At 38.9% G+C, this 57,671-nt stretch carries 56 protein-coding genes, 1 tRNA gene, 1 rRNA gene, 1 pseudogene and 1 riboswitch (1 of these 60 running past the window's edge); of the genes and pseudogenes, 15 read left to right on the top strand and 44 right to left on the bottom strand.

From position 1 onward, the window contains the following. From ORD22_RS10610 to ORD22_RS10595, 4 genes are all read right to left on the bottom strand, one after another. On the bottom strand, positions 1-1,039 hold the 5' portion of the coding sequence (locus tag ORD22_RS10610; RefSeq protein WP_317645944.1) for a DUF1838 family protein. 29 nt of this gene lie to the left of the window's left edge; the window shows 1,039 of its 1,068 coding nt (coding positions 1-1,039); its start codon is at positions 1,037-1,039; the stop codon falls past the left edge of the window. Between the two features lie 80 nt (positions 1,040-1,119). Continuing rightward, a complete protein-coding gene (locus ORD22_RS10605) occupies positions 1,120-1,854 on the bottom strand; it encodes a DUF4437 domain-containing protein (RefSeq protein WP_317645943.1) in 735 nt (244 codons plus the stop codon). Positions 1,855-1,882: 28 nt separating this feature from the next. Continuing rightward, on the bottom strand, positions 1,883-3,265 hold the full coding sequence (locus ORD22_RS10600) for a dihydroorotase (protein WP_317645942.1): 1,383 nt from the start codon (positions 3,263-3,265) through the stop codon (positions 1,883-1,885). A 21-nt stretch (positions 3,266-3,286) separates the two neighbouring features. Continuing rightward, positions 3,287-3,997 (bottom strand): isochorismatase family protein, encoded by a 711-nt coding sequence (locus tag ORD22_RS10595; RefSeq protein ID WP_317645941.1) that lies wholly within the window; start codon positions 3,995-3,997, stop codon positions 3,287-3,289. 468 nt (positions 3,998-4,465) lie between these two features. Between ORD22_RS10595 and ORD22_RS10590 the strand changes: the two genes are divergently transcribed. Together ORD22_RS10590 and ORD22_RS10585 are read left to right on the top strand one after the other, a co-directional pair. Next, positions 4,466-5,719, top strand: coding sequence for a 3-isopropylmalate dehydratase large subunit (locus tag ORD22_RS10590; RefSeq protein WP_317645939.1), 1,254 nt, complete (start codon positions 4,466-4,468; stop codon positions 5,717-5,719). Beyond that, complete coding sequence (locus ORD22_RS10585; protein ID WP_317645938.1) at positions 5,716-6,207, top strand: 3-isopropylmalate dehydratase small subunit; 492 nt, start codon at positions 5,716-5,718, stop codon at positions 6,205-6,207. The genes ORD22_RS10590 and ORD22_RS10585 overlap by 4 nt, the downstream gene beginning before the upstream one ends. Positions 6,208-6,665: 458 nt before the next feature. Here ORD22_RS10585 and ORD22_RS10580 read toward each other — a convergent pair whose 3' ends face one another. Beyond that, positions 6,666-7,217, bottom strand: coding sequence for a biotin transporter BioY (locus ORD22_RS10580; RefSeq protein WP_317645937.1), 552 nt, complete (start codon positions 7,215-7,217; stop codon positions 6,666-6,668). A 155-nt stretch (positions 7,218-7,372) separates the two neighbouring features. On the opposite strand from ORD22_RS10580, the gene ORD22_RS10575 reads away from it, so the two are divergent. Then, a complete protein-coding gene (locus ORD22_RS10575; protein ID WP_317645936.1) occupies positions 7,373-7,564 on the top strand; it encodes a DUF6440 family protein in 192 nt (63 codons plus the stop codon). Positions 7,565-7,781: 217 nt separating this feature from the next. Here the strand turns inward: ORD22_RS10575 and ORD22_RS10570 are convergent, their stop codons facing one another. Then, positions 7,782-8,417 (bottom strand): GGDEF domain-containing protein, encoded by a 636-nt coding sequence (locus tag ORD22_RS10570; RefSeq protein ID WP_317645935.1) that lies wholly within the window; start codon positions 8,415-8,417, stop codon positions 7,782-7,784. A gap of 147 nt (positions 8,418-8,564) precedes the next feature. Then, entirely contained in the window at positions 8,565-9,131 is a 567-nt protein-coding gene (locus ORD22_RS10565; protein WP_317645933.1) for a DUF4256 domain-containing protein, read from the bottom strand. Positions 9,132-9,459: 328 nt separating this feature from the next. On the opposite strand from ORD22_RS10565, the gene ORD22_RS10560 reads away from it, so the two are divergent. Next, positions 9,460-9,825: a hypothetical protein gene (locus ORD22_RS10560; RefSeq protein WP_317645932.1), complete on the top strand. Its 366-nt coding sequence runs from the start codon at positions 9,460-9,462 to the stop codon at positions 9,823-9,825. A 132-nt stretch (positions 9,826-9,957) separates the two neighbouring features. On the opposite strand, the gene ORD22_RS10555 is transcribed toward ORD22_RS10560, so the two are convergent. From ORD22_RS10555 to ORD22_RS10530, 6 genes are all read right to left on the bottom strand, one after another. Continuing rightward, entirely contained in the window at positions 9,958-11,586 is a 1,629-nt protein-coding gene (locus ORD22_RS10555) for a M20/M25/M40 family metallo-hydrolase (RefSeq protein ID WP_317645931.1), read from the bottom strand. Between the two features lie 18 nt (positions 11,587-11,604). Then, positions 11,605-12,270: a GntR family transcriptional regulator gene (locus ORD22_RS10550; protein WP_317645930.1), complete on the bottom strand. Its 666-nt coding sequence runs from the start codon at positions 12,268-12,270 to the stop codon at positions 11,605-11,607. Between the two features lie 65 nt (positions 12,271-12,335). Next, positions 12,336-12,674: a cupin domain-containing protein gene (locus ORD22_RS10545; RefSeq protein ID WP_317645929.1), complete on the bottom strand. Its 339-nt coding sequence runs from the start codon at positions 12,672-12,674 to the stop codon at positions 12,336-12,338. Between the two features lie 5 nt (positions 12,675-12,679). After that, on the bottom strand, positions 12,680-13,966 hold the full coding sequence (locus tag ORD22_RS10540; protein ID WP_317645928.1) for a TRAP transporter large permease: 1,287 nt from the start codon (positions 13,964-13,966) through the stop codon (positions 12,680-12,682). Further along, positions 13,963-14,445 (bottom strand): TRAP transporter small permease, encoded by a 483-nt coding sequence (locus tag ORD22_RS10535; protein WP_317645927.1) that lies wholly within the window; start codon positions 14,443-14,445, stop codon positions 13,963-13,965. Before ORD22_RS10535 ends, ORD22_RS10540 begins: the two co-directional genes overlap by 4 nt. A 111-nt stretch (positions 14,446-14,556) precedes the next feature. After that, the gene (locus ORD22_RS10530) at positions 14,557-15,570 is read right to left on the bottom strand and encodes a TRAP transporter substrate-binding protein (protein WP_317645926.1); all 1,014 of its coding nucleotides are present in this window, start codon (positions 15,568-15,570) and stop codon (positions 14,557-14,559) included. A gap of 414 nt (positions 15,571-15,984) precedes the next feature. Here ORD22_RS10530 and ORD22_RS10525 point away from each other — a divergent pair, with 414 nt between their 5' ends. Then, positions 15,985-17,133, top strand: a complete 1,149-nt coding sequence (locus tag ORD22_RS10525) for an aminotransferase class I/II-fold pyridoxal phosphate-dependent enzyme (protein ID WP_317645925.1) — start codon at positions 15,985-15,987, stop codon at positions 17,131-17,133. A 359-nt stretch (positions 17,134-17,492) separates the two neighbouring features. On the opposite strand, the gene ORD22_RS10520 is transcribed toward ORD22_RS10525, so the two are convergent. After that, positions 17,493-17,978 carry an STAS domain-containing protein gene (locus ORD22_RS10520; protein ID WP_317645924.1) on the bottom strand — a complete coding sequence of 162 codons (486 nt, stop codon included), beginning with the start codon at positions 17,976-17,978 and terminating at the stop codon, positions 17,493-17,495. A gap of 241 nt (positions 17,979-18,219) precedes the next feature. Between ORD22_RS10520 and ORD22_RS10515 the strand changes: the two genes are divergently transcribed. Then, complete coding sequence (locus tag ORD22_RS10515; RefSeq protein ID WP_317645923.1) at positions 18,220-19,386, top strand: pyridoxal phosphate-dependent aminotransferase; 1,167 nt, start codon at positions 18,220-18,222, stop codon at positions 19,384-19,386. A gap of 86 nt (positions 19,387-19,472) precedes the next feature. On the opposite strand, the gene ORD22_RS10510 is transcribed toward ORD22_RS10515, so the two are convergent. Continuing rightward, entirely contained in the window at positions 19,473-20,447 is a 975-nt protein-coding gene (locus ORD22_RS10510) for a tRNA dihydrouridine synthase (protein ID WP_317645921.1), read from the bottom strand. Between the two features lie 199 nt (positions 20,448-20,646). Here ORD22_RS10510 and ORD22_RS10505 point away from each other — a divergent pair, with 199 nt between their 5' ends. Next, positions 20,647-21,495, top strand: a complete 849-nt coding sequence (locus ORD22_RS10505; RefSeq protein WP_317645920.1) for a pyridoxamine kinase — start codon at positions 20,647-20,649, stop codon at positions 21,493-21,495. A gap of 791 nt (positions 21,496-22,286) precedes the next feature. Here ORD22_RS10505 and ORD22_RS10500 read toward each other — a convergent pair. Further along, positions 22,287-23,948 carry a hypothetical protein gene (locus tag ORD22_RS10500; protein ID WP_317645919.1) on the bottom strand — a complete coding sequence of 554 codons (1,662 nt, stop codon included), beginning with the start codon at positions 23,946-23,948 and terminating at the stop codon, positions 22,287-22,289. A 223-nt stretch (positions 23,949-24,171) separates the two neighbouring features. Then, positions 24,172-24,255, bottom strand: a riboswitch (cyclic di-GMP riboswitch). Between the two features lie 331 nt (positions 24,256-24,586). Beyond that, positions 24,587-26,068, bottom strand: a complete 1,482-nt coding sequence (locus tag ORD22_RS10495) for a glycine betaine uptake BCCT transporter (protein WP_317645918.1) — start codon at positions 26,066-26,068, stop codon at positions 24,587-24,589. Positions 26,069-26,404: 336 nt separating this feature from the next. On the opposite strand from ORD22_RS10495, the gene ORD22_RS10490 reads away from it, so the two are divergent. Then, positions 26,405-27,058 (top strand): reverse transcriptase-like protein, encoded by a 654-nt coding sequence (locus ORD22_RS10490; protein WP_317645917.1) that lies wholly within the window; start codon positions 26,405-26,407, stop codon positions 27,056-27,058. On the opposite strand, the gene ORD22_RS10485 is transcribed toward ORD22_RS10490, so the two are convergent. Both ORD22_RS10485 and ORD22_RS10480 read right to left on the bottom strand, forming a co-directional pair. Continuing rightward, positions 26,959-27,285 carry a hypothetical protein gene (locus tag ORD22_RS10485; RefSeq protein ID WP_317645916.1) on the bottom strand — a complete coding sequence of 109 codons (327 nt, stop codon included), beginning with the start codon at positions 27,283-27,285 and terminating at the stop codon, positions 26,959-26,961. The two genes, ORD22_RS10490 and ORD22_RS10485, sit on opposite strands and share 100 nt — an antisense overlap. A gap of 77 nt (positions 27,286-27,362) precedes the next feature. Further along, positions 27,363-27,776, bottom strand: coding sequence for a carboxymuconolactone decarboxylase family protein (locus ORD22_RS10480; protein WP_317645915.1), 414 nt, complete (start codon positions 27,774-27,776; stop codon positions 27,363-27,365). A 227-nt stretch (positions 27,777-28,003) separates the two neighbouring features. Between ORD22_RS10480 and ORD22_RS10475 the strand changes: the two genes are divergently transcribed. Continuing rightward, positions 28,004-28,300 (top strand): hypothetical protein, encoded by a 297-nt coding sequence (locus ORD22_RS10475; protein ID WP_317645914.1) that lies wholly within the window; start codon positions 28,004-28,006, stop codon positions 28,298-28,300. Positions 28,301-28,383: 83 nt separating this feature from the next. Here ORD22_RS10475 and bluB read toward each other — a convergent pair whose 3' ends face one another. Continuing rightward, positions 28,384-29,031 (bottom strand): 5,6-dimethylbenzimidazole synthase, encoded by a 648-nt coding sequence (gene bluB, locus ORD22_RS10470; RefSeq protein WP_317645913.1) that lies wholly within the window; start codon positions 29,029-29,031, stop codon positions 28,384-28,386. A gap of 271 nt (positions 29,032-29,302) precedes the next feature. On the opposite strand from bluB, the gene ORD22_RS10465 reads away from it, so the two are divergent. Continuing rightward, on the top strand, positions 29,303-29,464 hold the full coding sequence (locus ORD22_RS10465; RefSeq protein WP_317645912.1) for a hypothetical protein: 162 nt from the start codon (positions 29,303-29,305) through the stop codon (positions 29,462-29,464). 510 nt (positions 29,465-29,974) lie between these two features. On the opposite strand, the gene ORD22_RS10460 is transcribed toward ORD22_RS10465, so the two are convergent. The 4 genes from ORD22_RS10460 to ORD22_RS10445 form a co-directional block, all read right to left on the bottom strand. Then, the gene (locus tag ORD22_RS10460) at positions 29,975-30,433 is read right to left on the bottom strand and encodes an OsmC family protein (protein WP_317645911.1); all 459 of its coding nucleotides are present in this window, start codon (positions 30,431-30,433) and stop codon (positions 29,975-29,977) included. A gap of 796 nt (positions 30,434-31,229) precedes the next feature. After that, positions 31,230-32,021: a class II aldolase/adducin family protein gene (locus ORD22_RS10455; protein WP_317645909.1), complete on the bottom strand. Its 792-nt coding sequence runs from the start codon at positions 32,019-32,021 to the stop codon at positions 31,230-31,232. Between the two features lie 1,497 nt (positions 32,022-33,518). Then, a complete protein-coding gene (locus tag ORD22_RS10450; RefSeq protein WP_317645907.1) occupies positions 33,519-35,012 on the bottom strand; it encodes a carotenoid oxygenase family protein in 1,494 nt (497 codons plus the stop codon). A gap of 54 nt (positions 35,013-35,066) precedes the next feature. After that, positions 35,067-36,077 carry a tripartite tricarboxylate transporter substrate binding protein gene (locus tag ORD22_RS10445; RefSeq protein ID WP_317645906.1) on the bottom strand — a complete coding sequence of 337 codons (1,011 nt, stop codon included), beginning with the start codon at positions 36,075-36,077 and terminating at the stop codon, positions 35,067-35,069. Between the two features lie 724 nt (positions 36,078-36,801). Between ORD22_RS10445 and istA the strand changes: the two are divergent. Then, positions 36,802-37,722 (top strand): annotated as a pseudogene (gene istA, locus ORD22_RS10440) (IS21 family transposase); the annotation flags it as partial. Here istA and ORD22_RS10435 read toward each other — a convergent pair. Together ORD22_RS10435 and ORD22_RS10430 are read right to left on the bottom strand one after the other, a co-directional pair. After that, the gene (locus tag ORD22_RS10435; protein WP_317645905.1) at positions 37,648-38,535 is read right to left on the bottom strand and encodes a hypothetical protein; all 888 of its coding nucleotides are present in this window, start codon (positions 38,533-38,535) and stop codon (positions 37,648-37,650) included. The pseudogene istA and the gene ORD22_RS10435 overlap by 75 nt on opposite strands. Before the next feature lie 157 nt (positions 38,536-38,692). Continuing rightward, positions 38,693-39,499, bottom strand: coding sequence for a hypothetical protein (locus ORD22_RS10430; protein WP_317645904.1), 807 nt, complete (start codon positions 39,497-39,499; stop codon positions 38,693-38,695). 156 nt (positions 39,500-39,655) lie between these two features. Here ORD22_RS10430 and ORD22_RS10425 point away from each other — a divergent pair, with 156 nt between their 5' ends. Next, the gene (locus ORD22_RS10425; RefSeq protein WP_317645960.1) at positions 39,656-40,234 is read left to right on the top strand and encodes a recombinase family protein; all 579 of its coding nucleotides are present in this window, start codon (positions 39,656-39,658) and stop codon (positions 40,232-40,234) included. A gap of 620 nt (positions 40,235-40,854) precedes the next feature. Here ORD22_RS10425 and ORD22_RS10420 read toward each other — a convergent pair. From ORD22_RS10420 to groES, 8 genes are all read right to left on the bottom strand, one after another. Continuing rightward, positions 40,855-41,202, bottom strand: a complete 348-nt coding sequence (locus ORD22_RS10420; RefSeq protein WP_317645903.1) for a hypothetical protein — start codon at positions 41,200-41,202, stop codon at positions 40,855-40,857. Between the two features lie 52 nt (positions 41,203-41,254). After that, positions 41,255-42,466, bottom strand: a complete 1,212-nt coding sequence (locus tag ORD22_RS10415) for a S1 family peptidase (RefSeq protein ID WP_317645902.1) — start codon at positions 42,464-42,466, stop codon at positions 41,255-41,257. A 446-nt stretch (positions 42,467-42,912) separates the two neighbouring features. Then, complete coding sequence (locus ORD22_RS10410; protein WP_317645901.1) at positions 42,913-43,560, bottom strand: hypothetical protein; 648 nt, start codon at positions 43,558-43,560, stop codon at positions 42,913-42,915. Between the two features lie 14 nt (positions 43,561-43,574). Next, entirely contained in the window at positions 43,575-44,372 is a 798-nt protein-coding gene (locus tag ORD22_RS10405) for an ImmA/IrrE family metallo-endopeptidase (RefSeq protein WP_317645900.1), read from the bottom strand. A gap of 24 nt (positions 44,373-44,396) precedes the next feature. Next, on the bottom strand, positions 44,397-44,723 hold the full coding sequence (locus ORD22_RS10400; protein WP_317645899.1) for a helix-turn-helix transcriptional regulator: 327 nt from the start codon (positions 44,721-44,723) through the stop codon (positions 44,397-44,399). A 161-nt stretch (positions 44,724-44,884) separates the two neighbouring features. Further along, a complete protein-coding gene (locus ORD22_RS10395) occupies positions 44,885-45,097 on the bottom strand; it encodes a hypothetical protein (RefSeq protein WP_317645897.1) in 213 nt (70 codons plus the stop codon). A 391-nt stretch (positions 45,098-45,488) separates the two neighbouring features. Next, positions 45,489-47,120, bottom strand: coding sequence for a chaperonin GroEL (groL, locus tag ORD22_RS10390; RefSeq protein WP_317645896.1), 1,632 nt, complete (start codon positions 47,118-47,120; stop codon positions 45,489-45,491). Between the two features lie 59 nt (positions 47,121-47,179). Further along, positions 47,180-47,464 carry a co-chaperone GroES gene (groES, locus tag ORD22_RS10385; RefSeq protein ID WP_317645895.1) on the bottom strand — a complete coding sequence of 95 codons (285 nt, stop codon included), beginning with the start codon at positions 47,462-47,464 and terminating at the stop codon, positions 47,180-47,182. 192 nt (positions 47,465-47,656) lie between these two features. Here groES and ORD22_RS10380 point away from each other — a divergent pair, with 192 nt between their 5' ends. After that, complete coding sequence (locus tag ORD22_RS10380; protein WP_317645894.1) at positions 47,657-48,388, top strand: CPBP family intramembrane glutamic endopeptidase; 732 nt, start codon at positions 47,657-47,659, stop codon at positions 48,386-48,388. A gap of 58 nt (positions 48,389-48,446) precedes the next feature. Beyond that, positions 48,447-48,710 (top strand): hypothetical protein, encoded by a 264-nt coding sequence (locus ORD22_RS10375; RefSeq protein WP_317645893.1) that lies wholly within the window; start codon positions 48,447-48,449, stop codon positions 48,708-48,710. Here the strand turns inward: ORD22_RS10375 and dacB are convergent. The 4 genes from dacB to ORD22_RS10355 form a co-directional block, all read right to left on the bottom strand. Continuing rightward, entirely contained in the window at positions 48,704-50,194 is a 1,491-nt protein-coding gene (gene dacB, locus ORD22_RS10370; RefSeq protein ID WP_317645891.1) for a D-alanyl-D-alanine carboxypeptidase/D-alanyl-D-alanine endopeptidase, read from the bottom strand. The genes ORD22_RS10375 and dacB overlap by 7 nt on opposite strands. Positions 50,195-50,303: 109 nt before the next feature. Then, a complete protein-coding gene (gene tatC / locus ORD22_RS10365) occupies positions 50,304-51,107 on the bottom strand; it encodes a twin-arginine translocase subunit TatC (RefSeq protein WP_317645889.1) in 804 nt (267 codons plus the stop codon). 17 nt (positions 51,108-51,124) lie between these two features. After that, positions 51,125-51,313 carry a twin-arginine translocase TatA/TatE family subunit gene (locus tag ORD22_RS10360; RefSeq protein ID WP_099689568.1) on the bottom strand — a complete coding sequence of 63 codons (189 nt, stop codon included), beginning with the start codon at positions 51,311-51,313 and terminating at the stop codon, positions 51,125-51,127. A gap of 63 nt (positions 51,314-51,376) precedes the next feature. Next, complete coding sequence (locus tag ORD22_RS10355; protein ID WP_317645888.1) at positions 51,377-52,024, bottom strand: redox-sensing transcriptional repressor Rex; 648 nt, start codon at positions 52,022-52,024, stop codon at positions 51,377-51,379. A 153-nt stretch (positions 52,025-52,177) separates the two neighbouring features. On the opposite strand from ORD22_RS10355, the gene ORD22_RS10350 reads away from it, so the two are divergent. Beyond that, positions 52,178-54,103: an ABC-F family ATP-binding cassette domain-containing protein gene (locus tag ORD22_RS10350; RefSeq protein WP_317645887.1), complete on the top strand. Its 1,926-nt coding sequence runs from the start codon at positions 52,178-52,180 to the stop codon at positions 54,101-54,103. 568 nt (positions 54,104-54,671) lie between these two features. Here ORD22_RS10350 and tsaD read toward each other — a convergent pair. The 6 genes from tsaD to rrf form a co-directional block, all read right to left on the bottom strand. Continuing rightward, positions 54,672-55,694: a tRNA (adenosine(37)-N6)-threonylcarbamoyltransferase complex transferase subunit TsaD gene (gene tsaD, locus ORD22_RS10345; protein ID WP_317645886.1), complete on the bottom strand. Its 1,023-nt coding sequence runs from the start codon at positions 55,692-55,694 to the stop codon at positions 54,672-54,674. Then, a complete protein-coding gene (gene rimI, locus ORD22_RS10340; protein ID WP_317645885.1) occupies positions 55,694-56,143 on the bottom strand; it encodes a ribosomal protein S18-alanine N-acetyltransferase in 450 nt (149 codons plus the stop codon). Before rimI ends, tsaD begins: the two co-directional genes overlap by 1 nt. Beyond that, the gene (gene tsaB / locus ORD22_RS10335; RefSeq protein WP_317645884.1) at positions 56,136-56,837 is read right to left on the bottom strand and encodes a tRNA (adenosine(37)-N6)-threonylcarbamoyltransferase complex dimerization subunit type 1 TsaB; all 702 of its coding nucleotides are present in this window, start codon (positions 56,835-56,837) and stop codon (positions 56,136-56,138) included. The genes rimI and tsaB overlap by 8 nt, the downstream gene beginning before the upstream one ends. Further along, positions 56,834-57,250 carry a tRNA (adenosine(37)-N6)-threonylcarbamoyltransferase complex ATPase subunit type 1 TsaE gene (gene tsaE / locus ORD22_RS10330; protein WP_411567645.1) on the bottom strand — a complete coding sequence of 139 codons (417 nt, stop codon included), beginning with the start codon at positions 57,248-57,250 and terminating at the stop codon, positions 56,834-56,836. Before tsaE ends, tsaB begins: the two co-directional genes overlap by 4 nt. Positions 57,251-57,423: 173 nt before the next feature. Further along, positions 57,424-57,499 (bottom strand) — tRNA-Asp (locus ORD22_RS10325). A gap of 24 nt (positions 57,500-57,523) precedes the next feature. After that, positions 57,524-57,639, bottom strand: a 5S ribosomal RNA gene (rrf, locus tag ORD22_RS10320). Between the last annotated feature and the right edge of the window lie 32 nt (positions 57,640-57,671).

The raw sequence follows: 57,671 nt of genomic DNA, 5'->3' as shown, positions 1-57,671 counted from the left end.
TCTTAGCTGCTGGCTTTAGAACATTTTCATAAAATGATGTCCAACTCGTTGTGTTTGGTGTTGGATCAATTTGTTTTCCTGTAGATTCATAAAGTGGATAATAATCTTCTACTTCTTCTTGAATCCATTCAGGAAGATCATCAAAACTTTCCATTACTTCACTTCGTGCGTGGAATACAAGGTTTCCTGGATATTCAGTTTCATCAAGTCCCATCCATGGTGTCCAAGGGCTGACTCTCGTCCAAGAATTCGTAATAGGTAATATTCCTTTTGGAGTTTTATTACCTTTCATTTTATTCTCATATTTTGCCGGAACTTGGAAATCGAAAAATTCTGATGATGTATACATTCCATTTTTTAAATTCATTGGATCTTTAATATTGTAGCGTTCTGCCAAATCATAAAGTGGGAATGCATCCGCATGGAATACTAGAAGTTCTCCAAGTCGTTCAGGTGTTTCAATTGGGAATGCACCAATTTCTCTGTCCCCTACTTTGATAACATTTCTGATGCTACCATCCACTACTCTGTAATCGAAATCGACGTGCTCGTTTTCAATATGTGAAACTGGATACGTGATCCCCGTGATTGGGTTTTTCCAATTTTTTATGATCTTTCCTGTTTTCAAATCTGTGTAAAACACAATTTCTCTTGTCATGATTTTGAAGTCGTTTGTACCTTTGATTCGAACTGCTCTTCGAATATTGTAACCTTCTATACCAAATAGCGCTTGGCCGTGTTTTAAATTCTTATTAAAGATGTCTCCTGGTACATAAGCATACGCTTTACCCTTAATGTGATAAACCATATCTTTTCCATCCGGTCGTGCTAATGCATGGAAGAACAATCTTTCTTTAGGATCTTTCAGTTTCTTGTATAGCTCAGCAGGCTTTTCTAATTTCTGTGGTGCAGGTTCATTTGACTGTGCTGCAGCGTTACCGATAAAAACGAAACTCGAGATTAGCAATACCGTCAACGCGATACCCAAGACCAATAGAAGACTCTTCTTACCATTTTCCTTAGCAACATAACTGTTCAAATAAATAGCCCCCCTTATAATTTAGAATACATTTTTCAATCTATTTGTTTACTCTACTGAACAAAAGTGCAGTAGACTTCTTACACAAGATCTTCTTTCGTTACATACGTTGTTTTTAACGGTCCATCCGTGCGGAAGAATGTGAGGCATCCCCACTCCGTACTAAAGTCACCGTGAGGGATTTCAGCAGGACGCCAGAAATAACTACCTTGTTTAAAATCGCCTCTGCTCGTACCCATTTCTCCATGGATTTGGAATGCTTCTTCCATGACTGGGTGTATCTCATAACGATCATCATGGAATTGTGGCAGTACGCCGAGTAACCATGAACTCGCACCGGTTTCAGGATTTTGATACAAACTTTTTCTCATGGCACCTGTAGGGAATCCTGGTGTGATCGTACCTTGCCATGGTATTTCAGCTGTCTTAGTAAACACAATCTCTTTATCACTGATTGTTGCATCATCATTCACTAAATGTAGCGCTCCTTCTGTCATCCATAAGAACGTGCAACCGCTTACAAACTGGATAAAATTTAACCCTACATGCTTTTCAATATATACATGAGTCAGATCTGAAATTTCTGTAGTGTTAATTTCTACTGTCCCTTCTAATAGAAGAGCTTCAATAGATACGCTGTATGCGCCACCTTCATGAGTTGCACCTGAAGGTATATATAGAAGGCTTGTGGATGCGCCTGATTCTTCATCCATACTAAGCAACTTTTGCATTAACTCTCCTGAAAATCCAGGTATGCTGACTGGTTGCCAGTCCATTTCGTGGATGTTGACAAATTCAATGTGTTCTCTAGCCATATCTTCAATCCCTCCAGGAAATCTTTAGTTATATCGATCGTCTAATATAATTACCGCGTCCGTATTCTTTAGTCGGCTGTCCATTTTCTACAATTATCTCGCCTCTGCTAATTGTATACACAGGCCAACCTGATACTTCTTTTCCTTCAAATACACTGTAATCTGCTACCGAATGCATTCTATCTGGTGTGATCACTTCTTTTTTGTTGATATCGACAATTGCGAAGTCTGCATCGGCACCAATTTCAATTCTACCTTTAGATGGTAAGTTAAATGATTCTGCAGGATGATATGAAGTAATCTCTGCTATTCTTTCTAGAGACAATCCTCTATTGTGATGACCTTCTGTGATCATGACAGGTAATAATGAACCGACACTAGGGAATCCGTATAGAGTATCGAAAACTCCTGTACCGTTTCCGTACTTTTTCTCGTGTGAGTTTGGCACATGATCTGTTCCTATTGAATTGATTGTGCCATTTTTAATACCTTCCCACAGTCTGTCTGAATCACGCTGACCATGTACTGGCGGTCCAACTTTCGCATCTAGACCCACTTCAGAGTCTTCCGTTAAGCATAAGTAATGTGCACATGTTTCCACTTTCACACCACTTTCGGTTAACCATGGTGCTGCTTCGAGAACATCGACACTATCAGCTGACGTCAGATGGACAATGTAGACATTACCTCCAACCACTTTGTTCAAGTACAATGTACTAAGTAAGGATTCTGCTTCCGCATAACCGGGACTAGTTAAAGACCACGTCCTTAAACCATCTTCAGCACCTTCCGCTTTGTATTTTGCAATTAAGCTTCTATTGATGTCCATGTTTTCGCAATGCACTGCAAGTAGAAGTTTAGGAGAAACAGCCTTAAACCTCTCAAGAATCCTCATTAAGTCATAAGAAGATAAATCCAATCCATTGGTGACATTAAATTTTTCATTTAACTGTTTCTCATAGTTTCTGAAGAATTTAAATGAAGTCAGGCCGAATCTTTCTACAACTTCTTCCAATTCATCAAGATGTTGTTCTGTTAACATACCTAGGCTATAGGTGAAATCAATATAACTATTTTTCTCCCCTATAGCTTGTACTCTTGGGAAGAAGTCTAGGTAACTCTCAACCTGTCTGTCGTAGTTGACGACTGTAGTGACACCACCGACTGCATGTTGTTTTGTATCGCGGAAGTCATCTACTACAGAATTATAGATACCAAGATGTTCGTGGGCATCTACGAGTCCTGGGAATACATGCAACCCTGACGCATCGAGTACTTCATGCGACTCTACTTCATCAGTATTTTCATAAATACCGACAATTTTCCCATCTTTTACGCCTACTTGAACTTGTCGTACGCCTTCTTTCGGAAATACAACAGATCCATTTTTAATAAGTAAATCAATTTTCATGCCTGGACCTCCCTATAGCTGTTAGTTAATTTCTGAAGTTTCATGTTTGTTTACTTTAGCGAAGTAGTTGTGGATGTCTTCTGATATTTCCACATCACAGTATTTCATCCATAGATCTAATAGCGCTGCTTTATGTGAGAGTTCAATTCTGTCATACACACAATCTTCTACAACTGCTACATTAAAGTTGTGAGTTACTGCATCTACAGCCGTTGCACGTACACACCCACTAGAAGAGCCGCCTACAAGGATTAATGAATCGATTCCCATCTTGATCAAATAGCTGATAAGCGGCGTTCCGAAGAAAGCACTTGCATAACTTTTATCAACAACTAAATCATTTTCATCCGGTTGCAGTTCTTTAACAATATCGGAAGCTGGATGTCCATCTATATATTTTGTATTATCTCTTTTAGCTTTCGCAGCAAATGAATCAAAGTTACTTGTTTTCTTTTGTACATTTCTTGTGTACAGAACAGGAATGCCATTTTCTTTTGCTGATTGCTTGAGTTTCTGTATTTTACGAATTGCCTTCCAGCCTTCTTCACCTCCACCACTTGGCCATTCTGCTAGCTGTTCAGTAATTGGCAGATCTGCACCTACATAATTTAGCTGAGCATCAATGATGACTAATAAAGGATTTTTCCCCAATCCTCTTTTAACTCCGTATCCACCTTTTTCTATTACTAGGCGATCGTCTTCTGTGAGAGCATCTTCCCAAATTCGTTTCATTTATTAAACATTCCTCTCTATAGTTATTTAATTAGGTAAAATATGGAAAGTACCCAATAATTAGCTAAACTTTATCTAGTACTAATTCATATGTCAATACTATTTACATATTTTGTCGCTATATATTTCTTTTGGTATAGACTACTGACTCTTTTACGTAGAAGGTTATTTCTCTGCATGAAAGTTGACTGATCTATCTAGTTCCTAATAGCAGAAGATTTAATTCTCACCTCGCTGTTCCGCATTATGGAACTCGTTCCTTTTTTGTATATCCTAATATTAACTTCACATAAATCAAATGTCAACACAATTCTATATAATCTGAATTAATTATTTTTATCATTTTGTAGAGTTGACATTCTATAGATACACCTATATTATTAATTCAAACATAAAGTTAGAACGCGTTCCGCATTACAGAACAGAAGATTTAATAAATACTACTATTTAAGAAAAAGGTGATTATGTATGGGACAAACTATTATAGAGAAGATCATTTCAAACCACTCTTCACAACGTGTAACGGCTGGAGATATCGCCATTGTAGATGTGGACTTGGTGATGGCTACAGATACGACTGGACCACTTACAATTAAGGCATTTGAAAATATGGGAGGTACGAAGATATGGGATCCGACTAAAATGGTGTTAGTAATCGACCACGCATCCCCTGCTCCCAATGAAGGTATTGCAGTACTTCATGATCTAATGAGAAAGTTCGCTACTGAACAAAATATTAAGCTATACGATGTTGGCGATGGAATTTGTCATCAGTTAATTATTGAAAATCAACACGTAAAGCCTGGACAACTGGTTTTAGGAGCAGATTCTCATACATGTACGTACGGAGCTATCGGCACATTTTCAACAGGAGTAGGTTCTACTGACTTGGCAGGTGCTATGCTAACAGGAAAAACGTGGCTAAAGGTCCCTGAAACAATAAAGATTAATATAACAGGTACATTGCAAGAAGGTGTAGTTGCCAAGGATTTAATTCTGTATTTGGTTGGGATACTAGGAATTCAAGGTGCCACCTATCAGGCGATTGAATTTACTGGAGAAGTCATTGAAAGAATGACTTTGGAAAGTCGTATGGTACTTGCCAATATGGTGATAGAAATGGGGGCTAAAGCAGGACTTGTTGATTTGAAGGGACTTGATTTGCCTTATGACTACGAAATATTGAAACCAGACGAGGATGCTAACTACACAAGAATCATAGATATAGATGTAAGTGATTTGGAAATGCAAGTTGCCGCACCCCACTCTCCGGATAACATAAAAGGAATTTCAGAAATCGGAGAAGTTCAAATCCAACAAGCATTCATCGGTAGTTGTACAAATGGAAGATTAGAAGACTTGCACGTAGCTGCTGATATTCTTAAAGGGAAAAAAGTACACCCAAAAGTACGTTTCATTATCGCACCTGCATCAAGACAAGTTTTCCAAGAGGCCTTAGCTGACGGAACGATTGAAATTCTTTCTGCTGCCGGAGCATCCTTCCTGCCTTCAGGATGTGGTCCTTGTGTAGGAACACATCAAGGAATCCCTGGTAATGGCGAAAACGTCGCATCTTCTACCAATCGAAACTTCCAAGGAAGAATGGGTAATCACAATTCAAATGTCTACTTAGGTTCACCCGCTTTCGTCGCAACAGCTGCATTGCACGGAAAAATCGTTAATCATAATTTGACTACCAAGGAGGCTATTGATTCATTATGATATTAAAAGGACACGCACACGTTTACGGTGATAACATCGATACAGATCGAATTATTCCTGGTAAATATACAAAAACACTCGATATGCAACGACTTGCAGACCATGTACTTGAAGATCTAGATCCTGAATTCCACAAGATCGTACAACCTGGTGATATGATTGTAGCCGGTGAAAACTTTGGTTGTGGCTCCTCACGCGAACAAGCGCCGTTAGCAATTAAAACTGCTGGTGTTTCAGTAGTAATCGCTCATTCATTTGCCCGTATTTTCTTCCGCAATGCAATTAATATTGGACTACCATTGATTGAATTGAGTTCATATAATATCGAAACTGGAGACTACCTTGAAGTAGACATCTCGAAGGGTATCGTCAGTAATATGAATAATGAGGAAAGCTATCAAGGTGCTAAAATGCCCGACGTTATGGTAAAGATCCTCAGTGAAAATGGATTAGTTGAATACTTAAAAAAGAATAAATCTTATTCATAACTGAATGTAACAACTTTACAAAGGGATAGACTTTTACGTCTATCCCTTTTATGTCGCTAATCTTCTATATAACTCTATAGTAATTGTTGGGGAGCTAAAAAAATTCAATAAAACGCTCGTGATCACCAATTTCTTTTATACTTGAATTGTCTAGAAACAAGTCAAAGACAAAGGTGAAAGGTGATACGTGCATATGAATTTCATTATGAATATTCTATGGTTAATAGATATACTCATTGATAGGTAGAAGAACATGAGATGAGAGCAGTTTTATTTGTATCCCTTCCTCAGAAACTTCCTTGCTACCATAATTGTAAAGCATAGACCAACAAAGTACATGACTATCATTTGCAGAAAACCAAACACCTAAAGTGGTTTGGTCGATTGATGAAGTACTGCGTAAAAAAACGTTAATTCATCGTGTATGAATTAACGTTTTTACATGATCTGAAATTAAATTATGCGAGCAATAAGCGGTTAGCAAGCAATCTGCTCCGAACCATAATACCAGCCCATGCTGCAAGAAAAGCTTTGATGAAGCCTCCGATTAAAAATGGAACAAAACCTGCCATGATAGCGGCTGTCCAAGAAAGTTCCGCGATAAATTTTAGCCAAACTGTACCAAACGCTAACGCAACAAACATTCCAATTATATTGGCGATAATCGCATTTGGTAGTTTGAAACTTGTGCGTTCCATATAATAACCCGTGATAAACGCTGTCGGAATGAAACCTATTAAAAATCCGCCAGTAGGTCCAAAAATAACTCCTAATCCTGAAGACATACCTGAAAATACAGGCATCCCTACCGCACCCATTGCTAAATATACGAGGACCGAAATCGTTCCGTAGCGTGAGCCTAGAATTGTGGCGGCTAAACCGACCGCTAATGTTTGTCCTGTAATAGGAACGAGTGGTAATGGAATTGTTAACTGTGCCATTACACCAATAATCCCTGCGAATAACGCTGAAACGATCATCATACGAAGTTTAGATCTAGATTGTATCATTCTATGTAAGCCCCTTTTAAGTAAACTATATTATATACGTTGTTGACATTAATTTTATCTCATGAGAATTTTAGTGTCAATACGTTTATCAGTTTTTTACATCTTCTCGTCCACTTTTATTTATAATAAAGGAAAGAGAAAGGGAGAGTGATCGTATGGATGACAAACGTTTTGAGGTTATTGAAAAACAAGGGAAGTTGACACAATTCCAAGTGATTCGTGATAATCAGACCGGTGTATTGTATATGTCCTATAGCGCTGGCTATGGTTTAGCCATGACGGTTATGATGGATCGGGACGGCAAACCTTTAGTTGACGAGGGGTATACGAAACCTAGATCTTATTAAAAGTATGTACTGAACGATAAAAAAGACGATTCTCATTGCACAACGCAGTAGAGAGTCATCTTTTTGTGAACATTCTTATAGTAAAAAGAATAGAAATGATTTCAAACATATTTCTTACTTCGGCAAAGTTCGAATATCCACTGCTTTATCTTTGAAATGAGTGTGCAGTGATTTTATAGTATATACGTTTGTGTCTGATTAATGGATTACAATTGTCCTATTTGTTTTTCATCTCATACATCGATGCATCGGCTTGTTGAATTAACATTTCAAAGCTATCCCCATCGTCTGGATAAATCGCTATGCCAATCGATGCGTCAATCGAAGTAATGGTTTCCATATTCAAATTCGTCAATTGCTTTTTTAAGTTATTAACGTACTCTGTTTGAAAACCTTCTTCAACATTCGGAATGACATGCACAAATTCGTCGCCTCCCCAACGTACAATGAGGTCATCGCTTTTCGCATTCATTTTTATAAGGTCAGCAACGTATCGTAGCAACGCATCACCTATTTGATGTCCATACGTATCATTTACACCCTTAAAGTCATCCAGGTCAATCAATACAACGCCAATTTTTTTCCCTGTACACTTACTTATGGAAACCTGCTTTTTAAACACTTTATCAATGGTTCGTCTATTATACGCATTTGTAAGAGGATCTTTCTCGGCATAAAATTTAGCCAAGTCATACTGCCAACCGCCAATCCAAGCAACCGTCAAGAATATCAAAGTTAAAACAAAAAAACTTGCTTCAAAAGGATTGTCTAAATATTGGTGGTAATACATATAACGAATGACATTAAACATGATAACAATACAAGCAGCGATAAGCCGTCCTTTATATCCCATACACTTTCCTCGATTTCAATTAACTTTCTCTTGATTTTAGCATAAATATATTGAAATAGAAAATGGAACTACTAGGTAACGATAGGAAAAATAGAATACCTCTAATTTTTATAATTCAACTAAGGAGAATCTTAAGAGGATACAAACTTATACACGTAACGAACCACGGAATCCCCTAGCCGCATAATAGGATTCCGCACCATTATGATATACAAAAATCGTATCGTAGCGACGATCACAAAATAGCGCCCCTCCAAGTTTTCTAATAGCCGCCGGCGTTTGCACCCAACTCGACGTTTTCTTATCAAACTCTCCAAGCTTCTGAAGTTTTCGGTATTGCTCTTCCGTCAACAGCTCAATCCCCATCTTCGCAGCAAATTCCATTGCATTATGCTCGGGTTTATTTTTCTTCCTAGACTCTAGCGCTTCCAAATCATAGCAAGCACTTCTACGCCCACTAGGACTCTCTGCTGAACAATCGTAAAAGATGAATTCACCCATTGTTTCATCGTAACCTACAACATCGGGCTCCCCGCCTGTCTCTTCCATTCTATGGAGTGACCACAATTTTTCGGTATTCGCTTCGAGTTTCTTTTGAATGGTAAGCCATTCAAAATCCACATGGCGGTTCATGTTTTTCTCAAAACGTTCTTGTAACGTTGCAAGTAGTTGCTCTTGTTGTTCTATTGATAACTTTTCAGCGCTATTTGTCATTTGAAATTCCTCCTAACATTTTCACCACTGGCGATTAAATCATTAGCATGCGCTATTGAGATTATCATGAAACAATGAAAAAGATACCAAGTCCACAATCAAATCGAAACCTTTCCACTAACACTTCGTTATAAGTAAAACGAGTAACTAGAGGAGTTCGATAAGGTTGTCGATTTTACTAATGAGTAGTTCCCTTTTTCTACTAGCACTAGTATTTATGAAATCATTACTTGTAAGAATAGTTTCACCTACTAGTATCATTGCGAGAAAGCTGTCCGTGGTACCTTGGTTTCAACATACCGGATGGAGTAGTTTATTTTTATTTCTTTTGAACGCTTTACTTTTTGGAACTACGGCAGCTTTATTGTTTTTATTGTCGTCTGCTTTCATTCCGTTTCTATATCTAATAGTTATGATAGTTGCTGTCCTAGCTAGCTTATTTGTATGGATTTCCATTTTCCATGCAGATCAGAAGAATAGCAAACAGCGATTGATCATGGGACTAATAGGCAGTAGCTTTTATCTATTTTTATTCGCTTTTATAGCTTATCACATGTTCACACCTACACTAGAAGTAGAAACGACTGAGCACGATCAATTTATGGAGTTTATCGCATTGTTTTTCATCAGTATAATTACACTGACTGCATGGATTGTTTGTTTAATTATCACTGGCCTTTATCAAAAACGCTAAAGAATATTGCTATTCAGTACACTAGTGATTTATAAGAAAAAATAGAAATAACTAAACAAACTACTCTTTATCCTAAAACCTGGAATAGAGTAGTTTGTTTAGTTTGTTAGATATAGTTAAAATGAGAAATCCTTACGCCAGTTCGTATTGTTTCACAAACATACTTTCAATCAGCTTATCTAATACAAAAGGTGTATAGGTGAACGCGCTTTTTTTGTGTAAACGCTCTGTTAATTTATGTGCATCCTTTCCGAAAGGACCAACATTCAATACAGGCGCCTGAAGCTCTTGCATCTTATTAAATGGAATGCTGTACGTATCTCCCCATACAGGTGTATTATCCTTGAAAGCATGCCAACCTGTATCCCGAGCATCATAATTAACATAACTTAAGTCAGAAATTCCATTAAAATAATGTATCTGATGTGCTTTAATATTAAATTCATCTTGTAATAGTTGTTGAGTTAATGCAATTTTCTCTTGAACGAGTTCATTATCAGAAGAATTGATTGCTGGATAATAAGGCGGTGCATAAAATAATATCGTCAACGGTGCGAGTTCCTGGCAATGAGCCATTAAATTATCACAAATCCGCATCGACATCTTACGCTCATCTAGTGTGCTATCCGCCAGCACATTTTCCATTATTTCATCTACAGCTGGCTTTCCAATTTTATTTACTGCATACTCCAACAACTTCTGGTACTCTAGCACTTGGATGTCGCCGATTGGATTAACGCCTTCTCTTTCACATATAATCTTATAATCTCTCGAACAGTCAGCCATCGCTTTCTTGGCCGTTTTCTTGAATATATCCATAATATCTTCTGCGTTTTGTCGCATAACAAATACATTATAGAGTGCAGCACTGTGACAAGATGTTTGTGCGGAATAGTCATCCTTCAAATCTATTTCCTGCAGACAAATCGGCAATGGCGTTTTTTCACCATATACTTCTTCTACAAAGTCTGGATTAAACTCCATCGCTTTAGTTAAATATGAAGCCATATAATGACCTGTCAAACCATTTAATGGCTCTCCTGCATGCGTTTCTCTACCATAAAATAATGCTGATGGCATAATCTTACCAATCGTCCCTGAGTAAATATAATATGTAGAGTCTTGTGGTTTTTGAGAAAAGGAAGGTTCGCTATTTAAAAATAGATGATAGTTTAGCTCGTGCTTTTCCCTTAATTCTATTAATCCACTAACAGCCGCGCGCATACCTGCAGAGTTTACTTCTTCATCTGGCACAGTGACTAAAATTAAGTTGATTGGCCACTTTTCGACACTCGCTTTCTCTAGTAAATGAAGATGCAGTACTAGACCCATTTTCATATCCATCGTGCCTCTGCCAAAAAGATATTCTTCTGAAAGTAAATCTTCTTGTGCATCTAAAGGTAAATCATTCAATCTAGCCTTAAATGCTTCAGTTAACTCTCTTGGACGAAATGCAAGATCTTCCAATCCACCGCCAAACTCTTCTGTATGTACCGTGTCAAAATGACTGATCAAAACAATCGTTTTCTTCGTTACACCACTATTATAAAAAGCAGTTACCGTATTTCTACCTTTACCCGCATCAAAACAATGGATTTGAGAACTGTTTTCTTTGAAATACTTTATTTCTAAAAGCTTCTTCACTATTTTTGATGAAAACTCGATTTCTCCTGCTGTACCTGTTCTGCTTTCCCAGCTGACAACCTCGCACAATAGATCTTCAAGACTTTCGGGTGTATTCCACTTTATATGTTGTTTCATGATGTCCCTCCTGGTGTTTTAAATGGGAGCGTTTGAGTAATAACGCATGAATCGTTTTTCAACATTGTCTAAATGTACAACCATCTTATTTTTGGATAAACGAACATCCTTTTTCTTTAACGCTTCTACTATTTCAATATGTTCTTGATAGGCGTCTTTAGCACTTTGTGGCACTGTACTAGACAGTATTAAGAATGCACGGTTAACCCCTGTATTGATCCGCTCAATCATACTTTTTAATTCATTATTATTATTTAAAGAGGCAAGTAGGATATGAAATTCACGATCCAGCTCGATAAAGTCCTGATAGTTATCGCGATTAATGGCATCGGATTGTTTAGATAGGTTTTCTAACAATGCCCCGATAAAATCTGAATTGACGTGCGCAACTACCTTTTCTATACTGTGTACCTCAAGAATACTTCTGATTTCCATAAATTCGAGAGAGTTTTCTTTCGTGAAACTAGCTACAATCGCAGGGCGACCTTTCATCTGAATGACTAACCCTTCTGCAGCTAATCGATTCAACGCATCTCTAAGTGGCGTTCGGCTAATCCCTAAGTTTTTAGACAAACTTTCTTCTGGTAGCGGTTCCTCGTCCTTCAGCTTTCCAGTTATAATTGCTTTTTTGAGTAAGTTATATGCTTGATCTGCTAACGTTTCGCTTGGTTTTATGATTTTCATGTCTGCACCCACATTCTATTAATATAAGAGGCTTATTTGCCTTCATTATTAATAAAGTACTCCAATTAATACACTACCGCAATCAATTCTATTGCCCGATCGTTGGGATTTTCCAAACCGTGACTCTGTCCTTTTGCAATTAGACATAAATCGCCGGCTTTCACCGGAATGCGTTGTTGTAAATGGTTTAGAAAGATACCTTCTCCACGCAAAATATAGTAAGCTTCCGCATCCTTAGTGTGAAGATGATAGCCTATTGATGATTGTGGTTCTACAATGACTGTCGCAAACAATGAAAGACCTTCAATTTGATCATCTTCAGTGACAATCTTCTGTATTTGAACACGACCGATCCCTTGATGTAAATTCTCAAGCACTGTCGTTTCTTTTACACGTTTAACCATTAATATCATCCCTTACTAAACAGATTTGGAAGTGCCGTTGAAATACTTGGAACAAAGATAATAATTAATACGACAAATGCCACAATCCCAATCACGTGGAGTACATAAGGGAATGTATTTTCAATACCCATCTTTCTATCTGTAATACTACATCCTGCAATTAGCGAAAGACCTACCGGCGGTGTAATATTTGCTAAAGCAAAGTTCATAATAAGAACCATTCCAAAATGAATCGGATCAATACCATAGCTTAAAGCAATCGGCATGAATATTGGGCTCAGTAATATAATGAGTGATGTTACTTCTGTTAATGTACCCAAAACTAATAAAATTACCGAAACAATTAATAAGAATTGCAATGGCGTATGTGCCATCTTTAGGAAGAACTCTGAGATCATAGCTGGAATTCGATTCGCTGTTAATACATAGGTAAATGCATTCGCAAATGAAATAATGATCAGAATAATAGCTGATGTCACTGCTGAGTTTGCCATAATGTCTTTAAACACACGCATATTTAATTCTTTATAGAATAGAGATAAAATAAATCCGTAAACAACAGCAATTACTGCAGCTTCCGTAGCTGTTACTAAGCCACTGAAAATTCCTCCTAAAATAAAGATCGGAGACATTAACGGGAAAAAGGCTTCCTTACAAACTTTCCAGAATTCTTTACCGCTAAGCTTTCTAGTTTCAACTACTCCATACCCTTGTTTCTTAGACATATACGAAACATAAATACAAAATGCAATAGTTAGTAATAAACCTGGTAAAAATCCTGCGATAAAGAGCTTTCCGATAGATATATTTGCTGTAATACCTAAGATAACCATAGTAATACTCGGAGGAATAATGAGACCTAACACTCCCGCCGGCCCAATAATACTCGCAATAAAGGAATTACTATATCGCTGTTCTTTCATTCTAGGCACAATAACTGAACCAACTGCATATGTTGTAGCAACTGTAGATCCTGAGACCGCTCCAAAGAATGCGCTCGTTACAACTGCTGTCATGCCCAAACCGCCGGCAAATCTACCAACGATCGCATCTGCCAATGCCATTAATCTTTTTGTTAATCCACCTTTACCCATAATATTTCCTGCTAAAATAAATAAAGGGAGGGCTAAGTAGGAGAAGTTATTAACGCCGGCAAACATTCGTTGAATTAAGATTTCTAAGGATACACCACTAAATAAGAGGGCACCCATTGAGACCAAGCCTATTGTGAAAGCAATTGGCATCCCAAGAAATAAGAGTGTGAAAAATGTCACTAATATAGCTATAATCATAAGCTAGCCTCCCCTTGATGTGATGGGTCGGGGTCTATGATATTCAAGATAATAAAGTAAATTGAAAATATCGCGCTAATCGGAATAACGATATAAAACAATCCCATCGGTAATTGCAATGTAGAAGATGTTGTATTCATCGTTGCCATTGTCAATTTGAAACCATACACCGCAATCACAGCAAACATTCCAATCGTTACTGCGTAAATCACACGATCAATAATCTTTTGAAACTTCACATTAGCCAACCCTACAAAGTATCTAACGCCTAAATGCATTTTCTCGTGGATTGCAAGACTTGTACCTAAGAACGTTAACCAAATGACTAGCAATCTTGCCAATTCTTCTGTTCCCGGCAATGAATACTTTATAAATCTAGAGAAAACTTGTACAAATACGATTAAAGTTAATCCAGTAATGACAAGAATGCACAAAGCAGTGATGACTTTAACAATCCATGATGTGATGTTAGATAACATGCTCTTCCTCCCCGTGTACTGTGTACCGTATACTCTACATTCTTAAAACTTTTGAAGTTAAAGTTTTCCAAAAAAGTACCTCTCCTTGGTACTCAAGGAGAGATTTAGTTGTTACCAGCCAGAAGCTTCTCTATAAATATCCATTAGTTCTTTGCCGAAATGTGCTTCTTCCCACTTATCGTATACAGGCAGCATGGCTTCACGGAAAGCTTTTGTATCTACATCATCATTAATTTGCATTCCTCTTTCTTCAAGTGTTTTAATATAGCCATCTTCCATTTCATCATTCTTGACTAACACTTCTTTCGAAATACGATCAGACTCTTCTAAAATAATTTTCTGATCTTCTTCTGAAATTGTATCCCATACATCATTATCGACAACCATCATAATCGTGTTATAAAAATGACCAGTTAAAGATAAATACTTTTGAACTTCATCAAACTTCGGTGCCACGATATTTGCTAGTGGATTTTCCTGTGCATCTAACGCACCTTGCTGAAGCGCACCGTATACTTCACTGAAAGCCATTACTGTAGGCAATGCACCTAGTTGTTCAAATGCATCAATTCTCAAATTTGATTCTGCAACACGAATACTTAAACCCTTCATATCTTCGGGCTCTACAATTGGACGTTTATTATTTGTAACGTGACGGAATCCCCACTCAAGATAACCGATTTTCTTCATTCCTTGCTCATTCATTACATTTGCTAAATAATCACCAAATTCTCCATTATATGCTGCACGTGCATGATCGATATCTTTCCACATATAAGGTAAGTCCTCAATAGCCATTTTCTTGTCTAGCGACTGCATAGTGCCAACCATAATAGCACCCGCTTCCATCGTTCCTAATTTCAGCTGTTCAAGCATTTCTGTTTCAGATCCTAACTGACTGTTTGGAAACACATCAATATCGACACGGCCTTCCGTTTTTTCTTCAACGTTTTTAGCCATTTCATTGAGTAAGTCTGAAGCTGGCGTTCCTTCGGATAATGCATGGCCAAGCTGGATTTTTACTTGTTCACTATCTTTTCCACTTTCGCCTTCATTTCCGCAGCCCGCTAAAACTACTACGCTTACTACTGATGCAATTAACCCTAACTTAAACTTTTTTAACATACGTTATATTCCCCCTCGACTTTTTATAGTTTGTCATACATTCTTTCACTTTCTAAGGAAGCGCTTACAATGGGTCGAAAATATAATTCCTATTTTATGTATCCGTCATAGATTCCTTTCTATAAGACTTTATCACGTATAACAGTATGCGTATACTGTATACAAGATTTATTTTAGATTACAGCACCTAAAATTAAAAGTCAATTGTTTTTTTAGATAAAGCTAGTATATTTTGTCTAACTTCATTCCTTTTCAAGACCATTTCACACGTGATAGTAAGTTAGATAATCTAAATTTTGAAAATAACATTTTACAAAACAAGTTTTATTGATTACGATAGTTTGCGTATACAGTATACAAATGAATCGTGTAAACTATAAAGAAAGTCAAAGGAGTGCTTATATGCTACACAAAATGAATAAGAAAATTAAGGATATTGAGGTTCCAGGAATTCGTGTATTCTCTAATAAAGTAGCACTTTATCCTGACGGTATTAATTTAACAATTGGTGAACCTGACTTTCCAACACCTCATAAAATTAAGCAAGCAGGGATAGCCGCTATAACTAATGATTTAACAAGCTACTCCCATAATGCAGGTTTAATAGAGTTGAGAAAAGAGGTGTCCTCTTTTTTTGAAGATACGTATCATTTTCATTACGATCCTGAAAAAGAGATCGTTATTACAAATGGGGCTAGTAGCGGTATCGATGCTATATTCCGTTCAATCTTAACCGAAGGCGACGAAGTCATCCTTCCTGTTCCCATTTATTCGGGATATGAACCGGTTATTCGTTTATCCGGTGCAAAAGCTGTTTATTTGGATACAACTAAGACAGACTTCTTACCTGACCCCGCCCAGCTTGAAAGTTTGTTATCAAATAAAACAAAAGCAATTGTTTTAAACTATCCTTCAAATCCAACAGGCGCAGTTATCAACAAAGAACTAATGGACAGACTGGTAAACGTCTTAAAAAAGCATGAAATCTTTATCATTTCCGATGAAATTTATAGTGAAAACACGTACGAAGGGATTCATGTCTCATTTGGTTCTTATGCTGAAATTCGTAATCAGCTATTTGTCGTGCACGGACTATCTAAATCCCACTCGATGACTGGATGGAGATTAGGTTTCGTAATGGGACCAGAGAACGTAATGAACCAAATATTAAAAGCCCATTTATCCAACTCAATCTGCGCTTCTTTACCAAGTCAATACGCAGCAATCGAAGCGTTATCGAATTGCCGGGATGCCCCAAACGAAATGAATAAGGCCTATGTAAAACGGAGAAATTATGTATATGAAAGATTGATGGATATGGGGCTTTCTTTAGCGGAGCCTAAAGGAGCTTTCTATGCATTTCCATCGATTGAGAGCACTGGTCTGACTTCATATGAATTTGCTATAAAATTACTTGAGAACAAGCATGTAGCCGTTGTTCCCGGCAGTGCATTCACACATTACGGAGAAGGATTTATTCGGATTTCTTACGCAAATTCGCTGGATAATCTAGTGAAGGCAATGGATCGTATCGAGGATTTCCTCAAGAATCTACCGTCTTAATTAAACAAAGACTAATTACCGTATTCGAATTGAAGCTAGCAATTATCCTGAATTACAGAAGAAGATTCGGCAGATGAATGAGTATACAAATATTCTAGTTACGGTTGATAGTTCGAAAGTATGTAGAGCATAAAGGTTAAAAATGCTGAGCATTACTTCCTTGGTTCTGTATCTGAAGCCATTGTTGTAACAGCAACTTGTAATGTATAGGTTAGCCGATTACCTAAATAAACGTAAAGAGCCTGTGCGACAGTGTATGGATCATACGCTGCTGCACAGGCTCTTTTTAAACTTAACTGAAAAAAGTCTGGTTTATAGAAGTAGTAGATTCACAGGCCCAACGTCAAAAGAATGGCCCTTTACTTTTTTTCTACAATCTCCATACCCTTTTGTTCCAATAAATATTGAAGCCCTGCACGGAAATTTGTAAAGGATCGTACCTGATTAAAATTAGAAACATTCGATAAGATCAAATGTTGCGCAAATGCAGGTGAAAATCCTACAAAGATTGTTTCAGTGCCCATCAATTTTAATACACTCACTAACTCATTAATCTTTTCACTAATATTATCATACCCCATCTTCCCTTCTACTCCGAGCGTGTTAATATCGGTAAAATCAATGACAACCGTATGAATATCATTGGAAGGTATTCTTTGAACGATTTTTTCCTGAATCAGCATAAAACGTTCAACCGAAAGAGCTCCAGTAAGTGGGACTAAAATTGTGTCCGGCACGATGGACGGAATGATTGGCGCAGACAATTCCTCAATTAACTTTTCATACACAAGGATTTTTTCTTTAAGTGCTTTAATTTCTTCTGTTGCATCTGTTGCTTCGTTCATCAAAGTGACCCACCTTTTCCATTAAAACTGTATATTGATATCCGTAGTTTTTTCCATTAAGTATAACACAGTTCACTTTTCTGAACGTACAAGCTCCAAAAAGATAGTTTGAATTCACTCAACTGTCAAGACCCATTACAAATCTTCCTAAAAAATATATAAAAGTCTTTCTATTGAAAAATCTATGATAATCTATATATACGTAACGCACACACCACTTTAAAGAGAGAAGGAAAACACTATGGCACTATCCAACCGGCTACAAAAGCTACCTCCACATTTCTTTACTTTATTATTAAATAAAATAGAAAAAGCAATGGCGGAAGGTAGGGATGTTATTAATCTAGGACGAGGAAATCCTGATCAGCCGACCCCTCCACATATTATTAAAGCATTGCAGGAAGCAGTAGAAGACCCAGCTACTCACGGCTACTCTCCTTTCAGAGGCACGCTTGAATTAAGACAAGCAGTTGCGGAATTTTACCAGCGCGAGTATGGTGTCACTGTTGACCCCGAAACAGAAGTTGCCGTACTTGGCGGTACAAAGATCGGTGTCGTTGAGCTACCGCTAGCAATTATGAATGAAGGTGAATTACTACTATTGCCTGACCCAGGTTATCCGGATTACTTATCAGGAATCAGCCTAGCAGATATACGTTTTGAGACTATGCCATTGCTAAAGGAAAACGGATTTTTCCCTGATTATGATGCATTGCCAGAAGATCAGAAAAAAGATGCAAAACTGATGTATTTAAATTATCCAAGCAATCCAACAGGCGTCACAGCAACACCAGAGTTTTATGAAAAGACCGTTTCTTTTGCTAAAGAGCATAATATTTCTGTCTTACAGGACTTTGCATATGGCGGAATTGGATTTGAAGGTAAGAAGCCGATTAGCTTTTTACAAACAGAAGGCGCCAAAGATGTCGGTATTGAAATGTTGTCACTTTCTAAAATGTATAATATGGCAGGCTGGCGTGTCGGCTTTGCTGTTGGTAACTCAGAAATGATAGAAGCGTTAAATATTTTACAAGATCACTTATTCACAAGTATCTTCCCAGCAGTCCAGCGCGCAGCAATTGAAGCGTTGACCGGTCCGCAACAATGCGTCGAAGAATTAATCGCGCTCTATGAAAAACGCCTTACTGTATTGCTGACAGAATGTGAACGCATCGGTTGGAACGTAACAGCGCCTACTGGTTCATTTTTCGCTTGGCTTTCTGTTCCTGAAGGATTTACAAGCGAAACTTTCGCAGATTTATTATTAGATAAAGCAGATGTCGCTGTATCAGCAGGAAATGGCTTTGGTACGTACGGTGAGGGGTATATCCGCGTTGGTTTACTCGAAAGTGAAGAACGCCTACAAGAAGCAGTTCGTCGCATCGAAAAACTCGGTTTGTTTAAATAAAACGTTATATGTACTAAGCCTCCCTTTCATTCCATTGTCTTTGGAATTGAAAGGGAGGCTTAGTTGGTATGATTTTTTGAATACTTCTATATCAGTTCTTGAGTAGACTTCAACTCGTCGAGCAACGCACGTACTTCATCTGTCGAATTGGTACTCATCAATTCATTTCGCAATTCAGCTGCACCACGGAATCCTTTTACATAGATTTTGAAAAAGCGGCGAAGCGGTTTGAAAAGACGCGGTTCGAGCTCTGTTGAATACTTATCAAAAAGATCTAGATGCAGACGCAATAAATCAAGCAACTCTTCACTGCTATGCTCTCTTTTCTCCGTTTCAAATGCGTATGGATTCGCGAAAATCCCCCGTCCGATCATGACACCATCTACACCATATTTCTCCACAAGCTCCAAGCCCATTTGACGATCCTCAATATCACCGTTAATCGTCAACAGTGTATCAGGTGCTATTTCATCACGTAATTTCTTAATCTCTGGAATGAGCTCCCAATGCGCCTCCCCATTGCTCATTTCCTTCCGGGTACGTAAATGGATCGACAAATTGGCGATGTCCTGCTCCAAAACATGTCTCAGCCAGCCCCGCCACTCATCTACATCCGTGTAGCCGAGACGCGTCTTCACACTAACTGGCAATCCTCCTGCTTTTGCTGCTTGTATGATAGCAGCCGCTGTTTTAGGGTGATTAATCAAACCACTGCCCTTCCCTTTTGCAGCTACATTTGGCACGGGGCATCCCATATTAATATCCAAACCCTTAAATCCAAGCTCTGCCATCCCAATGCTCATATCCCGAAAATGTTCAGGCTTGTCTCCCCAAATATGCGCAACTATCGGCTGTTCATCTTCCGTAAATGCTAAACGCCCGCGCACACTAAAAATCCCGTCCGGATGACAAAAGCTTTCTGTATTCGTAAACTCTGTAAAAAATACATCTGGACGCGCAGCTTCACTCACCACATGGCGAAACACAACATCTGTTACGTCCTCCATTGGTGCTAATATGAAAAATGGCCGTGGTAAATCAAGCCAAAAGTTATTACTCATTGTTGTTTTCAAATCCTCTCATCATAACTTGCATCGTGCGTATGTGATACAGATGCCAGTCATACCATTATACAAAAAACATCAGCATATTCCACTATCTTTAGCATGAAGTGTTGAAACAATGTTGATTTGTTACAGCTCTTAGTATTCCAGCTTCTATGGTATGATAGAGTCAAATTTTTCTACGATGGAGGATATTATGAAAAAAGTTGCTGTTATACAGGATTTGTCATCATTCGGTAAGTGCTCATTGACAGCTGCCATTCCCGTACTTTCCGTTATGGGGGTGCAAGCATGTCCCTTACCAACAGCTATTCTTTCTGCACAAACGGAATACCCTAGTTTTTTCTGCGAAGACCTAACAGCTAATATGCCTCTGTTTATAAAAGAATGGCATAACTTACATGAACATTTCGAGGGGATCCATACAGGCTTTATAACTGGGAAAGAGCAGATTACCCACATCCTTAGCTTTCTAGACATGTTCCATAAAGAAGGAACTACATTGCTAGTAGATCCAGTAATGGGCGACGTCGGAAGTGCTTATACAAATTTTGATGAAGAGCTACTCGAGCAGATGAAGGTATTGGTCAAGCGGGCAAATATCGTCACGCCAAACCTAACTGAGTGTTGCCTTCTGACCGGATTATCCTACAGTTCACTCGATCGATTTGGAAATGAAAAAGACTTCTTAAAGAAAGTAGAAGAAGCAGGACTGCAATTAGCACAAGAAACCGGTGCACAAGTCATCATTACAGGAATCAACCCGCCAGCTGGACCGACGAATACGCAATCGATTGGTAATATGTACATAGACAGTAAACATTCCATCTATAGCTCCATTCCGTATAACGGTAGAAGTTACTCCGGCACAGGTGATTTATTTGCATCGGTCATAATGGGAAGTCTCATGCGCGGTGAAACTCTTATTCAGGCAATCCATTTGGCCGAAACTTTTTTAACTGCCGCTATTCAAGACACATGCCTAGAAAAAACCCCTACCATGGCAGGAGTTAACTTTGAGAAGTTTTTACGTTTGTTGTTGTAAAGTAAGTAAAAGGATGTCTATTTAAGTCAAGTAGACTCCTTTTCACCTTTATCAAATTCTTTACGTTTAATCAAACCCCAAGAATGTCGCCCTCTCCTCATTTTCAATATACCTTCCACACGATATAGTACAGTCAATTGGCGATAAACCTAAGTTTTCCATGAAGGCGAACAATACCAACCGGAGCGTGCTTCGCAAGGTTGTATAATGCCAGAACGAAATTTGTTCCAATAAAATACTACCAATTCAACGTCCGTAGCATCATTAAGTTGACTACGTGAATTGTCGTGAATCGCATGTACTGTGTCTTCTGTGTCTTCTATGGCTCGCTCAAAACTTGCTTGAACGGCATTAGTAAGATAACGTCCTAATTCAGCAAGTCCTTCTATCAAAACACTTTGTAATAAATATAACTTACCAACCGGATTTTGATAATTATACGTGTCCAATGCTTGATAAAAAGCAGGGGCATCACAACATACACCCTGATCGTATTTGCATTCATCTCAGAAATATAAGTAAACCATCTATAATATTCCTCATACGTAATTCCTACTTCTCCCGGAAATTCACCAGGTTTACCTGCATCTATATTCACGCCTTGGATAAACATCTTTAAATACATGTTTTATTCGAGTTAAAATACCTATGCATTTGCAATGTTTTCCATAGTATTACATGAACGCATAACTAAAAGCAGTATGTTTTTTAAACTAAAACAGTATACTTAATGAAAACATCAAAAAGTCACCCTCAGCTTTTTTCGCCGAGGGTGACTTTTGATGTTTAGTTTATTTCATATCCATCCAACTATCATAATAGTGAATGGCCATGCCGTTAAAAGCCGGATGATCTTTGTAGTGATTATATACTATATCCATTTCACTATACAGATAATCTTTTCCTTCTTCATAAAAAGTTAGAAACTTTGATTCATCATTTAGTTTTCCTGTTTCAACAGCAATTGTAGTTTTTACATTGTATTGTTCAAATAACCTCATTTGTGCAGCAGAGATATCTATGATCCCGTCATTCCCACCAGAGCCATTCGCAGAATCCCGATACGCCATGATTGAGATATTTTCCACGTGTTGGCCTAGAAACTCAGCGATATTTCCTTTTCCATAGATATTATTGTATTCCACGCCATAATACCAAAATGGAATGTCTACACCAAAGTCTAGCCCCATTGAATCAGCTTGTCCTCTAAATGTTACAATCATTGTTTGATAGTTTTTAAAGAAGTTCTTTGCCCTCTGCTCATATTTCGGATGTTGATACGGTTCTACATCTAAGTGGATTCCTACAAACCGCTCACTAGCTGATGCTATGTTCTGATAGTTTACTAACCACTCGGTAAATGCTTGTTGTTGACTTAATCCTTTTTGACCTGCAACCCAACTTGGTGCACCATCTAAAGCGTGGACTCTAATTCCGTTGGCAGTCGCTTTACTTATAAAGTATTGGTAATATGATATTTCAATTTTTTCATTTACTTGCAGATACACATCACTTACTTCATGAGTGACCAAGTTACTAACTATAGTATCCGGTTCAGACACAATTCTTGCAGTATCCCATAACCATGTAGCTAAAGGAACTTGCGGTGATTTCATATCCATCCAACTACCATAATGGTGAATCGCAATGCCGTTAAAAGCTGGATGATCTTTGTAGTGATCATATACCAAGTCTAGTTGGCTATAAAAGTAATCTTTGTCTTCTTCATAGAATGTGACGAACTGTGTATCGTCAGTTAGTCGCCCTGTTTCTACAGCAATCGTTCCTTTAACATTGTACTTCTCAAATAAATCCATTTGTGCAGCGGCTATGCTAATGATTCCATCGTGACCATTCGAGTCATTCGCAGAATCTCGATACGCCATAATGGAGATATTTTTAACATGTTGACTTAGAAATTCAGCGATATTTCCTTTTCCGTAGATATTATTGTATTTCACACCGTAAAACCAGAATGGAATGTCTATACCGAACTCCAGTCCCATTGCATTAGCTTTTTCTTTGAAGTCAATAATCATGGTTTGGTAGTTTTTAAAGAAAGCATTCGCTCTCGCTTCGTAATTCGGGTGTCCATAAGGCTCTACATCAAGATGAATCCCTACAAACTGCTCATTTCCTGAAGCGATAGCTTGGTAGTTCACCAACCAATCTGTAAACACCTGCTGCTCTTTTAATCCTTTTTGACCTGCGATCCAACTAGGTGCACCATCTAACGCGTGGACTCTAATTCCCTTGATTGTTGCTTTACTAATAAATTCTTGATAATACGAATGTTCTATATCCGAGTTTACTTGAAGATATACATCACTCACTTTGTTATCGACTAAATTGTTAATCACTGTGTCGGGCTCCGATACGATTCTTGCTGTATCCCATACCCATGTAGACAATTCATTTACGTTCTGAAATCCTTGCTTTATCTCACTTGCCATAGTACTCTTCGGTAAAATACTCACAATCAAAAGCATTGCACAAAATACTTGAAGAATATTCCTCATTACAATCACTACCTTTCTAACTCTTACATGATTGGGTATTAATAAATATGAACGTAATTGCCCAAAATTTAAAACACAGTTCGGTGTGCACACCGAACTGTGTTTTAAATGGCGCAATAAAATTAGTCGTCTTAACTTGTTTTTATTACACTTTTCGTTCGGCAACTGGCTACCATAGTCATAAACGTTAGGCCCTATAGTTTTGCGTCACTGTCTTTAGACAGGTTTGCTATTATCGCGAATTATTTTATTGTATCGTTATGTTAGATTTACCTATTTATCACAAACTTAAATTTCTATATCTTAATTATAAGTCGAAATTAACTATAAGTCTACAGTTACTCGATAGATTCACTTCTAATCATTAACAAATTGTGTCTATAAAAAACAACTTCACATTTATAGATCTTATGTATTGACAAACAAAGGACGATTATGAAATTAGTTAAATATTAGATAGTATCTCATAAATTAATTCCATTTTAATACATAGAATAATAAAACACCAGACCTCTTGACCAATGCGAATTGGTTTGAGACCTGGCACGTTACATTTTAGTCGATAGTATAGGCTATCTGCCCCTACGTTGTTCACTCTTCAAAGCTTTCATCAGAGAAATCACCATCAGTAGCATGACGAACGAAAACGGTAAAGCGGCAATGATAATTGTATTTTGTAAAGCACTCATACCGCCAACAGACAGTAAGACTAGTGCCACTGACGATTGAATTACACCCCAAATTACTTTTACGCTAGTTGGTGGCGTTAGCGAACCATATGTTGACTGCATACCAAGTACAAATGTGGCTGAGTCGGCACTCGTCACGAAGAACGAAGCAATCAACAGAATTGCGATGATAGAAATGATGAATGACCAAGGTAACTCATGGAACATTTCGAAGATGACAAGTTCTGTAGGGGCATTCGCAATATCCGCAATGCCACCACGTTGCATGTCGATTGCTGTCGTACCGAACGCGGAAAACCAGAAGGCACATAGCAATGTAGGTGCGAGAAGTACACCAACCATGAATTCGCGGATCGTCCGGCCTTTTGAGACACGAGCGATGAACATACTGACAAACGGTGCCCAAGAGATCCACCAAGCCCAGTAGAAGATTGTCCAGTCGAACAACCACTGCTGATTATTCTCGTTGAGAGGTGCCGTACCAAAGCTCATTTGAACTAGATTGCCCAAGTAACCACCGATAGAATCAGTAAATACGTTCATAATTAGCAACGTCGGTCCTAAAATCACTATAAATACTAACAACAGAACAGCTAGAACCAGGTTGGTATTGGATAGATACTTAATTCCTTTACTAAGCCCCGTCCATGCTGACATAATGAAAAGAACCGTAACAATCGCAATAATAACAAATTGCGAGAACGTTCCGATTTTGATTCCGAACAAATAATTTAAGCCTGCGTTAATTTGAACAGCACCGAAACCGAGAGTGGTCGCAACACCAAATGCAGTTGCAAACACAGCTAGAACATCAATGAATATTCCCCAAGGACCATCCATCTTCTTGCCGAAAATCGGTTTCAATGTTGCTGAAATTAAACCCGGTTCGTCTTTACGGAATTGGAAATATGCTAGTGACAATGCGACAATACCATACATCGCCCACACATGAAGACCCCAATGGAAAAACGATTCACGCATCGCTTCCTTAAAAGCGGCATCCGTGTTCGGCTCCTTCGTTGCTGGATTAATGTAATGCGAAAGCGGTTCAGCTGCACCATAGAACACTAGCCCAATACCCATCCCGGCTGAAAACAGCATGGCAATCCACGTAACTGTAGAAAATGCAGGTCGATCGGTATCCTTACCGAGTCGGATCTTGCCATATGGACTAAAGATTAGGAAGATACTCAGCAATAATAGGAAAGAGAGCAGCAACAAGTAATACCAGCCAAACGAGGACGCAACGAAATTCCTGACACTAAGCGTAACTGCTTCGAAACTTTCCGATGCAAACACCGCGTACCCGACGGTAATGATAATTAATGCAATCGTAATGTAAAACACTTTTGATATTTTTCTCATGTTTCTCCTTTCGAATTGGGATTACTTGTTCACTTAAGGAACGACTATATACTATACCTATACTTTTAGGAGAAGACAAAAGAAAGAAAATTGTAAAGTTTACACGGAATTTCACTTTATTTTTTTATGAGACAGCACAAATACAGACAGTGCCTACCACCAATAGCCATCAAAATAAAATTTCTCGTCAATTTTCACTTGAGGTTCATAAATTAATTATGACCTTTTACCTAAGTTTTCTGCGGGTGTTTTGCACTTCTATGAATCGCTATAAGAAAACGTTTTCTACGTGTAAAATCTTACATTCAAGATACAATATATATGGGAGGAATAACTATGCAGGTTGTAATTGAATGGATATATACATCACCAAAGGGAAAAACAACAGTCTTTCAGTCTCAAGAAATTTCCGCAGAAGAAGCCGTTTTACTTGCTGAGGATATAGAGAAGACAGGGCGTGCGAAACAAATACTTTTTGTTGATCAGCATGATAGTTCATGGACAGTAAAGGAATTGAAGAGCTACCTGAAAGGAATCGAGACAGAACCTCATAATATAACTATCTATTTTGATGGCGGCTTCGATTGGGAACAGAAAACAGCAGGCCTCGGTTGCGTTATCTATTACGACCAAAGCGGAAAATCATATAGACTACGCAAAAATGCATCTGTTCGCGGATTAACTTCGAATAACGAAGCGGAGTATGCCGCCTTACATTTTTGTTTGCAAGAGTTAGAGATTCTTGGAGCCCATCACTTACCAATTCGGATTCTCGGAGATTCGCGAGTCGTCATCAATCATTTAAACGAAGAGTGGCCAGCCATCGAAGAAAATTTATACAGCTGGGCTAATAAGATTGAAGCAAAGATGGACACACTCGGACTCCAACCTCAGTATGAGCTAATTTCTAGAAAATCAAATGGTGAAGCGGACAGACTCGCTACACAGGCAATCTCCGGCATTGAAATTATAGCGACTAGTGAAAGATGAACAGGTGCATGCACTCTTCGCATGGGGATGAAGTCTATGAGCGTTAGGACGGGAGTTATGAGCGCAGGGACGAGATCTATGAGCGCGGGGACGAGATCTATGAGCGCGGGGACGAGATCTATGAGCGCGGGGACGAGATCTATGAGCGTGCGGAGGAGGCCTATGAGCGCGGGAACGAAATCTATGAGCGCGAGGACGAGGCCTATGAGCGCGGGGACACTATACAACGGAAAAAGGGTCTAACCAACTTGAAAGTAGTTGAGTAGAACCCTTTTATTCATTGCGTTTTATGAAAATTGAACAATTACTTATTGTCTGTTTGTTTAATAGATACACCACGTTCTGCAAATACTTTTTGCGCTACCCCTAACGCATTCAACACACTCGGGAACCCCGTATACGGAATGAGATGCATAATGCAGCCGATGATTTCATCGGGCGTCAAGCCAACATCGAGCCCCGTCTTAATATGCATTTGAATCTGCGGCTTTCCTTGTGCCACTAGTGCTGTAATTGTTGTGAGCACCTTTTGCTTATTATCCAGACCTGGACGAGAATAAATATCTCCAAAAGCAAATTCCACTACATATCTAGTCAAATCCGGCGCAACATCCTTGAAGCTTTCACCAATCTCCATTTCGCCAGCTGGATTGTCTTCACCAGACAACGTAAGTTCCATCAATTTCTCCAAACCTCGCTGATAACGATCTTCCGCCATTTCAAAAACCTCCCTGATAGTATGATTCGCCATTTTATATAAAACGAGTTGAACTTTCTATGGTGCTATCAAATGGCGTCAATACTACTCATTGTAACAAAGTTTGCAATAAACCCAAGCGTCGAGGTTTTTCTTAGCGATAGACACGAAATCAACTTCATTCATTTTCCGTTAAGCGCATAATAGTCTATACTTAAAGAACATGATGAATAATGGAGGCTTGTACTTTGGACTATAAAGATATTGATCAACAAGTTATCGAGAAATATAAAGAAGATGAAACACTGATGATCCGCCTGTTTGTAAAGTGGTGTACGAATCATCAACTGGATCCACATGTTTTATATCAAAAAGCTTACCCTGAGCAATCAGCTAATGCCGCGTTGAAGAAAGTCATTGAAGATGATGATGGATTTGAAGAACTGCATATTGATAATGAAACTATGCTGGATGTTCTGCAGCTTTTTGGGAATATTGATTTGGCGTTTGTTGTGACTGATGAGATGGAGCATTTTAGAGCATAATACATAGTACCTGTTTGCGAAACTTTCATTTTTCAACCATTCACGTTTGTTTTTCGTACAGATACTTTTTTATGATACTCTCCTTATTCATTCCCCCATTTATCTGTAAAAATTAAATCGTCCAATGTTCGTCTTTTCTCCCATTTCGCAGTCTCCAAGATAGGAGCCGTTGGATAATTCTTCGTGTAACCAATAGATAAAAGAGCAATCGGTTCAACATGAGGCGGTATTTCCAATATATCTCGAACATCATTCTTCTTATAAAAACTTACCCACCCCATCGCTAATCCTTCTGCACATGCTGCCAACCACATATTTTGAATGGCACAAGCAGTTGACAGTGCATCCGTTTCTGGGATGGAGTTACGTCCTAACACATGCGAACCGCCACGCGTTGGATCGCATGTTACGCAAATTGTAATTGGTGCTTCTTTCAAACCCTCTACTTTCAAGCTGAGGAACTTCGTCTCTTTTTCCTCTTCATCTTCATAATGAATAGCTAACGCACGTCTTTCTTTATCCGCTGCCCACGCTAGTTTTTCTTTCGTCTCGTCTGATGAAACAATGATAAAATTCCAAGGTTGCATGAAACCGACTGACGGCGCCTGATGTGCGGCATTCAATATGTTATGTATCGCTTCTTGAGGAATTGGAGTCGGCAAAAAACTCCGCACATCTCTCCTATTGTAAATAACTTTATAGATCGCATCTTTTTCTTCATTTGAAAACATTGAATATCTCTCCTCTGTTAGCTTATAGATAGCCCAACATTCATTATAATAGATTTATACAAAAAGATGCGATGTCTACATCCTCTTTCAATGAAATTCTAGATGTCATCTCTACTACACTGTCACTCGCAATAGATTAATCGAATCTAGAGCATTTGATTTTTCTTTTTACATAATAGTTCGTGATGATTTTGAAGTGTTTTTAAACAGCATCAAAATAACTTTTATTACAAATGCCGGCATTTCATAATCATTATGTAAGTAGTATGAAATGACGGTAGACTTTCTTCAGCTGTTCGGCAATGACGACACAGCATTCTTCGTTTCTAATGGGATGCTGAAATTTATCGACTTTACGCCAAACATTACTCGTCAGTATCATAAACAGCGCCATATAAAAAACGTATATGGCGTAATCGTCAAAGGAGAATAGTATTTTATCACGGGCTTTGTAAAAACACTATACAACGCATAACAAAAGCCCGAAAGAATCCCCATAAACAACGTCCGTCCCGGAATACTCTACGCGCCAAACTGAAAATCCCCGCACCTGCAAACAACAAATGATCTTTCATCTGCGTGCGCAACTGCTCACGGAAAAATAGTGGCATAATAATTAATAAAAATACAAAGCTAAAGACCCCACGAACGGCGACAACATCCTAAGCTGTGAAACTTCGTGCGTATAAGGAAGCTATGAAGAGACCGATTAGGCCCCAGCAGATAACTCCAGCAATTGTGAGGATGTACGCTTTCAGATAACGGTTTGGCAATCGTTTCGTCCTCCGTTCTTCAGTTAATCTACATAAAAATCTTCATCCTCATTCAGTATAGAAATGAACATTAATTCCTTCTGACTTGAAAAATGGACAAGAAAAAATCACCTCTTTACTGGAGGTGATTTTTTCTCGCCTTATTAACTGCATCAACAATCATACAGAAATTATTTTTTTATCCAGTTTGCATCTACAGGTATACCCGCGTCTGCAAACAAGTTATACACTGGGCATCGTCTTTCAACTTCTGCTTTCAAACGCTCAATCGCTTCATCCGACTCATTCGTTTCTATCTCCAAAGTAAAACGGATTTTTTGGAAGTACGTCTTAACGTTCTCTTCCCCCATTAAACCTCTAACATCGACAATCCCCGTCGTATCAAAATTAAGAGCAGTAAAAGTAAAACCTTGCTCCTTAGCAATTAGCGGAACCATTACCGCTTTACAACCATTCAACGTTGCCGCCATATATTCAAGTGGCGTACCACCCGTATCCGTTCCACCTAATTCCGTTGGTTCATCCATTGAAAATCCTTCAAAGTCACGAATCGTATGCGTCGAACGAATGCCTTCTTCCCATGTTGCTGTAGCACCCATTTTTACCAGTGTACTATTTTTTGTTGACATAACTATTATCCTCCTTCAATTCTTACTATTATTATTGGTATTATACCATATAGTTTAGAATAGCGGAACGGGTTATTTGAAAGTTTAAAATATATATTACTCATTGTGTTACCTCTCTTTGCGACGACTACATATTAAAAAGAACAAATAAGAAAGAATCTTAGTATCTGTCGCTTAACTTTCCACCGCTAGATTCCACCATCTCGCGTAATCAATCACATAATTGGCAGTGAGGATAGTTAGTCTGACACTAGGCGGAAAGTATAAGAAGAGCTAGAAGTTGAATTTCCGAAACCCGAAGATTGTTAACCGATTATTTTTAAAGGGAATATCAAGCTAGATCATTTGGAGAGTTTTTATCCTTTAGAGGAGATGTTTATGGGAATCAGCATGAGTGAATTGCGGAAAGGTGGAAAGTTGAAGCGACAAGCATATATTGCGCATAGAAACTGGATATTACGTATCGCTTATGCAATGTGAAAATATCAGGCACTTCATTAAAACTAGCAACTATATTACGCCTTCCAAGAAGTCGTCTAAGCAATTATGTAAAAGGATAAGTAATAAATGGACGTCTCTCTGGAGTATAGATCGCATAGGAATCAATCGATATATCCCTATAGGTTAGAACCTCGTTGCACAAAGTTTATACTTAATAGAATGTATTCTCCCTAAAAAGAAAACCTGAGACCTTTCATACTTCAGAAAGACGCCATTATAGAGTGTTCTGTAATTGTCGTTTTCAGAAAATCAATAATTTGATGCACAGGCACCCCAAATTAACAGCAGAACTAATTTACCTCTCTAGGAAATCTGGTTGTTCGTTTGTAATTCGTTCCCATAGAGGCTGAAAACTAAACCATCCCGCTAATGATGTACCTAATTCTTGTGCTGTATCTTCAGCAACCGCATCATCAATAATTTTTGGTGTTCCCACAGCTTCTGCTAATAGTTGTTGTTGACAACACTTCTCCATCGTTATAAACCACCAAGCAGCTTCATCAATTGTTTCACCAACAGTTAAAAGTCCGTGATTTTGTAATATCAATGCCTTTTGGTTTTTAAGTAATTCACCTAACTTTTTTCCTTCATTATAGTCTAACACTACTCCATTGAATTCCTCGTATAGACCATGTCTATTAAAAAAGACACATGAGTCTTGAGATATCGGATCCAATGGTCTACCTAGAGCTGACCAAGTTGTTCCAAAAGTAGAATGTGCATGGGTAACGGCCTTTACGTGCGGCAATGCTTCATGAATTTGGGAGTGGATTGCCAATCCTGCTGCATTAACGACAGCATCTTTTTTTCCTTCGATAATTTCTCCTTTGAAATTAGCTAGCACTAAATCTGACACCTTCATTTGACTGAAATGTTTCCCAAAAGGGTTAACCCAAAATAATTCTGGGTGTTCTGGATCCCTTACTGTCATATGTCCAGCTATTCCATTATCAAAACCAAATCTTGAAAATAATCTAAAGGCACCTGCTAATCGCTCTTTTATATGTACTCGTTCTTCCTCATATGTATCAAACGTTGGTGGTGTTGGAAAAGTAAATTCTGCTTTCATAATGTTTCTAACCTCCATAAATTTTTTAGTTAACCTAAACCAAGTAACGTTTCTCCAAAATGATCGTATTACCTCAATTTGTTGATCAAGGCAATACCTATTGTCGCCCTCCCAAGGAATAGGTACCGTAAATACTATACGGACGACAAAACTTACAATCCTAGCGGTTTCTATAAACATCTAAATACCTGAGATAACCAGGTTGTTAAAAGGCATCCGCTTGCGAAACGTTCATGATTGTTACTATACAGCTACTAGACTTTTGAGTTTGTTTGATTGGATTAGATATTTGTTGGACTATTACTAATAACGCTATATTTACCGTCACTTTATTGCTGACTATTTAGAAACATCACTCTACCCAAAATTATCTGTTAACTATGAATTCTATTAATAGTCTAATCTGCAATTCTTCTTAAGTCAATCATATTTAGATAGTTATATGAAATCGTTTTTCACATGCGAGAGGTTTTCTACTTTTCAATTATGAGGTTTATATGATAAAAAAATAACAAGGCTCATTCTTTTTAGAGATAAGACCTGTTTCGTTTAGTTACCTTTTATTAATTTAAGTGCTTTGCAGTGTTGCAATAGTGCATTGCGTTCTAGGAATTATTAAAAGTTGTCTGTGTGTCTCACTAACTGAACACTTCCAAAAAGATGCAGAAGAATGTCTGTTGGAAATATATAAAGAATCATTAAATGGATAGTTAGAGTTGGAACACCATTTGCAGAAAAATATATTGAACTTAATAATGCTTTGCAGCAATGATTTATGGCGGATTAATGAAAATTACTTCTGGCATAGCGGATGGATTTTCTGTGACAGCTGTATAATTAGTTTCACATAGAGCCGTAACTGCGACCTTCTTCACAGATTAAGTTACCTACTTTCCCTTACCATTTAACAAATTCATTATGGAAATTAATCGCTTTGATAATACACTAAATGGGTAAATTTTCGTTTTTATTCTTTTAGCATTTACTATATTGACAAAGTTTTCATTAAGCATACTTAATCGGTTATTTTTCAAAGTCATTTGCTAATGCTTTTTATCATTGCCATCACAATGATATTGGAATAGCAATTCTAGTATGTAACAGTTACTCTGACTTCAATTTTGTGAATTACCTATTTGTCTAAAGATTTTTGCATTCCTTATGAAGCGATGTTTCTGGAAGTTCCATCTATTTTCAAGTCGACAGATTCTATAAGTCGCATATCACACGGGACATAGCTACCCATGTCTAGATAGATAACATCTTCCGATTGAATAGTCCAATCTAACTCCGTATCTTCAAAAACGATAACTGGGCTATGGCCCGAGCCCTAAGAGACATGTTTAGTTGCATAAGCTTAGTGACGGGTCAATGCTTTACCATTATATCGACAGTAAGATTTTCGAGTTAACCAAACTTATTCATCACTTTCACTGTTATCTGTCACTTCCATTCCTATAATAAAGAACCTCAAACTCAAAAGTTTGAAGTTCTTTATTAGTAATTATCAAACTATTAAACACGTTCACCTTCCATACGATCTGCTTCAACCCAACAAGAGTGCGATCCACCTGGGGCACGGTCAGGTAAAATAATTCTTGCCACTGGTCCCCTTGAAATGTCCTGCGCATCGAAAATGACACATTCGGCTCGATTTTCGTTCATGTCATTCACTATTGTAATTAAGTAGCCGTCATCTTCCGCCTTTGCATTAGGTCTCAAAGCTAATTGTGCCTCGCTACCCGCACGTCCTTCACCATATTTATAAGTTTCGGAAGTACCGCCAAGTAAATCGAATTTCTTCACACCGTCTATCCACTGAGGTTTAATTGGATCAAATGTAGCGTTGTAGCTATAACGGTATTTCTTTCCTACAATTTCATTACTAACAATTGGAAACTCCGTTACTTCATCATCCAAGAATTCCTCTTTTGTTTTGCCCGTTTTTAAATTGAATCTCCAACGGTACATGCGATAATACGTGTTTTCCTTACTGAATTGGAAGTGTTTGATCTGTTTGTCAAATGCATTTTCGTCTTGTTTGCCTACACTCGGCTTTTGTGGATTAAACGATACGCAGCCTTCCATCACGACTTCATCGCCGTTTTCATAACAGTTCGACAAGTGAAGGACGAAACAAGGCTTCGCTTCGAACCACTTAACATCGCTATTATTACCATAACGTGGAATAATACCGAAACGAGCTGGCATATCATCAAAAAATGTAACTTTACGTTCACCTTTCGCCAATAGATCCGGATCGAAAATAAATGGTAAGTCGTGCAAGATGGAATAGTTTTTCGTAATTCCAAGGTCATGTGGCCAGCGAGCACCAGGAAGATCAATTGGAACAAAGTGCTTCAGGTTACTCTTCGCATCAACAACACCATAGTTCATATACGGATAGGTTTCACTGAAATTGAAGAACATCATTTCACCTGTATCATTATCAACTTTAAAATGGGAACATATTCCGGCAGGCGCTAAGTCCACATTCCATGTATCGGACTCGACTGGTTCCAACGTAATTGGATCTAAGCGGTTCGCATCACTACATTGGGACATTGTCGCTAATAACTTCCCGGCATGTGCGATGACGTCCGTACCTGCGTTGTCCTTCATTGTACGCATACTACCCCAACCTGGACGTGTTGCTAAATGCGGCTCAAGAATACCTGGCCATAATGATTTTTCTGCCGCTTGTTCTGCAAGGAAACCTGTTGTTCGAACGAAACGGTTACGATACGTTGCTTTTCCATTTTCAAAATGAACCCCATGAAGCATTCCATCACCATCAAAATAATGGTATACACCGATTGGATCATGTACTTGGTTGTGGCTGTTTCGTATATAAATCCCATTCAGGTCTTTCGGAATTTCTCCGATAACTTCGAGACTGTCTGTAGTCGCTGTATACTCTTTTCCAATAGGCTTGAATACACCTTGCAGAAATGGATTCGGATCATCGTCTTTAACCGTTAATTTCACTTTGTTAGTTACTTCAATCATGTAGATAACAACCTCCAAATTAATTATTTGTTGGTGCTCAAGCCCTTCAATTTGTTACTCTATTAAACCGAGTTCTTTAAGCAATTTTCCAGCAAGTTCAAACGAACGCGCTGAATCTGCCTGCGCCTCTTCTGGACCAAGGTAATGGACGCCTAGGTATAGATTGTCCAAGTACTCCAAAACCTCAGGATCCTTTTGTGCTTTTAAGAATGCATCATGTAAAATTGCCAATTCCTCAGCTGGAAGGCCTTTTGGTGCTAGCAAGAAGCTGTATGCTGGGATTCCGGAATCCAAATTGTAGTCTTTCAATGTGGAAGCTGTTTCATATTCAGTATCCTCCTGCGAATACACAAACAAAGGTTTTAGTTTTCCAGCATCAATATGTTCTACTGCATCACTTGGCATAACAACCGCCCCGTCAATATGACCGCCTAACAGAGCTGTAATCCCATGAGAACCACCTTCAAACGGAATGTTTTTCAATTTAATTCCATGAGCATTTGACACTGCAACGATATTCAAATTAGACATACTTCCTTCTCCTGTCGTTGCATAACTGAACTTTCCTGGATTTTCTTTTGCATATGCAACCAGTTCATCATATGAATTCCACGGTGCATCTGCCCGTACGACAAGCATTGGAATAGCTGCAGTGTTTCTAAGGATATGCTGAAAACTATCATGTGTAAATGACGCATCGCCATAATGCGGCAAAACGCTCAAATGTGAAACCGTGCCTTGACCGATCGTATAACCATCTGGTTTGGCATTCATCAATTCTGTCATTGCAATGATACCACCGCCACCCTCGACATTTTCAATTGTTATCGATTGCTTGTTCGGAAGAAATTTTTCAGCAGCCTTAGCCATTAGGCGCATCTGATTATCATTAAGGGAACCTGGTGCAAATGGAACGATTAATTTAATCGTTTTTTCAGGGAACTTAGACTCCGCCGCTACCTTTTCCGGAGTTTCATCTTCTGTAGAAGTACTTCCATTAGAGTTCGAGCATCCTGCTGCAATAATTAGGAATAAAGTTAAAAATAATAGTAAAGTCTTTTTCATTTGTACTTCCCCCTTTTAATTTTACTAACCACAAATACCATTGAAATTGCACATCCCTTTTTCTCTCAACACCCCCTTAAAAGTGAAAGTTTCATTCCTTCCGTTTGTACTAACTATGATCACACTATTTTTAATGCGATCTTTTAGCTACCTTCATATAACAACAAAGCACGGTGTAAGCATTTCTCAATAATTAGACTTAATACGAACGCCCTAACGAGAGTAACCATTGAAAAGTGTGCCTTGATGAAAAAATTGATAACCCTCCTAACAATAATGCTATCCATAGATCAAAATACTTCATTGACACAAGAAAACCACCAGGAGTTTTGGAAAGTAACCTGGTCAATTTCTCTACTCATGACATTTTAGAAACTATCTGGGGACGAGAGTAAAACGAATAAATGACAGCGCCTTCATAAGTATTATAGTTTTCTTATCTCTAACCTATTACGTTAGGAAACTTTAAATCTATATTTTTTCCGTTTATCAAACTCTTTATCGTATATGTGAGTATATTATAGATTTCTGTATATTGTCAATGTTTTATTTATTCTATAAATTAGACCGTGAATACAGACTCCACCGAACTGAATGAAAGAAATATACACTTCAAAGTGTTCAGAAGACTATTAGAAATGCTAATGTAAATATGTACACTCGTGCTTGAATAGCTATGTCCAAAATTGATAATATTTCGCATACTAGTCTTGAGGTGATTAGTATGTACATGACACTAAATATAGAATCGGAATTTGAGGTTACTAGTCTTTCAGACTTACCAAAACTTAAACAGATAATGGAGAGTTTAAAAATGAAAATCAATAAAAGTCAGTTAGCGAAGGAATTAGGGGTAGATCGGCGGACAATTGATAAATATTTAAACGGCTTTATTCCAAAGCGAAAACGAAACAAATCATCAAAAATCGATCAATATTACGAAGTGATTGCATCGCTGCTTTCCGAGGATTCGAAGCAGAAATTTTATTATCGTCGTGTTCTTTGGCAGTATTTAAAAGATAATCACGGACTTGATTGTTCTGATTCGGCATTCCGTGCCTATATCGCTCGAACGCCAGAATTTAAAGCTTACTTTGACGAGGATAAAAGGATTGCATCACCTAAAGGTACTGCTCGTTTTGAAACGCCACCGGGTAAACAGGCGCATTTAGACTGGAAAGAGAGTATTCCATTTGAAACAAAAGATGGAGAATAAGTAGAAGTAAATGTAGCTGTCCTAGTGCTATCTCAATCTCGTTTAAGAGCCTTTCATTTAAGTATTTCAAAAGCACAAAGTGTTCTACTTTCGTTTCTAACCGAGGCATTTGAAGCTTTTGGAGGTGTACCCAGAGAAATTGTCACTGACAATATGAAAACAGTAATGGATGAGGCAAGAACAGAATATTCATCTGGAAAAGTAAATGCGAAGTTTGCACAATTCGCGAAGGATTTTAATTTCAAAGTAAAACCGTGTATCGCTGGACGTCCACGAACCAAAGGAAAGGTAGAAGCGACTATGAAGATACTCGATGAAATTCATGCCTATCCAGGACAATTGACCTTGGAAGAATTACATCAATTTGTTCAAGATCTGTGTAATCGGGTTAACCACCAGGTGCATCAAGGAACTGGAAAAATACCTATATGAATCTAAAAAAAGATTTCCTGACGCACTCTTCCATGAATCTTCAAACTCTCTTTTAGCAGTATATTCCCTATTCATCAAACGTTTGAGATACTCAATCATGCCTATCCCAACATTTTCTTCGTAACTCAGCAAATTACTTTTAAAATCTTTTGATTCTATCAGAAGAAGAGTTGGTTTATCTTCGTATTCGAACTGATAGATGTGATCAGGCCTTTTAGTATGTTCTTCTGAAACTCGGTTCATAGAAGTCCACCTATATTCTATTTGATTTTGAAGAACGGAAATTCCACTCCAATCTCCACCTGGTGGGTTACAAACACATTCGAAAAACCCTCCAATATATCTAAATAGAATATGAATTGCCGTATCAACATCCTGTTCTCCTGTTCTTCTTGGGAAATCATTAATCAGCTTAGGTTTATGGTTAGTTTTTTTAGCAACCACGTCTTTTTCCCAATGTTCTTTTACATATGTATTATGGGTGTATCCTATCCTAGTAGGCGTGTCAACGAGAGTAGCCTCCGAAAAATTGAATATTGATTGCCACAGTCCATTTTTCGATAGTTTTTCAGGAGATTTATCGAGATATTCCCAAACCTCTTGTTTTGCTGTACCTATGACTAGCGTTAATAACTCTCTATTGGTCAGCATTTTTGATAATGGAGCTAGTCCCCTATCTGGTCGGGAATCGTCTCCCCTAGGTTTAAATCCATTAATTACACATACCACTAAATCTTCTTTATATATCCACTCTTTGAACTCGTTGGATACTTTGTCTTTGTATAAATCATTACAAATATAGTCGGCCAATAATAGTCTTTGTTTTCCAGGGATGAGTGTACAAGGCAAATCTCTTGTAATTAATGCGTATGAATACGATCCAAGATTATCAATTAACTGTAAAACAGGATGTGATGTTTGAAATTCAAAGTTTTTTCTGATTTTTTTTGCTAGCTTCTTTTTCCACTTAATTTTTTTCCTTAGTTACTTCTATTAAAGCATCATATGGGGCCTTGGATTCCAAAATTCTATCATAATCTTTAGCATTATATTCGGGGCTTTTTATTAAATTTGTTCTTGTCTTCAAAAATTCAGTGTTTTTCTTCTGCAAAATCCTTAACTCTTCTTCATAACTTTCACTTTGAATTACTTTATACAAAATTGAAGAGAATATCTCTTCACCATAGCAATTACTAAATTTATTTCTATAAAAGTCATCAGCTTCCGGTGCTTCAGAATAAACAAATATAGATGGAATAGGGGAAGTTAAACTTTTTAGTGAAAATGATAACGGTAAGGCTGGATTCAAAAATCGTGTAGCTAGTTGATTGTTTTCCTTTTTATACTCTTTTCCACCAAGGTGAACTATGTAAAAGTATGGTATTCCTGCTTGAGACAAAGATAATGCTCTACCACTACGTTGCCAAGCATTATTTCCAGCTGGTAATGCAGCACTAAACTCTATAGCAATAATCGGTATTTCTTCGTTATCATTAGTTACTTCCGTTATCAGTGCGTCAGCTCCTTCTTTTAGCATCCCACCTCTTTCTAAAACAAATTCTTTGTAGATATCTTTGTTCCATCTAGTTGCATTCGTACCGGGAAAAAATATGAAATGAAACTCCTCAGAACTTGTTTCAATACAAAATCTGGGTGTAGTAATATTTACAAATGATTGTCTAATAGTCTTTACTGGAAAACCATTTAAAATATACTGTAGTGTTCGAGTACATTCTACTATGTTATCACCATATATATGAAAAACTTTACTCAAAACGATTCACCTCCGTCTATTTAACCGCCGTTATATGGACAATTTAAACAGCCTACTCAAATCAATGTTTGGGTAGGCTGTTTTTTATTGTTTTCGTTTATTTACTCGTCTATAATAAGAATTATATAAAACGTATGGTCATAGACAAAAGGAGGGATTTTCATTAGTAGAATTATTGGCTATGCGCGGGTCAGTACCGAAGATCAAAATTTGGACCTTCAAAAGATTGCAATTGAAAAGTATGCCCAGGAGCAAGATATGGATCTTCTCTTATATGTCGAGAAAATTTCAACACGGAAAACTGATCGTACCGAATTAAATTATGCACTTAAAGCTGCTGCTCCTGGTGATCGTTTTGTTGTCTACAAACTAGACAGGCTTGCTCGAAGCACCAAAGAGCTCTATCAATTAACAGACGAGATGGCCAAGCGACAGGTGGATTTTGTTAGTATTCAGGATAGCTTTGATACAACAACTCCAACTGGACGTGCCATGTTCGGGATGCTTGCCGTGTTTGCTGAATTTGAGCGCGATATTATCCAACAGCGGACAAAAGCTGGGCTTGAGGCTGCCCGTAAACGTGGGCACGTCGGGGGACGTCCTGCAATAGATGTTGACACAAAACGCCGGATTGTAAAGTTGTTTAACAGTGGTGAAAGTGCCTCAGATATTGCGAAAGAGTATGGGATTGGGCGTAGTACAGTTTATAAGATTATGAAGGAAAGTGAAAAGTGATCTTCGCACCAATATTTCCCATACAATGACATATTATTAAAATGCTTAAGGGTACTATGATAATAAATGTAAACAAAATTGAAATTTAACTAACATTAGAATCGATTTCATAGTTGCTCTTTTTCAAATACACAGCAAGGCGAAACTTGCCTAATTCACTTCCTTTATTTCACCTTACTTTCTGCGAATAAGTATGGTCAATTTAAAATTCCTTAAGTATTTCCACGCTGTCCAAGAACTTCCTGTAACCATAAGGTCTTTATCAATAGGCCCCAGCTGCATACCATGGTTCTCCAACTTCCAGTTTGTGTTATGTCGAACTTACTCGGAAACCGCATTCCGGAAATGGCCAGTCTTGAACTAATGGCTGCTAATTGATTCTTCAAAATAAAATTCAAGTATTTTACCAATAACCATGAAAAAACCTCCTATATAATAAGATTGCCATGCTCGTACGCATGTAATTCATTATACAGAAGGTGATTTAATTAGTAGAGTGAATTACATGTGCACATTCAATGGCCTTATCGTTTGCATTGAGAGGCTCAAAACTTCGCAGAGGAAGCTCCATTCGTATGCAATAATCACACTCTTTATATAGAGGTAGGTCGGATCTTGTTTTATTGCGGTATACCGTATCCTCCCTGTTCCAGTCGCAACCTAACTTCCTGATGCAATACATCTTCAAACAATATTTTTTTAAATTTTTTTTCTATCTTCTTGTTAACTTTCAATAGGTCTACTTCAAGAACATTATTTATTTCATCAGGTCCCAGCATCGTTATAATAATGCCTTCCATTTTTAATTCATTTCGGTTGCTTTTATTGTACTCACTTAATAATTTTGCAGCGCTTACTGCATCCATATATTCTTTTTCTGTTTCTGTTTTTTCATTACAAGCTGTTAGTACTAATACAAGCAGACATACAAATAATAGTTTGAAATAGCTTGAGTTCATTTTACTCAATCCAATTCTATTTTATAGTTAATAAAAATTTAGATCCTTTACTTTAATTCAGTTAATTTTTTACATTGCCGTCTTTGGAATATAATGGTCTTGATAAATTTAGTTCTGTTAAGATGATGTCCACTGGGCTATAATACGCTCTGCTTCCTTTCGCTCCTACATGTATTCCAAGTAGTTGTACGTAAACACTTGAATTAATTTTACCCGTTACCGGTCCCCCACTATCACCGCTTGCAGACTTATACGTCGCTTCAACCAACATAGTCATACCGCCTGAATTATATTTATAATTCGACGAAAAATACACCTCTTTTTGTCGACTAGTAATGGTTCCCGTAGTCACGTTCGTGCTTATGCCGTGTTGCATAATTTCTGCGCCAACAGGCATGTTCGCCCAACCATAATGTGCATTAATTCTATACCCACCATAAATGGTACCGCTCACTACTTTTCCTGAACTTGTTCTTACGTAAGCGGCATCACTCTTTCTATTAGTGAGTCTGTCCGTTGTTACTTGTCCAACCCCGCCGCCTTGGGATACCCAAGTACCCACTCCTTTCACCGGATGCCCCGACATAACAAATCCATATTTACCAGTCGTATCTATAACTCCAAATCCTAGTGTACTTTCTTCAGTATTTCCCTGGGGGTTTGGACTTGTTATCCGGATTCCTCCTAATTTCTCGTCTTGGTTTGAATCTGTTCTGGCTTGTGTGGTCAAAGGTTCTTCCTCAATAAAAATAATGTCTTCAGCGTCAATTTGCATTCTTTCAAAAAGTTCTTCTTTTCCTTTTTGAAGATTAAAGTTTCTCATAGACGTTGAATAGGAATCAGGTTGAAGACCTATAACGAGTTTGTTCTCTTTTTCACTAATGTCAAGCGAGGTAATATTATATTTTCCATTCACCTCTTTTTTAAAAATCTCCTTTGCGTTCTCCAGTACCTCGAATGAGTATTTTACATTGTAGAATTTTATAGGTAGATTGCCAGCAAGACTGCTTATTACTTCTTTTGTTTGCTCTTTATTTTCAGGAACCAATCCAACATTTAATGTATTACTTTCATCAATATAAGCGCCCGCGTACTTGATTTCTTGATTTCCGTCTAAATAGTTCATTATTTTTTGGTAAAGTTCGATTGCTCTAGTGTTATCTTCATTCGCTAAGTATAGCTCCGAATTTGCGCTGGATTCTTTAGGCAACATATATACCATCATGCCGAAAAGCATTGAAAGCACGGTAACTTTCAAAATTAATTTAAACAAGTTATTACCTCTTGATATTGAATTATTTTCCTAACTTATAAATTACAAGAAGTTAGATACTTATCTCAAGTATCTAACTTCTTAATTTTTCAACAGATTTATACAAATGAATAAAAGACTATATCTATAACGGTTTCATATGCTAAAAGTAACACAAAAAAGAAAGGAAGATTAGCCGACTGATTGATGAGAAGGTATAATTGACTTTTATCAACTTTCTGAATTGATCAATGTTTTATCTTCGAGTGAACAGGGGGATAGTTCTTTTTCGCCTATACAGTGTTTTATAATTCAATTGATGTAATTACGCAGTGTATTTATTGCTTAGAAAGGAGCTATTTTGAAATGCAAAATAACACTTCATGCAGGTGTGATTTATCATCCAAAGTGACAAATTTACTTCTACTATAGATCCAAATCACATCAAATTAATCCATAATTATCCACTAGATAGCCGGTATCATTTGATCAAATTCTTCTATCCGCTCATCGAACAGCTTCCTATTGTCTGTTTTCAGTTCGATATGCGCAATTTGAAAGAACTTCCTAACTGTTTTACGTGGCAATATTCCACCTTCTACAACTAACTTACAAAAATCCAACAGGCGATGATGCGTAATTAAAACAGGCTCTTGCGAATCATCTCCGTCGATGAATATATGTAACGGTACCTCTTGAATCACTTCTTCAATTGAATAATCGTTACTGCAAATAAATCTTGCATTCAGTAAATAGGCAGCCGCTAAAGAAGCAATTTCACCCGTACCGGCACTACCTGCTTTACCTCTACGGCTGTCCACTTCAATTAAAGTTGATTGTACCTCGGATAACATTAGCCTATAGTCCTCGTAAGTGTCTTTAAAAACCTGAAGAGGTTCAAATAATACCCACTTATTCGCTTGACATTTTTCATCAACAAACTTTTGACCTGCAATACTTAATTCTTGATAAACTTCTTCATGTATATAAACCGATTCATACACTTGCTCAATGATAGTTAGAAAATCATCCTTTGATTTCAACTGTTCAATATAGAAAATAATATTGGCATCGATAAAGCAAATAGAGGGTATCGGCAATAAACTATTCCGCAATTTTCATCCCTCCATCAGGCTTCATCCAACTCATCCCAAAGTTGATTAATGTCGCTCGTGCCTGCTGACTTTTTAAAGTATTCTTCAGATAACTTAGGATTTAAACGTGTGAGTTTTTTCGCTGCATTTAAGTTAGAAAACTCTCCCGTATCCACTTTACTCATTACAAGTTGCTGATATTGTGCGAATTGATTACATTTCGGGGGAGAATCTAATATTGATTCACCTATTTGTTTATGACGAAGCTCAGCCAATTCCTGCTCCGTTAAGGATGCTAACGCACAAACTGACGTTAAATCAAGCTCTCTTAGTCGCCTCACTACGCTTACATACGGTACTTTGAAAATATCTGCCAGCTTAAATACTTGCTGTTCTAAAGACTGTCCGCGGATAATCTCATAATAGGAAACAAACGCCTCTTGATTCATCAGAATAGATGCTGCAAAATAATCACCTGCACGTTCTAACTCTTCATTCGATTGAATCTGAATCCCATACAGCTTCAAATCCTCAGATTCCAAGATGGCATGGAACCATTCATGAGCCAATGTGAAATTTTGCGTACGAATGGTATCTAATTGATTAATAACAATTTTGGGTGGTACCGCTTCATCCATATGTTTAAAAAACATGCCATTTAGGATCCGATCTTCGCCATCCATTTTAGGTATGCTTAGGTAGATTACTTCAATTCCTTGTCTTGCGATCACATCAGCCAACACATCAGCTAACATAAGGGATGTCTTAGGCGATACATATTTTTTATAAATATCGTCTGCCAAACGCTCAACTTTTTGCATGCAACTATTCATTTTCCAACAACTCCTTCCCTGCTTTTATTTGAAGCTTTCGTACTCATTTAAAAGCAAGGCAATCTGCTGAATTTGATGCTTATTTGCGGTAGAGAGTTCTGTGCCTCCACGCGGAATGACACTATAACCTGCAAATAACTCTTTATCGGATAATCCTAATAACGATGCCCGTGAAATGTTTGTGATTTCTGCGAACTGCGTGAGACGCTCAGATGTAATGCGACGATCACCTTTCAACAGTGCACGTAAAAGTGCTTCACTTATATCCATCAATTGCGCCATTTTTGTTTTCGTCATTTGATTTTCTTCCATCCATTGATTCAGTAATGATGCCGTGTGTTTAAAATCCATCTCCATCACCTCATTACTAGTATATCACAAATCGCACAAAATATACGTGACAAGAAACCATTTGTGCGATTTAATTTTTCTCTCTAAGCAGACGGTTACTGAAAAACTTATCAATATATATTTTGCAAAATTAGAAATTTCTACTTTTACGAATACGCTATTTAGTTATCTATTTTTCGATTCACTTGTTGAAGCACCGAAATTTCCTCCTGCATCTTCTCCTTCGTTTCCTCATGTACTTTACGGAGGGCTGCCATTTCATCATACAGCTTACGCACTTCCTCATTATGCAAACGCTCAACTTCCACCACTGCTTTTTCACGCTCTAGTTCCTTGCGCTCTGCAAGATGTGATAGATCACGCTCATGGTTCACTTTCTACTTGTTCAAAATCCATTCGTAGCACTCGTAGTTCTTCAGTTACCGTTTGTTTTCCTGTGATAGCTCCGAGATTTTTTCCTCAAATGCAGACTTTTCAACACTCACTTGTTTTCTCCACTCAGTCTTCTCCATTTCAAAGGACTTTTTCAATGCCTCATTTTCTCTGCATAGCCTTGATACTTCGTGACGAGCCCACTTAACGTGTCGTTCTTATCTTTATATTCACTAATTAACGCTTGATTATTTTCAAGCACAAAAAGGCCTCTCATCAATTCAATGAATTGATGAAAGACCTTCATATTTAGAGTAATTTCGTGGCCTTTATGACCATGGTATGATGATGAACATGCTACCCCCTTGGTATATCAGGGGTTATGAGTTTTCCTTACATCATGCCGCCCATTCCACCCATACCGCCCATATCAGGCATACCGCCACCTTCTTCTGGTAGGTCTGCTATAACTGCTTCAGTAGTCAAGAACATAGCCGCCACAGATGCCGCGTTTTGCAATGCAGAACGTGTAACCTTTGTTGGATCCACGATTCCTGCTTCTACCATGTTGACCCACTGGCCGTCTGCTGCGTTGAAGCCGATGCCAACTTCTTCGCGCTTGAGACGATCGACTACGATAGAACCTTCAAGGCCTGCGTTTGTAGCGATTTGGCGTACTGGCTCTTCTAGTGCGCGTAGAACAATTTTGATACCTGTTGCTACATCGCCTTCAGTAGATTCTAGTAATGCTTCTACTTGTTTGTAGACGTTTACTAGTGCTGTACCACCACCCGATACGATACCTTCTTCAACTGCTGCGCGTGTAGAGTTCAATGCGTCTTCGATACGAAGTTTGCGCTCTTTTAGCTCAGTTTCAGTTGCTGCTCCAACTTTGATCACAGCTACTCCGCCAGCTAGTTTAGCTAAACGTTCTTGTAGTTTCTCTTTGTCGAATTCAGAAGTAGATTCTTCTAATTGTGAACGGATTTGGCCTACGCGTGATTCGATAGAACCTTTGTCGCCGCTTCCTTCAACGATTGTTGTATGATCTTTTGTTACAACGATTTTCGCAGCGCTACCTAAAGAAGTAATGTCTGCTGATTTTAGATCTAGTCCTAGATCTTCAGTAATTACTTGTCCACCAGTTAAGATCGCAATGTCTTCTAGCATCGCTTTACGACGATCACCGAAGCCTGGTGCTTTTACTGCTACCGCGTTGAATGTACCGCGAAGTTTGTTGACGACTAGTGTAGCCAATGCTTCACCTTCAACATCTTCTGCGATGATCAACAATGGCTTACCTTGCTGAACAACTTGCTCGAGAACTGGAAGGATTTCTTGGATATTGCCGATTTTCTTGTCAGTGATCAAGACGTATGGATTCTCTAGAACTGCTTCCATTTTGTCTGTATCTGTTGCCATATAAGCAGATGCATAGCCACGGTCGAATTGCATACCTTCTACTACATCTAGTTCTGTAATGAAGCCTTTAGATTCTTCGATTGTGATAACGCCGTCGTTGCCCACGCGCTCCATAGCTTGTGAGATCAACTCGCCGACTTCTTCGTCTCCAGATGAAATAGACGCTACTTGTGCAATTTCCTGTCTGCTTTCGATTTCATCAGAAACTTCTTGTAGGCCTTCAACTGCTGCGATTACCGCTTTTTCGATTCCTTTACGGATACCTACAGGGTTCGCGCCCGCTGTGACGTTTTTAAGACCTTCGCGGATCATTGCTTGCGCTAGTACTGTAGCTGTTGTTGTACCGTCCCCTGCAATTTCATTCGTCTTAGAAGCAACTTCTGCTACGAGCTTTGCGCCCATGTTTTCGAATGCGTCTTCCAATTCGATTTCTTTTGCGATTGTTACACCGTCATTTGTGATTAATGGTGAACCAAATTTTCTCTCAAGAACGACGTTACGTCCTTTTGGTCCGAGTGTTACTTTTACAGCGTCTGCTAATGTATCTACACCGCGTAGCATTGCGGAACGTGCATCTTCGTTAAATTTAATTTCTTTAGCCATTATAAATGATTCCCTCCAGAGTTTTCGTTTTAGTTTAGTTTGTTTTTAGTAACGGTCGATTAACCGATAATTGCTAGAATATCGCTTTCACGCAAAATCAAGTATTCTGCGCCTTCATACTTTACTTCTGTACCTGCATATTTAGAGAAGATGATACGGTCACCTTCTGATACTTCTAATTCAACACGCTGTCCATTCTCAAGAACACGGCCTGTACCTGCAGCGATTACTTTACCTTCTTGCGGTTTTTCCTTCGCAGAGTCAGGTAGTACAATGCCGCTTGCTGTTTTTTCTTCTGCTTCGATTAATTCGATTACGATACGGTCACCTAGTGGTTTCAACAAATGAAACAACCTCCTCAAGATAATAGATAATTTTAATTTATTAGCACTCGATAATGATGAGTGCTAACACTTCTCTTATCTTAAAGAATTTCATGTTTAATTGCAAGTAAAAGCTTTCGACATTTTCTTTTTTGCCAAATGTCGTTTTTCGCGCTAAAATGGTCATCATGTATGAAAGAAAGGTTGTGCATCGTGAAAAACTGGCGTGTTGCGTTAATCATCTTTGCCACGTATATTTTGCTACAAATTTCTAGCATCTTCCTTGCACCGGAGATGATTTACTATTTCACTGGTAAAGGCTTAGCCGAATCGGATGCTGTGTCGAACGGTTTTGCTTGGACATTGTTCATTACTCAAGGGATTGCTTCAATCGTAATCGGCATCATCTTGTGGAATAATAAAAAATTCATTCCTGTCTTCAAAGGGAAAGCAGCTAGTTTCGGAAGCGTTGTTCTTTGGGGTATTCTTGGATTCTTCTTAGCAATGGCTGGACAAATTCTAGGTGCTGCGATTGAATCGATGTTCGGTGTGACAGCAGGTTCCGAAAATACGGAGCTCCTATCGGGTATTGCGAAAGCAGCTCCGATCTTGATCTTCCCAATGGTCATTTTTGCTCCATTCCTTGAGGAAGTCGTCTTCCGTCGTATTTTATTTGGAAGCTTGTACACAAAGACAAATTTCTTGATCGCAGCGATTTTCAGTGGTGTCGTCTTCTCGTTAGTACACGGCGAACCTCAACACTTGCTCATGTATTTGATGCCTGGTCTGGCGTTTGCATTTGTCTACTATCGAACAAAGCGTTTGCTGACACCGATGATCGCCCATTTTCTTATGAATAGCTTTGTTACTGTGGTTCAATTCAATGCGGACAAACTCCAACAATTACAAGATATGCAACAGAGCATCATACTATTCCTACAATGATGAAATAAGTTGTCAATTTAAAAAGTACTGAGAACATTTATCTGTTCTCAGTACTTTTTTGTTGGGTAGAGATGTGGGCTATGAGCGTGGGGACGCTGTCTATGAGCGTGGGGACGCTGTCTATGAGCGCGGAGCTGCTGTCTATGAGCGCGGAGCTGCTGTCTATGAGCGCGGAGCTGCTGTCTATGAGCGTGGAGACACTGTCTATGAGCGGGAAGACACTGTCTATGAGCGTGGAGACACTGTCTATGAGCGGGAAGACACTGTCTATGAGCGTGGGACCACTAGCTATGAGCGCGGCGGGCACCCATCCACTTATTGAGCTGCTATAACTTGTACCATTTTATCAATATCAGGTCTTGCAGAGCCATTTACGTTTTCAGTTAGGATACTGAAGATTAGATCTTTACCGCTCTTCGTTTTCACATAGCCAGATAAAGAATCGGTACGGTTTAACGAACCTGTTTTTGCAATTACTTTTCCTTTAACGAGTGGGTTTGTTAAACGATTGCGCAGTGTGCCGCCAAGCATGCGGTCGTTTATCCCCGCCACTGGAAGCGAACGTTCAAATGCGTGATACCAATCTTTTGACTGGGCAGCGAATAATACTTCCGATAGCTTTTCGGATGGAATCTTGTTTTTATGCGACATGCCCGAGCCGTCTTCTAAGTAAATGCCTCTAGGGTTGATGCCGTCTTTTTCAAGTGTTTCTCGTACAACACGCAAGCCTGCATTCCAGCTTCCTTCATTATAGACAGCACGGCCCATCGATTTTGCCAGAATTTCCGCGTGTGCATTATTGCTATATTTCATAAATGGCATCATTAAATAATATAATGACATCGATTCTTTTGATGCAAGCATTGTTGCATTTGTTGGCGTTTTACCACGTGTGACTCTAGCCTCTTTACGTAATGTCACACCTTGTTTAGCCAATGCTCGTTTGAATACGTCTGCAGTATAAGCTGTTGGATTCGCTACGGTTACCCATTGGCGCTTGCTACCTGAATTCACAGGTAGGTTCCCAGAGACGATAATATTATTCGTCCCATATTGACGTCTCATCGTTACGGTATTTGCCTTGTTTTTAGGCACTGTACGTGTACGGTTGATAACATTAACGATATTCGTATGCGGTGTTAGCGTAACCGCTGCCGGTTTACCATTTTTCGTTGGTGTTGCGGTAACGATTGTTGTACCTGCGTCATAATCTTTGTTCGGCGATAGTGTCAGTGCCGAAATTTGGGCCGCAAAGTAGTGTGTTTCATCTGATTTATAAATACCTGGAGATAGGCGTTGTGTGTCGAACCATGTATCATCCGCTACGATATGACCTGTCACAGAATGGATCCCTGCATCGCGCAGTTGTTTTGCCAGTCCCTGCAAGTCTGCTTCAAGTAATGTTGGATCTCCTGTCCCGCGTAAATAGAGGTGACCATCAAGAACCCCATTATGTATTGTTCCATTCGTAAGTACATCCGTGTGGAACGTGTAATCTTTGCCTAGTACTTCGAGAGCCGTTGTTGCCGTTAATACTTTAACGTTGGAAGCCGGCGTCACACCTTGATCACCACGGTATTGATAGACTATACGATTCGTCTGTGCATCACGAACAACTACACTGCTTCGTGTGCCACGCATGCGCTGACTTGTGATCACTTGATTGATACCTACTTCTAATGCTTTATACGACTGAACGGATGCCGCTGTTTGACCTCCTGCAACAGGAGTCGTAATACTTGCCATGACTAAAATTACACCTAGTAACCATTTGCTCCATCTCGCTGAAGTCTTTTTTGTCCTCACTTGGATTCATTTCCTCCTATTCTTCTATTAATCGCTAGTTTACCATAGGCGGACACGTAAAAGAACCGCAAAAAAATCCCCCTGCCTAGGCAAGAGGATTCATTACTACTTATTTTTCACCGGTTGTATTCATCACTTCATCGATTTGACGCTGTTGCTCTGCTTTTACTTCTTCGAGTTGACGCAGACGCTCAGCTTTTTCGAACTTTCGATATCCTAGACGAGAAATCACGATACTAACTTCATATAGGATAAATAACGGTACTGTGGTGAATAAATGCGATACGATGTCTGGAGGGGTGATGAATGCTGCTAACACGAATAGAACGAAGTATGCGATTTTACGTACCTTCACAAGCACTTTCGGTTCCAACACACCTAGACGGGATAAGAATAATATGACAATTGGTAACTGGAAGACGAAGCCGAACGGTAACAGTAACGAGAAAAGGAATGAAAAGTACTCATTGATACCGATTGTTTGCTCAATGTTTAATTGGCCTGACAAGTTGATCATGAATTTCATGACGTATGGTAACAATACAAAGTACGAAAAGCTGATTCCTGCTAAAAACAATAAAAACGCAAATGGGATATACGACAGTGTCACTTTTCGCTCTAGATCACGAAGACCTGGTGAAATGAATGCCCAAAATTGATACATAATAACCGGCGAAATGATGACAATCGCAAGGAATACAATAACCTTCAAATAGATCACAACTGGATCTACGACGTTAAATGCATTCAGTACAATTTGTTCTGCTGGCGTATCATACTGAATAAAATTGATCAGCGGCTTCGCAAGGAAGAAGCTACCAATTACTCCAACAATAAAGAAAACGACGATAACCATCAGCCGTTTTCTAACTTCATCTATATGTTCAACGATCGTTAAGTTTTTATCTGCCATCAGAGTAACATCCTAACTTAGCGCACTTCTTCTTTCTTGTCTTCAACCTTTTTTACCTCATCATCATCCACAAGGCCTTTTGTCGCGTTTTTAAACTCACGCAATGAAGAACCGAATGCTTTACCGATTTCAGGTAATTTCTTAGGACCAAATATTAGCAATGCAATCACAGCAATAATTAGCAAACTTCCGATGCCTGGAGCCATGCTGGCCACCTCCTCATAATATGTCTATTCTACATGAAAAACCGCACATTTACTATTGCTAGGTTACTTTATTTGTGAATCTTTTACGTCATTTTTAATGAGGTAAATCAATGTCTGTAACTCGCCAGAAAGATCGATACTTTGAATACGAATACTCTCCGGTACCGTTAGCCGGATCGGAGTGAAGTTCAATATACCCTTGACGCCTGTTTCTGCTAAGCGATCGGTTAGTTCTTGTGCCACTCGTTGAGGTACTGTCAAGATAACCATTTCAATACCCAGTTCTTGAATTTTTTCCTCTAATCGATCAGGCGGATAAATAGGAATATTATTCATTTCTTCGCCTTCATGCGATGCTTTAGGATCGAACGCCACAACAATTTTCGTATTATGGATCTTTTGGAAATTGTATTTAATGAATGCCTTCCCCAGGCTACCAACACCGATCAATGCGACGTTTGTTGCCTCGTCCTGATCAAGCGTTTGGCGGAAAAACTGCAACAAGGAATCAACATCATAGCCGTATCCTTTGCGACCAAGTGCGCCAAAATGTGAAAAGTCTCTACGGATTGTTGCCGCATCAATTTTCATCGATTCACTTAATTCGCTCGATGAAATTCGCTGGACCCCTGCATCTGAATATTTTCGTAAAAATCTATAATATAAAGGCAACCGTTTTGACGTCGCCTGCGGGATTCTAGGTTTATCCACAGCTGTACCTTACCTCCATTGTCACTCAATAACCTACCCCTTTACAAGGGTATAGCCGCTTTTATCGTACAGTAGAATGCACCCATTGTAAAGCCGATTATTGCATGGCGTCTCCCATTCCATTAAACTTAGAAGAGAATAGAGGTGTGAGGCTTGATTATTTTACAAGTGAATGGACTGACCAAGTCTTTTTCAGGCACGGATCTACTAGAAAATGTTCGTCTCGAAGTGCAACATCGCGACCGTGTAGCACTTGTCGGACGAAATGGTGCCGGGAAATCGACATTACTAAAAATTATTGCAGGAGAGTTATCCGCAGATGCAGGCGATATTATGATCCCAAAAGATATACGTCTTGGATATTTAGAACAACATAGCGGAATTGACTCCGATTTAACGATTTGGGATGAAGTCATGACGCTGTTTGCGCCACTCAAGCAAATGGAGCAACGCTTGCGTGCGCTTGAACAGGAAATGGCTGATCCGGCGGTTTATGAAAACGCAGATCGCTACGCACGTATAATGACCGAATATGATGAATTACAGATTTCTTTTAAAGAATCGGGTGGCTATCAGTTTGAAGCCGATGCTCGTTCTGTGCTTCATGGTATGCGTTTTTATCCAGAAGACTTTGACAAGCCTGTGGACTTGCTATCAGGTGGCCAGAAGACACGATTGGCACTCGCAAGGATGTTGCTGAGTAAGCCCGATCTGTTAATACTCGATGAACCGACGAACCACTTAGACATCGAGACTCTGAACTGGCTTGAGCGCTATTTATCAGGTTATGAAGGCGCTATTCTAATTGTCTCGCATGACCGTTACTTCCTTGATAAAGTAGTTACGACTGTCTATGAAGTGTCGCGCCGTAAAGTGGCTAAATACCGCGGCAATTATAGTGACTATTTAGACGAGAAGGCGAAAAATTACGAGCGTGATCAAAAGCTCTTTGAATCAGAGAAGGATGAACGCGCAAAACTAGAAGAATTCATCCAGAAGAATATCGCACGTGCTTCGACTTCGAAAATGGCCAAGAGCCGCCGTAAGCAACTAGAGCGTCGTGAGTGGATGGACTCTCCTGAGGGTGACGAGAAATCAGCAAACTTCTCATTTTCACTCGATCGACCAAGCGGCAATGATGTATTGTCACTTGACAATGTGAAAATCGGGTATGGCGCAAAGCCTGTCTCAAAGAATATTTCATTGCGTATCTATAAAGGTGATCGCGTGGCGTTTGTCGGACCGAATGGTGTCGGTAAGTCCACACTGTTGAAGACAATTGTGAAGCGCAATGAGTTAATGGGTGGCGACATCCGCTACGGTACGAACGTGCAATTCGGTTACTATGATCAGAATCAAGCAACCTTGATCGGGTCCGGGACCGTCTTACAGGAAATATGGGACGACTGGCCAATGATGAATGAAAAAGACGTCCGTTCATTACTCGGGCGCTTCCTATTCACAGGGAACGACATTGAGAAACTTGTGTCGTCGTTATCGGGTGGAGAAAAAGCACGACTTTCATTGGCACAGCTCATGCTTGAGAAATCCAATACGCTGATTTTGGACGAGCCAACGAACCATTTAGATCTCGACAGCAAGGAAATTTTAGAAAACGCGCTTGACGACTTCCCGGGGACGATTTTATTCGTCTCACACGACCGCTACTTCATCAACCGCTTAGCGACAAAAGTGATTGAAATGAGCGATGATGGTGCAACCGAATACTTAGGTGACTATGATTACTATATCGAGAAAAAAACCGAGATGGAAGAAATCGCAGCCGCTACACAAATCGAACTACGTGCAAAAGAACCTGTCGTTAAGAGAGAACTGGCGAATAAAGAACAACAGCGCCAAGAACGACGACTGACGCGGGCGATTGCAGATATCGAAAAGAAGCTCGAAGCGTTTGATGAAGAAATAAATACGTTACAGGCTAAACTACTTGATCCAGAGCTAGCTAACGACCACGTCGAGTTAATGGATATCCAACGCCAAATCGACGACTTACAGGCAACACATGACGAGCAGTCAGAAGAGTGGCTCATGCTGCAGGATGAACTGGAGAATTTATGATTGATACTGAATGAGCAGTCGTGGATTTATGGCAAAGATGCGCTTCCAACCTATAGGCAGAATACATGTACTGTGAGATTTCATAGTAAATGTAAGTGACTGAGTAACTGGTCCACCTACAACGCAACGCTTTACATTCCACTCTCTCATTCTTTCATCTCCAAGCTAAACGGACTTTCTAATAGAAGTCCGTTTTTTCATGTATAGATCTATATATTTATGACATAATAAGTCGTTCACTGGTCTATATTCTCCTATAATTCGACAAGGTACTCCATTTCCTAAAAAAACTTATACAAATTCAAATTCTTTTCTCCACAATCTTTTCCACAGTATAAATCCCCACTTGAACACATATGCACATAGTTATGAACATTATCCACAATTCCTTTATAAATAGTTCACATAGTTATCCAAAACGTATGCGTTTAACATTCACAGCTTTCTAAACTTACCCACATATTATCCACAAATTGTGCATAAGTACGAATGTTCCCTATTGACAAACGAAATAGTCTATAATTAAAAAACACACAATTTGCTGAATCTTAGCAAATTGTGTGTAACCTCATTCATTCCAAGAAATTAACTGCATTCCAGGTCGCCCATTCATCGTAGAATCACTGCGCACCCCACTTTTCCACATCTCATAACCAGCTGCTGCGATCATTGCCGCGTTGTCTGTGCATAACGAAATCGGTGGCACATAAAAAGGAATTCCCTCTTTTTCAAGCGCCGCAGTTAATGAATTACGCAACCCTTGATTGGCTGCGACACCTCCTGCTGCAATCACTTGCTTCACAGCATATTGTTTCGCAGCTCTCACTGTCTTCACCGTCAATACATCCACAACACTTTGCTGGAAGCCTGCTGCAACATGCTCAGGAACGATGTGACCGCCCTTTTGCTCAATGTTATGCTTATAGTTGATGACGGATGATTTCAATCCACTGAAGCTAAAATCATACGAATCTGCTTCTAGCCAAGCACGAGGAAAGTCGACACTTTGTTCACTCGCTAAAGCTAAACGATCCACTTGCGGCCCGCCTGGATAAGGTAGTCCCAATACGCGTGCTACTTTATCATAGGCTTCACCTGCTGCATCATCACGCGTTTCACCTATTAATTCGAAACAACCATGCGATTTCATGACAACAAGTTCCGTATGTCCACCAGAAACAATTAACGCAAGTAGTGGAAACTCCATCTCATGAATCAATTGATTAGCATAGACGTGCCCTGCAATATGATGCACACCGATGAGCGGCAACTGATTAGCAAATGCAAAAGCTTTTGCCGCGTTAATACCAATCAATAAAGCCCCAACTAATCCAGGACCTTCCGTTACAGCTATTGCCTCCAAATCACTTGGCACTAGTTTAGCTTCACGCAATGCTTCTTCTATAACGAGAGTAATCTGTTCCACATGCAAACGAGAAGCAATTTCTGGTACCACACCACCAAATTGTTTCTGTTGCTGAATTTGTGAAGCTACAATGGATGAAACAATTTCTGTTCCATTCTTCACGACAGATGCAGCTGTTTCATCACAACTCGTTTCAATACCTAAAATATAATGGTCTTTGTTCATTAGAATTCCACCCACATGACGAGACCATCTTCATGGTCGTCTGTATAATAGTTTTTCCTGATGCCGCCTTCTTGAAAACCAAGTTTACGATACAACGTCCGCGCAGGTTCATTACTGACACGCACTTCTAATGTCATCGTCTTTACTTCATTCAGCCGGCATAACTCCATCGCCTGACGCATGAGATCCTCGCCATAGCCATTGCCACGCAAAGACTGTCGCACAGCTACATTCGTAATATGACATTCATCGAGCACAATCCACATACCACAATGACCGATAATCTCTCCATCCAGTTCCCCTACAATATAATGAGAATAAGCATTACCCGACAGCTCATGCTCAAAAATCTCTTCCGTCCATGGCGTCGCAAACGATTCGCGCTCAATCTCCGCTACCGCCGCAATATCATCTCTAGTCATTTTTCGAAACAACACATCATTACTCATGAGAAGACTCCTTTTTCACTAAGTTCGCTTCAGCCTCAGTAATGCGCTTATATTGCGGAGTAAAAGTGTGCACTTCTTCTGCTTGATCCGCAAGTTTTGCCAACGCAATAGCGGAAGAAGCCCGCGGTACATTCATTGCGAATGAAGCAAAACGCACCTGATCACCCAGTTTCTCGCGAATGACCTGTTCATGCAACTTCACATCATCCCCAACAAATAACACTGGCTCGGCTAACTCTTTCAATTTCTCCAAAAGCTCTTCAAGCGTACAGTGCTGATCTTCCATTACAGCCGTCAAGTCGTCTGACACGGCACGATAAATAGCAGAATATACATTGGATCTTCTAGCGTCAATGAGAGGGCAAATTAAGCCGTTGAAAAGCTGTCCATTCATTGCTATCGACTTAAGACTAGACACCCCATATAGCGGCTTATCTAGCGTCCAAGCAAGCGTCTTCGCAATCGTTACACCAATGCGTACACCAGTATACGAACCAGGACCTTCCGAAACGGCAATTGCATCAATTTCAGATGGAGTGATAGCCGCTTTACGGCATGCTTCTTCAACAGCTGGCATCGCACGCAAAGAGTGATTAACTTTCATCATGCTCGACTCTTCGATCAATAACACATCATCTTTAACAATCGCTACCGACAAAGGCGAGTTCGCTGTATCAATACCTAACCATATCATGTAAAAATCTCCTCACAAATACGTGTAAATCGTTCACCTTTTGGCATCAATTCAACAGTACGAGTCGTTTCTCCCGTATGATGAATGACAATTTCCAGTCGTTGTTCAGGCAATTCTTCTTCAATAAACTGTGCCCATTCAATTATCGAAATTGCATCCCCATAAAACAGTTCGTCCCATCCCAAATCTTCTTCGCTATTGGCTAAACGATATACATCTAGATGATTAAGGGGGTAATTCCCTTCATATTGCTTAATAATTGTAAACGTTGGACTGCTTACAGTTCGTGTAACACCAAGAGACTTTGCTAATGCTTGAGCAAAAGTAGTCTTACCGGCGCCTAAATCACCTTCAAGTGTCAACACATCAGGTGGTTGTAAGTAACTACCTAGTGTAGCAGCCAAGCTTTCCATCTCTTCTAAAGAGCCTATATCCTTTTTCCACACGGCCAACGCACCTTTCTTTTCTAATCCATACTACTAGTGTACAGAAAAACAAGTAAAAACAAAAGTTAAGAAGATTTACGTTTAAATAAACTAAAAAACGACCTCACCAGAGCGGTGAAATCGTTTGGAATGTTAAAATATGGCGGTCCCGACGGGAATCGAACCCGCGATCTCCTGCGTGACAGGCAGGCATGTTAACCGCTACACCACGGGACCATGTAATTTTGCAAAAAAATAAAAGCCTAGCAACGTCCTACTCTCACAGGGGGAAACCCCCAACTACCATCGGCGCTGAAGAGCTTAACTTCCGTGTTCGGTATGGGAACGGGTGTGACCTCTTCGCTATCGTTACTAGACTATTTGAGTTGTTCACTCAAAACTGAATAAA

The sequence above is a fragment of the Sporosarcina sp. GW1-11 genome, assembly GCF_033088395.1.
Classification (GTDB): domain Bacteria; phylum Bacillota; class Bacilli; order Bacillales_A; family Planococcaceae; genus Sporosarcina.
Note: the sequence above shows the minus strand (reverse complement) of the source record. Positions and strands in the feature narration are given on the sequence as shown.

What these genes read in the sequence shown, in the direction of transcription:
- ORD22_RS10605 (WP_317645943.1), bottom strand. Translation starts at nt 1,854, where the DNA reads ATGGCTAGAGAACACATTGAATTTGTCAACATCCACGAAATGGACTGG.
- ORD22_RS10600 (WP_317645942.1), bottom strand. Translation starts at nt 3,265, where the DNA reads ATGAAAATTGATTTACTTATTAAAAATGGATCTGTTGTATTTCCGAAA.
- ORD22_RS10595 (WP_317645941.1), bottom strand. Translation starts at nt 3,997, where the DNA reads ATGAAACGAATTTGGGAAGATGCTCTCACAGAAGACGATCGCCTAGTA.
- ORD22_RS10590 (WP_317645939.1), top strand. Translation starts at nt 4,466, where the DNA reads ATGGGACAAACTATTATAGAGAAGATCATTTCAAACCACTCTTCACAA.
- ORD22_RS10585 (WP_317645938.1), top strand. Translation starts at nt 5,716, where the DNA reads ATGATATTAAAAGGACACGCACACGTTTACGGTGATAACATCGATACA.
- ORD22_RS10580 (WP_317645937.1), bottom strand. Translation starts at nt 7,217, where the DNA reads ATGATACAATCTAGATCTAAACTTCGTATGATGATCGTTTCAGCGTTA.
- ORD22_RS10575 (WP_317645936.1), top strand. Translation starts at nt 7,373, where the DNA reads ATGGATGACAAACGTTTTGAGGTTATTGAAAAACAAGGGAAGTTGACA.
- ORD22_RS10570 (WP_317645935.1), bottom strand. Translation starts at nt 8,417, where the DNA reads ATGGGATATAAAGGACGGCTTATCGCTGCTTGTATTGTTATCATGTTT.
- ORD22_RS10565 (WP_317645933.1), bottom strand. Translation starts at nt 9,131, where the DNA reads ATGACAAATAGCGCTGAAAAGTTATCAATAGAACAACAAGAGCAACTA.
- ORD22_RS10555 (WP_317645931.1), bottom strand. Translation starts at nt 11,586, where the DNA reads ATGAAACAACATATAAAGTGGAATACACCCGAAAGTCTTGAAGATCTA.
- ORD22_RS10550 (WP_317645930.1), bottom strand. Translation starts at nt 12,270, where the DNA reads ATGAAAATCATAAAACCAAGCGAAACGTTAGCAGATCAAGCATATAAC.
- ORD22_RS10545 (WP_317645929.1), bottom strand. Translation starts at nt 12,674, where the DNA reads ATGGTTAAACGTGTAAAAGAAACGACAGTGCTTGAGAATTTACATCAA.
- ORD22_RS10540 (WP_317645928.1), bottom strand. Translation starts at nt 13,966, where the DNA reads ATGATTATAGCTATATTAGTGACATTTTTCACACTCTTATTTCTTGGG.
- ORD22_RS10535 (WP_317645927.1), bottom strand. Translation starts at nt 14,445, where the DNA reads ATGTTATCTAACATCACATCATGGATTGTTAAAGTCATCACTGCTTTG.
- ORD22_RS10530 (WP_317645926.1), bottom strand. Translation starts at nt 15,570, where the DNA reads ATGTTAAAAAAGTTTAAGTTAGGGTTAATTGCATCAGTAGTAAGCGTA.
- ORD22_RS10525 (WP_317645925.1), top strand. Translation starts at nt 15,985, where the DNA reads ATGAATAAGAAAATTAAGGATATTGAGGTTCCAGGAATTCGTGTATTC.
- ORD22_RS10520 (WP_317645924.1), bottom strand. Translation starts at nt 17,978, where the DNA reads ATGAACGAAGCAACAGATGCAACAGAAGAAATTAAAGCACTTAAAGAA.
- ORD22_RS10515 (WP_317645923.1), top strand. Translation starts at nt 18,220, where the DNA reads ATGGCACTATCCAACCGGCTACAAAAGCTACCTCCACATTTCTTTACT.
- ORD22_RS10510 (WP_317645921.1), bottom strand. Translation starts at nt 20,447, where the DNA reads ATGAGTAATAACTTTTGGCTTGATTTACCACGGCCATTTTTCATATTA.
- ORD22_RS10505 (WP_317645920.1), top strand. Translation starts at nt 20,647, where the DNA reads ATGAAAAAAGTTGCTGTTATACAGGATTTGTCATCATTCGGTAAGTGC.
- ORD22_RS10500 (WP_317645919.1), bottom strand. Translation starts at nt 23,948, where the DNA reads ATGGCAAGTGAGATAAAGCAAGGATTTCAGAACGTAAATGAATTGTCT.
- ORD22_RS10495 (WP_317645918.1), bottom strand. Translation starts at nt 26,068, where the DNA reads ATGAGAAAAATATCAAAAGTGTTTTACATTACGATTGCATTAATTATC.
- ORD22_RS10490 (WP_317645917.1), top strand. Translation starts at nt 26,405, where the DNA reads ATGCAGGTTGTAATTGAATGGATATATACATCACCAAAGGGAAAAACA.
- ORD22_RS10480 (WP_317645915.1), bottom strand. Translation starts at nt 27,776, where the DNA reads ATGGCGGAAGATCGTTATCAGCGAGGTTTGGAGAAATTGATGGAACTT.
- bluB (WP_317645913.1), bottom strand. Translation starts at nt 29,031, where the DNA reads ATGTTTTCAAATGAAGAAAAAGATGCGATCTATAAAGTTATTTACAAT.
- ORD22_RS10465 (WP_317645912.1), top strand. Translation starts at nt 29,303, where the DNA reads ATGACGGTAGACTTTCTTCAGCTGTTCGGCAATGACGACACAGCATTC.
- ORD22_RS10460 (WP_317645911.1), bottom strand. Translation starts at nt 30,433, where the DNA reads ATGTCAACAAAAAATAGTACACTGGTAAAAATGGGTGCTACAGCAACA.
- ORD22_RS10455 (WP_317645909.1), bottom strand. Translation starts at nt 32,021, where the DNA reads ATGGAGGTTAGAAACATTATGAAAGCAGAATTTACTTTTCCAACACCA.
- ORD22_RS10450 (WP_317645907.1), bottom strand. Translation starts at nt 35,012, where the DNA reads ATGATTGAAGTAACTAACAAAGTGAAATTAACGGTTAAAGACGATGAT.
- ORD22_RS10445 (WP_317645906.1), bottom strand. Translation starts at nt 36,077, where the DNA reads ATGAAAAAGACTTTACTATTATTTTTAACTTTATTCCTAATTATTGCA.
- ORD22_RS10405 (WP_317645900.1), bottom strand. Translation starts at nt 44,372, where the DNA reads ATGAATAGTTGCATGCAAAAAGTTGAGCGTTTGGCAGACGATATTTAT.
- ORD22_RS10400 (WP_317645899.1), bottom strand. Translation starts at nt 44,723, where the DNA reads ATGGATTTTAAACACACGGCATCATTACTGAATCAATGGATGGAAGAA.
- groL (WP_317645896.1), bottom strand. Translation starts at nt 47,120, where the DNA reads ATGGCTAAAGAAATTAAATTTAACGAAGATGCACGTTCCGCAATGCTA.
- tatC (WP_317645889.1), bottom strand. Translation starts at nt 51,107, where the DNA reads ATGGCAGATAAAAACTTAACGATCGTTGAACATATAGATGAAGTTAGA.
- ORD22_RS10360 (WP_099689568.1), bottom strand. Translation starts at nt 51,313, where the DNA reads ATGGCTCCAGGCATCGGAAGTTTGCTAATTATTGCTGTGATTGCATTG.
- tsaD (WP_317645886.1), bottom strand. Translation starts at nt 55,694, where the DNA reads ATGAACAAAGACCATTATATTTTAGGTATTGAAACGAGTTGTGATGAA.
- rimI (WP_317645885.1), bottom strand. Translation starts at nt 56,143, where the DNA reads ATGAGTAATGATGTGTTGTTTCGAAAAATGACTAGAGATGATATTGCG.
- tsaB (WP_317645884.1), bottom strand. Translation starts at nt 56,837, where the DNA reads ATGATATGGTTAGGTATTGATACAGCGAACTCGCCTTTGTCGGTAGCG.
- tsaE (WP_411567645.1), bottom strand. Translation starts at nt 57,250, where the DNA reads ATGGAAAGCTTGGCTGCTACACTAGGTAGTTACTTACAACCACCTGAT.